Below are 57,671 nucleotides of genomic sequence, written 5' to 3'. Positions count from 1 at the left end.
GCCAACAAGAGGCGGATGCGTGTCTGGCGGCCACTGAATGGTGCCCGGCGATTCACGAATACTTCCGCGGCGGCGGCTACTCATCCCGTTTCCTGACCGAAGGCGGCGTGCCATTCACCATGACCCGCGTGAATATCATCAAAGGCCTGGGACCAGTGCTGCAAATCGCCGAGGGCTGGAGCGTCGAACTGCCGAAAGCGATGCACGATCAGCTTGATGCCCGCACCAACTCTACCTGGCCTACCACCTGGTTTGCGCCGCGCCTTACCGGAAAAGGCCCGTTTACCGATGTCTATTCGGTGATGGCGAACTGGGGCGCTAACCACGGCGTACTCACCATCGGTCATGTAGGGGCGGACTTTATTACTCTCGCCGCGATGCTGCGTATCCCGGTATGTATGCACAACGTGGAGGAGGCGAAGATCTACCGTCCTTCCGCCTGGGCAGCTCACGGTATGGATATCGAAGGCCAGGATTATCGCGCCTGCCAAAATTATGGCCCGCTGTATAAACGTTAATGCGGCTTAGCCCGGTGGCGCAGGCTTACCGGGCCTACGGGCGCGTGAACCGTAGGCCGGATAAGCGTAGCGCCATCGGGCGGCGTTTATGGAGTTATCTATGAAACAAGACGTTATCCTGGTTCTCGACTGCGGTGCGACTAACGTTCGGGCGATCGCCGTTGATCGCCAGGGGAAAATTGTCGCCCGCGCCTCAACCGCTAACGCCAGCGACATTGCCGCAGAAAATAGCGCCTGGCATCAGTGGTCGCTGGACGCCATCCTGCAACGTTTCGCCGACTGCTGCAGGTCACTCTCCAGCGCCCTGTCGGAGTGTGTTGTTCGCGGTATTACGGTGACTACGTTCGGCGTCGATGGCGCGCTGGTCGATGCGCAGGGTAAGCTGCTCTACCCGGTCATCAGTTGGAAATGCCCGCGAACCGCTGCCGTGATGGAAACGATTGAGCGCTTTATCTCGCCCCGGCAATTGCAGACGCTCTCCGGCGTCGGCGCGTTCAGCTTTAACACGCTGTATAAACTAGTCTGGCTTAAAGAGAATCATCCGCGCCTGCTGGAACAAGCTCACTGCTGGCTGTTTATCTCGTCGCTGATTAACCACCGTCTGACCGGCGAGTTTACGACCGATATCACTATGGCAGGCACCAGCCAGCTACTGGATATCCATCAGCGCGACTTTAGTCCGGAAATCCTGCAGGCGACGGGCCTGGCGCGCCGCCTGTTCCCGCGTATCGTGGAAGCGGGCGCCCCGATAGGCACGCTACAGACAGACGCGGCCAGGCTACTCGGTCTCCCGGCGGGTGTGCCGGTGATCTCTGCCGGACACGATACTCAGTTCGCGTTATTCGGCGCTGGCGCGCAGCAAGGTGAACCGGTGCTCTCCTCCGGAACATGGGAGATTCTGATGGTGCGCAGCGGTCAGGTGGATACCTCGCTGCTCAGTCAGTATCCGGGCTCGACCTGTGAACTGGACAGTCAGTCGGGGCTTTATAACCCCGGAATGCAGTGGCTGGCCTCCGGCGTACTCGAATGGGTACGAAAACTGCTGTGGACGCCGGAAACGCCATGGCAAACGCTGATCGACGAAGCGCGCGCTATTCCCGCTGGCGCGGAAGGCGTGCGGATGCAGTGCGATCTACTCGCTTGCCAAAATGCAGGCTGGCAGGGCGTGACGCTCAATACCACCCGCGGCCATTTCTATCGCGCCGCGCTGGAAGGCCTGACGGCGCAACTGCAGCGTAATCTGCGCACGCTGGAGAAAATCGGTCATTTTAACGCCACAGAACTGTTACTGGTTGGCGGCGGCAGTCGCAACGCTTTGTGGAATCAAATTAAAGCGAATCAGCTTGATATTCCTATCAAAGTGCTGGACGACGCGGAAACCACCGTGGCCGGCGCTGCCATGTTTGGCTGGTACGGCGTAGGCGAATTTAGTAGCCCGGAACAGGCGCGTGCGCAGGTCAATTATCAGTATCGCTATTTCTGGCCGCAAACCGAACCTGAAATTATTGAGGGAGTATGAAATGCTAAAAACCATTTCACCGTTAATTTCCCCGACACTGCTCAAAGTGCTGGCCGAGATGGGCCACGGGGACGAAATCATTTTTTCCGACGCTCACTTTCCCGCGCATAGCCTGGGCCCGCAGGTGATTCGCGCCGATGGTCTTAGCGTCAGCGATCTACTGCGGGCAATCATTCCGCTCTTTGAGCTGGATAGCTACGCCCCGCCGCTGGTGATGATGGCCGCCGTGGAAGGCGACACGCTCGATCCCAGCGTTGAAGCGCGCTATCGCGATGCTTTGTCATTAGAAGCGCCGTGCCCGGATATCGTTCGTATCGACCGCTATGCGTTTTATGAGCGGGCGCAAAAAGCGTTTGCGATCGTTATCACAGGTGAGTGCGCGAAGTACGGAAATATTCTTTTAAAAAAAGGGGTAACGCCGTAATCTCTTGCCGGTGCGCCCGCATGACGCGGGCGTTCATCGAATGATGGGATGAGAAAAATGAAAGCGGCACGCCAACAAGCGATAGTCGATCTGCTGATCAATCATAAAAGTCTGACCACCGAAGCGCTGGCCACCCGGCTTAACGTCAGTAAAGAGACCATCCGCCGCGATCTCAGTGAACTACAGACGCAGGGAAAAGTGCTGCGTAATCACGGACGAGCTAAATATATTCATCGTGAAAATCAGGACAGCGGCGATCCATTCCATATCCGCCTGAAAAGCCATTATGCGCATAAAGCCGATATTGCCCGTGAAGCGTTAGCGTGGATAGAAGAAGGAATGACGATTGCGTTGGATGCCAGTTCAACCTGCTGGTATCTGGCCCGCCAGTTGCCGGATATTCCCATTCAGGTTTTTACCAATAGCCATCCTATCTGTCAGGAGCTGGGAAAACGCGAACGCATTGCGCTGATAAGTTCCGGCGGCCAGCTTGAACGTAAATATGGCTGTTACGTTAATCCGTCGCTTATCTCACAGCTAAAATCGCTTGATATCGATCTGTTCATCTTTTCCTGCGAGGGGATCGACAGCGGCGGCGATCTGTGGGACTCCAATGCGATCAACGCCGATTTTAAATCTATCCTGCTCAGGCGCGCCTCGCAGTCTTTATTATTGATTGATAAAAGTAAATTTAATCGTTCAGGAGAGGCGCGCATCGGCCATCTGGATGACGTGACGCATATTGTTTCAGATGCGCCGCAGTCATAGGCCGGATAAGCGTGCGTCATCCGGCGCTGATGACGCGCCGGATGACGGCAGCGCGTTTTTATCGCTCGTCGCGACGCCCACCAACAGCCGCCCACAACCGACGCACGTGCACCGTCACTTCTTCGCGATCGTGATAAAGCTGACGCGCCTGGATCTGCGCATTAACGCCATGCTCATCCAACTGCGCCTGAAGATACGCCAGGTTATGCGACACCTCTTCATAGCGTTTTTTCATCGGCAGTTTAAGGTTAAAAATCGTCTCCCGGCACCAGCCGTTCACCAGCCACTGCGCCATTAATGCGGTGACTTTGGCCGGCTTCTCCACCATATCGCAGACCATCCATGAAATATTATTCCGGTTCGGACGGTACCTAAAGCCATCCTCACGCAACCATGTCACCTGTCCGGTGTCCATCAGGCTTTGCGCCATCGGGCCGTTATCTACGGAGTAGACCCACATATTGCGCTTCACTAACTGGTACGTCCATCCGCCGGGACAGGCGCCCAAATCCACCGCATACATGCCGTTCGCCAGACGTTCATCCCACTCATCTTCCGGGATGAAAACGTGGAGCGCCTCTTCCAGTTTCAGCGTTGAGCGGCTCGGCGCATCAGACGGAAACTTCAAACGCGGGATGCCCATATAAAACGGTGAATTGTTATGTGTGAACGAATAGCCGGTATAGCAGCATCCTGGCGCGATAAAAAAGACATGAACGACCGGACGCTTCGGCGTTTCATAATTCGTCAATACGCCCGCATCACGCAAAGCCGCGCGCAGCGGCACCGTAAATTTGCGGCAGAACTTCATCAGTTCTTTACTTTCATTGGTGTCGGCGACTTCAACCCGCAGCTCGCCGCCCTTTTCCACTACGCCCTGCAACATGCCGACAATCGGCGTAATTCTGTCTTCCGGCGGTAAATGTTGCAGCAGTTCACCCACCACAAACCACTGGCGGGCGAAAATCAGCGAACTGAACGGCAGCTCTGAAATCAGCTTTTCGCCATCTTCCGGCTGGTAGCATTCATAAATGACATAGCCTGCGTTCTCTTTTACGCGTGCAAAACCAAATATTTCCCGTTTTCCCGCTTTATCGGTAATTTCTGCAGCGCACTCTTTTTCAAACCCCGGACGGCAGAGCAATACAACTTTATTCATGGCTCGCGCCCTTACGTTTCATACGAATGGCGCCAATCAGTAATAGCGCCCAGCCCACCAGGAAACTGACGCCGCCGACAGGCGTGATATACGCCCACAGGCGCAGATGCGAAAGCGCAAGGCAGTACAGACTGCCGCTAAACAGCACCGTGCCCAGCGCCAGAAAAACGCTGCTCCAGTAAAACCAGATGCTGATACGGCGCTGCATCGCCACCGCCAGGCCAAAGATCGCCAGCGTATGGAACGCCTGATATTGCAGGCCGGTCTGAATCCAGCCCATTTCAACCACGCCCAGGGTTTTACTCAAAACATGCGCCCCGAACGCGCCCAGAGCAACGTAAATAAAACCGCTGATAGCGGCGACAATCAGCATAAAACGGCTGGTCATGGTCATACCCTAAGTTAATTATTGTTCGTAACGAAAACGGAATTTTTCTTGCTCCGTCGCCGCCTTCGCCAAAATCCACTGACGGAAGGCGGCTATTTTACCCAGTTCTGCCTGGCTGTCATGACAAACCAGATAAAAAGCATTCTTACTCACCAGAACATCGTTAAATGGACACACCAGTCGCCCGGCTTCAATTTCAGACTGCGCCATAACATTATTCGCCAGCGCGATCCCCTGTCCGTGAATAGCGGCCTGTAGCACCATCGCGCTGTGGCTAAATATCGGCCCTTGCTGAACGTTAATATGGTTGAGCCCTAACTGACGAGTATAGGCCTGCCAGTCACGCCGGGAGGCATCGTGCAATAACGTGTGTTTCGCCAGATCTTCCGGCGTTTTTAACGGTTTTTCGCCTGTGAGTAATAAAGGAGAACAGACGGGCAGTAAATATTCTGCGTATAATTTTTCGACGCGCAAGCCCGGCCAGTTTCCCCGGCCATAAAAAATCGCGACATCGACATCGTCTGCCAGTTTATCTTCCTGACGGTCAACGGCTTGTATCCGAACGTCAATTCCCGGATAAGCTGAGTTAAAGCTGGAGAGTCTGGGCACCAGCCACTGGATGGCAAAACTGGGCGGTAAACTCACCGTCAGCGCCCCTTTGGCACTGCGCGCCTGGAGCTTACGCGTTGCTTCCGTGAGCTGGGAAAATATCTCTTTAATGTCGAGAAAATAGCTTTGGCCTTCTTCCGTCAACAACAGCGAACGATTGCGGCGGCGGAACAGTTTTAGCCCCAAAAAATCCTCAAGTGACTTAATTTGGTGGCTTACTGCGGCCTGCGTCACAAAAAGTTCTTCCGCTGCTCGCGTAAAGCTCAAATGGCGCGCGGCAGCATCAAAAACACGTAACGCATTTAAAGGAGGTAATCGTTTTGACATGGCCTCTGGACTTAATGTCGAATGAATTTAACAAATAGGTAACAACATGTAACCTATTAGTTTTTTTAATCTGAGACATTATAAATTGTCCGTTGAGGTTCTACCAGCAAATACCTATAGTGGCGGCACTTCCTGAGCCGGAACGAAAAGTTTTATCGGAATGCGTGTTCTGATGGGCTTTTGGCTTACGGTTGTGATGTTGTGTTGTTGTGTTTGCAATTGGTCTGCGATTCAGACCACGGTAGCGAGACTACCCTTTTTCACTTCCTGTACATTTACCCTGTCTGTCCATAGTGATTAATGTAGCACCGCCATATTGCGGTGCTTTTTTTTGTATAACAAACGGTTAGTTTTCCAGAGCCACCATCTCTTTCACGTCAGTACGATTGATCTGCTGTTTGTTGCCATTAGCGTCTTTATACGAAATCATACCGGTATCGTTATCGGTCTGGGGTTTACCGTCGGTCACAATGCTACGTCCATCATTGGTGTGCATAACGTAATTAGGACCGGAACAGGCGCTCAGGGCAAAAGTCAGCATACATGCAGAGATAATTGCGGCAGTCTTTTTCATCTTCTTCTCCTTAAAGCTGTTTGTGCTATTTAAAGCGGACTCCGTAACAGGCTTAAACATTCGCCTAACATTATTCAGCATAACCTCCTTTACATAATTCGCCAGGATATACAGACGATTCCGATGGTTAGGACAAACCTTGTATCAGCCGCGCTTTTACGCCACGATCGGTAAACTGAACCGAGGAATATCATGAACGCTTTTAATCCCACGCAGTTTCGCGCGCAGTTTCCCGCGCTAGCCGATGCGGGTGTTTATCTCGATAGCGCCGCCACGGCATTAAAGCCACAGGCAGTCATTGACGCCACGCACCAGTTTTATTGTTTGAGCGCCGGTAACGTTCATCGTAGCCAGTTTGCGCAGGCGCAGCGCCTGACGGCGCAATATGAAGCGGCCAGAGCAAAAGCAGCGCGGCTGTTAAACGCGCCCGATGAAAAAAGTATCGTCTGGACACGCGGCACCACCGAAGCGATCAACATGGTGGCGCAGTGTTACGCCCGTCCTCGTCTGCGCCCCGGCGATGAAATTATCGTTAGCGTCGCCGAGCATCACGCCAACCTTGTGCCCTGGCTGATGGTGGCGCAACAAACCGGCGCGCAGGTCATAAAACTGCCGCTTAATGACCGACGTCTTCCTGATGTTGAGCGTCTGCCGGAACTGATCACGTCGCGCAGCCGGATACTGGCGCTGGGGCAAATGTCGAACGTAACGGGCGGCTGTCCGGATCTCACAGGCGCTATCAGCGCCGCTCACGCGGCGGGAATGGTCGTGATGGTAGATGGCGCGCAAGGCGCTGTACACTTCCCGGCGGATGTCCAGCAGCTTGATATCGATTTTTATGCTTTTTCCGCTCACAAACTGTATGGCCCGACCGGTATCGGCGTGCTGTACGGTAAGCCGGAGCTTCTTGAGGCGATGTCGCCCTGGCTCGGCGGCGGCAAGATGATCCGTGACGTTAGCTTTGAAGGCTTCACCACTCAAAGCGCTCCCTGGAAACTGGAAGCGGGGACGCCGAACGTCGCCGGGGTCATCGGCCTGAGCGCTGCGCTGGAATGGCTGTCCGATATCGATATTGAACAGGCCGAAAACTGGAGCCGCGGGCTGGCGACGCTGGCGGAAGACGCACTGGCGAAACGTCCGGGCTTTCGTTCGTTCCGCTGCCAGGACTCCAGCCTGCTGGCCTTTGATTTTGTCGGCGTGCACCATGGCGATATGGTGACGCTGCTGGCGGAATACGGTATTGCGCTCCGGGCCGGGCAACATTGCGCCCAGCCATTGCTGGCGGAACTTGGCGTCACAGGGACTCTGCGCGCCTCTTTTGCGCCGTATAATACCCAACATGATGTGGATGCGTTGGTTAACGCCGTTGACCGCGCGCTGGAACTGATGGTGGATTAATGACAAACCCTCTTTATACCGGACACCCGTTCGGCACAACGGTAACGGAAGAGACGTTACGCGCTATCTTTCTCCCGCTGACCCAGTGGGAGGATAAATATCGTCAGTTGATTCTGTTAGGAAAACAGCTCCCCGCTCTGCCGGATGAATGCAAAGCGCAGGCGAAAGAGATAGCCGGCTGCGAGAACCGCGTCTGGCTGGGCTTTACCCGATCAGATAACGGAACGATGCACTTTTTCGGCGACAGTGAGGGGCGGATTGTCCGCGGCCTGCTGGCGGTATTGCTCACCGCAGTGGAAGGAAAAAACGCCGCCGAATTACAGGCTCGTTCACCGCTGGCGCTGTTTGATGAGCTGGGTTTACGCGCCCAGCTTAGCGCCTCACGTAGTCAGGGGCTGAACGCGCTGAGCGAAGCGATTGTTGCCGCAACGCATAAGCGTTGAAATAGCGTAAATATTCTGTCGCCTGACAGCGCCGTCCGCGGCGGTCAGGCGATGCAGATAAAATAATCCAGTCACTTTATTAGTTTCGGCGTCAGATTTCCCTGATAAACATTCTTTTGATTTTTATCAGCTATCACAATGAAATTACAATGTTAGAATCCATGTTAAAACGGCGTGAAGATTTTAGAGTAAATAAAGCCACTCGATGTAGCGTAGCAGGTGAACTGGAAAATTCATACGCATCGGGTGAAGTTATAACAGGATATGGATAAGTGGAAAAATATCTGCGTAGCGGTACCATGTTTGTGGTGCTGGCATTTATATTATGGGGGTTAACACCTTTATATTATCAATATTTATCAGGGGGAAATCTCGCACAAATATTGATATACCGGGTGTTCTGGTCAATTCCATTATTACTGGCAGTAAGATTGTTATTTCGGCAGCGAACGCGATTTCATGATGCCTGGAAAGATAAAAAATCTTTTTTCTTCTGCATGATCGCCGGACTTTTGATGATTGTCTCATGGTCATCTTTTATTTATGCGCTAACCCATCATCTGGTACTTGATGCCAGCCTCGGCTATTTTATCAACCCGCTATTTGTTATTGCGCTGGGATGCATTTTTCTTAAAGAAAAACTGTCGTTGTTTCAGGCCATCGCCGTTTTTTCTGGTGTCTGTGGCCTGACTTTTCAAATTATCATGCTACGGCATTTCCCGGCGCTGGCGCTAACTATGGGATTATCATTTGCGCTATATGGCCTGGCGCGAAAGTTTATACATTATGATGTGATGACATCGATAACGATTGAAACATTATGGGCATTGCCTGTCTCACTATTAATCTTTCTCTTTAGCGATAGCGGACCAATTATATCCGCTAATACTCCTTTCTTTTTGTATGTCATGACGGCGCCAGTGACGATCATTCCACTGGTATTATTTGCCATCGCGTTAAATCACACCTCGTTGATTGTCACCGGACTGGCGCAATATATAGAGCCGTCTTTACAGTTCTTACTTGCCATTATGATATTTGGCGAGCACATTAATTACGCGGAACTGCTCTGCTTTTGTGCAGTATGGTTCGGGTTGTTTCTATGCATATCTGAAAATTTATATTCCCATTATCTTCGCGCCCGTCTGAAACCGGTGTTCGGCAGGGTACAGCGCTTCTTTCGCTAACAAAGGGCGCAGGGCCGGATACGCGTCTGCGTGACACTCCGCCCCGTCCTTTTATTCTTGTCGCGCCGCTTTAGCCATGATCTTCTTCAGCGCATGGGAAACGGCGACAAAACCGAACGTTGCCGTCACCATCGTCGCCGCGCCGAAGCCAGAGGCGCAATCCATCCGTTTTGGCCCTTCTGCGGTAGCTTTCATCGCGCATACGGAACCGTCCGCCTGTGGGTAAACCAGCGCTTCAGTGGAAAAAACGCAGTCCACGCCCAGCTTACCTTTACTGTTCTTCACTACGCCAAAATTATGTTTCAATCTCTCACGCAGTTTTGCCGCCAGCGGATCCTGGATGGTTTTCGCCAAATCAGCGACCTGGATTTGCGTCGGATCGATCTGCCCGCCCGCGCCGCCAGTGGTCACTAAAGGAACCTTATATCGGCGACAGTACGCAATCAGCGCGGCTTTTGGACGAACGCTGTCAATGGCGTCAATGACATAGGTAAAACCCGCGTTCATATAACCCGCCACGTTATCCGGCGTGATGAAATCATCGATAACCGTTACCCGGCACTCCGGGTTAATTTGCCGAATCCGTTCGGCCATCACTTCCGCTTTCGCCAACCCGACGTTATCACGCAACGCATGGATCTGACGGTTCGTATTGGTCACGCAGACATCGTCCATATCAATCAGCGTAATCGCGCCGATGCCCGTACGCGCCAGCGCCTCTGCCGCCCATGATCCCACCCCGCCGATTCCCACGACGCAGATATGCGCCTCAGCAAACCGCTGCAGCGCTTTTTCACCGTACAGACGCGCGGTGCCGCCAAAGCGTTGGCGCCAGGCATCACTTATCACCACTGACATATGACCTCAGAATAAAAAAAGGTGAGGTTATTCCTCACCCCTGCTCACTATTTTCAGGCCCGATAGCGATCGCGTTATCGGGCAATCCGGTTGTCGCAGAATACCACAATCAGCCGCTAAACACGTTACCGGCGCCCGGCGCGCTTTTTAACACCCAGACGCGACCATAGTGATTATACCATCCGGCACGATGCCCGGCATCCGGGCCGATCCCCTGGTAAATATCAAAGTGCTGGCCTTTAATCGCTCCGCCGACATCCAGCGCGACCATCAAACGTAGCTCATACTGACCGCTAAATTTACCGTTGTTATCCAGCAACGGTACTTCCGCCAACAAGGTCGTGCCAGGCGGAATGATGCTGCGGTCGGAGGCGACGGATGCTCGCCCAATCAGCGGTACAGCGCTGGCGCCTTTGACCGGCGCAAAAGATTGCGGCTTAAAGAAGACGAACGACGGGTTCTGCTCCAGTAATTCACGCACTTCCGCTTCGCTGTGCTTCTCTCCCCATTCGCGTATAGCCTGCATCGACATATCTTCTTTTTTCACTTCACCGCGATCGATAAGCACTTTACCAATACTGCGATAAGGCCAGCCGTTTTTACCGGCATAACTAAAGAAGTTCAGTGGACTACCGTCACCGAAATCAATATAGCCGCTGCCCTGGACATCCATAATAAAGTTATCCATCAGCGAATTACTCCAGGCCAGGATGTACTTATCGCTCAGCGCGCCTGCGTAGATCTGGGCGCGGGATGGTAAGCGCCCGCGTTTTGGCGGCATACTATAGATAGGGTACTGGAACGCGCCCTGGCGCGTATGGCGAGCCTGAACGACGGGCGTATAGTAGCCCGTGAACTGGACGTTACCGTAGTTGTCGGTGCCTTCCATCTGCCAGGCATCGATACCAAACTGACGCATAGTACGCGTATCGCCTCCGGAACGTAACCAGTTCTGGACAGCGTTATAGACGTTGCTTTGATTGGTGTATAAACGCGGCGACGCGGAACGGATCTGGTTGACCTGCTCGGCAAAGTCTCCAGCATTAATCGGCGCGCCCACCGCGTCCGGCTGGTTTACCAGGGAGAAGGGCTGGGTAAATTTCCCGTCCTTATATTGCTGACCGCGATCGGTCGGTTTTGATGAACAGGCAGCCAGCATTGCCAGCATTACGCCTGTCGCCACATATTTTGCCCAACGTCCTTTCATGGTGTCTCGTCTTCTGCGTAATCGAAAGTGCCCGGTGAAGATAACAAACCGTCCGAAGTAATGAAATGCGATCGCGATCTCATTATGTAAATTCGTTTAAAAATCGCGCTATCTGCGGTGTATTTGCGCAATTCATGAGAAATTAGCGATTTATATGAAAAAAGGGTTGCAACAAAAGCTCAGCGGAGTATAGTGCGCATCCACGGACGCGGGGTGGAGCAGCCTGGTAGCTCGTCGGGCTCATAACCCGAAGGTCGTCGGTTCAAATCCGGCCCCCGCAACCAATTACAATGAGAATGCAAGTTTAGACGGACGCGGGGTGGAGCAGCCTGGTAGCTCGTCGGGCTCATAACCCGAAGGTCGTCGGTTCAAATCCGGCCCCCGCAACCAACTTAATGAACACCCTTACGGGTGTTTTTTTGTATCTGTCGTCTGGTCCGCAACGACAATGCGGGCAGCATCCTACTTACCCGCGCAATAAACTCGCCGTCATCTCAGGTTAACTTCTTCTCGCCAGCGTCGCCCCATCGGCAAAATACGCTTTAATGCCCGCCAGAATCGACTCTGCGACCTGTTGCTGGAACGTCGCGGTCTTGAGCTTGCGTTCTTCTTCAATGTTACTGATAAACGCCGTCTCGACCAGAATAGACGGAATATCGGGCGCCTTTAACACCGCAAACCCCGCCTGCTCGACCTTGTTTTTATGCAGGTCATTAATTTTACCAAGCTGCTTCAACACCGCTTTACCGAATTTCAAACTATCGGCAATGGTCAGCGATTGCACCATATCGAACATCGTATGGTCGACATAACGGTCACCGCTTTTGCTCACGCCGCCAATTAAGTCCGAGGCGTTCTGCGTTTGCGCCAGATATTTCGCCGCGGTACTGGTGGCGCCTTTGGTCGATAGCGCGAATACGGATGAACCGCTAGGCTGCCGGCTGGTGAAGGCATCCGCATGAATAGAGACAAACAGGTCGGCGCGCTGTTTCTGCGCTTTCGCCACCCGGACTTTTAACGGAATGAAGATGTCTTCATTGCGCGTCATATAGACCTTCATGTTGCCTTCTTTTTCGATCAACGTGCGCAGGCGGCGGGCTATCTGGAGCACCACGTCTTTTTCACGCGTTTTGTATTTGCCTATCGCGCCGGGGTCTTCGCCGCCGTGTCCCGGATCAAGCATAATGACAATGGGACGATCGCGCCCCGCTTTACCGGGCTGCGGCCCGCTTTGCGAAGGCGGCACCTGCTTATCCAGATCGCCTTTATTGTAGTCTTCCAGCAGCGCCAGCAGCGGATCCTGCATATCCTGCGCATTGGCAGGATAAAGATCCATCACCAGACGTTCTTTAAAGCCTGCCACAGGCGCCAGCGCAAATAGCTGCGGCTTCACGTTTTGTTTTAGCTCAAAGACCATACGCACAGTCTTAGGATCAAACTGCCCTACCCTTGCGGATTTGATATACGGATCGTCGCTGCGAATCTGCGCGCCAATGCCTTTAAGCACCGAGTTCAGATTCACATCCTCAATATCTACCACCACGCGGTCCGGGTTACTTAAGGCAAATTGTTTATATTTCAGCAGACGATTCGACTCTACCGTGACGCGGGTATAGCTGGACGCAGGCCAGATACGCACCGCAACGACCTGGCTTACGGCAGCCAGCCCGACCTGGCTCACGCTTAATAGCCACATGGCGCCCGCGCCTTGTAGTAAACGGCGACGGCTGATTGCTGAATTGGCTCCCGACATGCTTCTCCCGAGCAAAAACTAAATAGAGATCATACAAAGTTCATCCAAATTGACCGGAAACTTTAGCGAATGACGCATAATCTGTCATCTATAAAAGGGTAAACATTCTTTTTATATTCACGGCATTACTAAGAAAAGCGATCGGACCGCATAAAATTTACGCTTGCACAGTGGGCAAAAACAGAATAAAAATACACTAATTTCGAATAATAATTCACTAGTGGGGCGCGCAATGATAAAGGAACGTAAAACCGAACTGGTAGAAGGGTTTCGCCATTCAGTTCCCTATATCAACACCCATCGCGGAAAAACCTTTGTCATTATGCTCGGCGGCGAAGCCATTGAGCATGACAATTTTTCCAGCATCGTTAGCGATATCGGGCTACTGCATAGCCTCGGTATTCGCCTTGTCGTGGTGTATGGCGCGCGACCGCAAATCGACGCCAATCTGGCCGCGCATCATCATGAACCGATTTACCACAAAAACACGCGGGTGACGGACGCCAAAGCACTGGAGCTGGTGAAACAGGCCGCCGGTTTACTCCAGCTTGATATTACCGCCCGTCTGTCGATGAGTCTGAACAATACGCCGTTGCAGGGCGCGCACATTAATGTCGTCAGCGGCAATTTCACCATTGCGCAGCCGCTGGGCGTTGATGATGGCGTGGACTACTGTCATAGCGGCCGTATCCGGCGCATTGATGAAGATGCGATCAACCGCCAGTTGGATAACGGCGCGATCGTTCTGATGGGGCCGGTCGCCGTCTCAGTGACCGGCGAAAGTTTTAATCTGACCTCAGAAGAGATTGCCACTCAACTCGCCGTTAAACTGAAAGCGGAAAAAATGATCGGTTTCTGTTCTTCTCAGGGCGTTACCAATAGCGAGGGCGGCATCATTTCTGAACTCTTCCCGAATGAAGCGCAGGCGCGGGTGGAAGAGTTGGAAGCGCAGGGCGACTACAACTCCGGAACCGTACGTTTTTTGCGCGGCGCGGTAAAAGCCTGTCGTAGCGGCGTTCGTCGTTGCCATCTGATCAGCTATCAGGAAGATGGCTCGCTATTACAGGAACTGTTCTCGCGTGACGGTATCGGTACGCAGATCGTCATGGAGAGCGCCGAGCAGATCCGCCGCGCCACCATCAACGATATTGGCGGTATTCTGGAGCTTATCCGCCCACTGGAACAGCAGGGCATTCTGGTACGCCGTTCCCGTGAACAACTGGAGATGGAGATCGATAAATTTACCATTATTCAGCGCGATAATATGACTATCGCCTGCGCGGCGCTGTATCCTTTTGTGGAAGAGAAAATAGGCGAAATGGCCTGCGTAGCGGTACATCCGGATTACCGCAGCTCATCGCGTGGAGAAGTGCTTCTGGAGCGGGTTGCCGCCCAGGCGCGGCAAATGGGGCTGAGTAAATTGTTTGTGCTGACGACGCGCAGTATTCACTGGTTCCAGGAGCGCGGTTTTACGCCTGTCGATATTGAGTTACTGCCTGAGAGCAAGAAAAAAATGTATAACTATCAGCGACGTTCAAAGGTGCTGATGGCGGATTTAGGATAACAAGGTGGGCCTGATGGCGCTGCGCTTATCAGGCCTACGCTCGAAAGCATCATTTGGAGGCCGGATAAGACGCTACGCGTCGCCATCCGGCGAGAACTCGTCTTATCCGGTACGACTGACTTCATCAAATAAGGTGGCTAACCCGCTGCGCCGTTCCGTACGCGTCACAATCGCGCCTGCCAGGATCCGTTCATCGGCATACAGCGATAACCGCCGCCGCGCCCGCGTAACAGCGGTATACACCAGCTCCCGCGTCACGACCGGCGAACGCTGGCTGGGTAAAATCAGCGCGGCGTGATCAAATTCAGACCCCTGTGATTTATGTACCGTCATCGCCCAGGTTGTATCATGTTCCGGCAGACGGCTGGGCTGAACGGACTTGATCGTGCCGTCCGGCATCACAAACCAGACGCGTAACCCCTGCCCGCGATCGAGCGCAATACCAATATCGCCGTTAAATAGCCCCAACGCGCTATCGTTGCGCGCAATCATTACCGGACGCCCTTCATACCAGCGAGAGTGCGGGTGCCGCTGAATTTTTCGTTGCTGCACCATCGCCTGCTCAATGCGGTCATTCAGTCCCCTCACGCCAAATGGGCCTTCACGCAGCGCGCAAAGCAGTTGATACTCATTGAAAGCCTGAAGGATTGCCTCCGGCGTCGCTTTCTCATGCAGCAACCGCAGGTAGCGCCCATAGCCCGCCAGCGCTTCATCCAGCATCCCGGCATAATCGTCGCTGCTTTGCAATGTACGCTTCTCTATATCGCTAAACCCCTGCTGAAAAACAGCCTGGATTGCCGACCTGTCGCCGCAGTTAATCGCCGCCGCCAGCTTGCCGATGCCAGAATCGCTGCCGAAACGGTAGCTCTTTTGCAACAAACAGAGGCTATCGCGTAAAGACGCGGCTTGCGTTCCGGCCCCCGCCGGAATGGCGCTCCCTGTGAGTCGACTTAGCTGTCGGGCGCGTTCCGCCGTAAACCCTGCGTTGACATAGGCGCAAATATCGCCCAACACAGCGCCCGCCTCAACGGATGCCAACTGATCGCGATCGCCAAGAAAAATGACCCGCCCGTGCGGCGGCAGAGCGTCAATCAAACGTGACATCATCGGCAAATCAATCATTGATGCTTCATCGACCACCAGCACGTCCAGATGCAACGGGTTGCCCGCATGATGGCGTAATCGCTGGCTGCCGGGCTGTGCGCCCAGCAGTCGGTGCAGCGTACTGGCGTCCTCCGGTATACGCTTTTTCTGCGCATCGGTAAGAGGAAGCTGACGCAACGCCGCGCCGAGCGACTCCGTCAGGCGTGCGGCCGCTTTCCCGGTCGGCGCCGCCAGCCGGATACGGCAACGTTCGCCATCCGCCATTTGAATTAATGCCGCCAGCAACTTCGCGACGGTGGTGGTTTTACCGGTGCCGGGACCGCCTGAAATCACGGAGATACGGCGAGTTAGCGCTACGGCGGCGGCCACCTTTTGCCAGTTCACCTCGTCTGTCGGAGGGAATAGCGCGTCCAGAATACGGGATAACTGATCTTCATCTACGGCGATGGCCTGGTTAACTTCGTTAAAAAAGCGCGCAACCGTACGCTCGTTGCACCACATGCGATTCAGGTAGAGGCGATCTCCGCACAGAATTAACGGCGCGGGGCTATCGCCGCAGCTAACCGCCGCAGACGCCAGTAACCGCTTTTTCCAGTCGATTAGCGTAGCCGTTTCGCTTATCCAGGCGACCAGTAAGGGATGCGCCTCCTCCGTTAACGTTAAACGCGACAACGGCAGACACACGTGACCTTCACCTGCGTCATGACTAAGCAGCGCTGCCGCCAGCGTCACGGCGGGATCGTCGTTACCGGCGACGGTTAAAGCAAACTGGGCATCAATGGGCCGTAATAGTTTTTGTCCAACGGCCTCCAGCAACCGCTCCTGGATTGTCATTGCGCCTCCTCACTCATTTCACCTGCAAACATATCATCCAGTTGGTTAATTAACGCCGCCGCAGGACGAGTGGTAAAAATACCCTGCTGCGGACGTTCGCTATCCACCCCGCGTAAAAAGAGATAGATGACGCCGCCGAAATGGCGTTCATAGTCGTAATTCGCCATTCGATGACGAAGGTAACGGTGCAATGCCAACGTATAAAGCTGGTACTGTAAATCATAGCGATGCGCCTGCATCGCCGCAGCCATCGCCGTCTGGGTATAAGCGGCGCTATCCTCGCCCAGCCAGTTAGATTTATAGTCGAGCAGGTAATAGCGCCCCTCATAACGGAACACCAGGTCGATAAAGCCCTTTAACATGCCGCGAACCTGCATGAAATCCAGCGCAGGGCAACCTGCTGAAAGCGGGTCGTATCGACGAATCAACGCATCCAGCTCTCCGGCGGTAAGCGGCTGGGCAATCGGCAGATAAAACTCCATTTCGACCTGTTTTTCACGCTCGGTCAGCACGCTCAGACTAACGCCCGTCTCGTTAAGGGGAACGTGCAACACGGTGTCCAGCCAGCGGGTAAGTACGGGCTCCCATCGCGTCTCAAAACCACTCAGCTCTAGTTTTTCCTGTACCCATTGGGGGTTTATCGGTTGAGTAAAATCAAGCTCTTCAAACAGGCTGTGCAAAAATGTTCCCGGCGATGCCCCGCGAGGAAAGTGATGCGGCGTCATTGCCGGCGCTTCCGCCGCTTCGCCAACGCCTGCGGCGTCAATGTCGAGACGAGGAATAAGATCTTGCGCCACGCTATGTCCCCGCTGCTGCAAACCGGAATAACTGGTGACGCGCCAGCTATCATAAAGCAAACGTTGCAGCGTTCTGGCGCTGAGTTCCGCGTGCGATGCAGCGGCAATTTGCCAGCGGTCGTTATCCGTATTGCCTGGCGTTCGACACACGATATCCTCGTCGCATAGCGCCTCAATACAGGCGCGAAGGCCTGCGGCATCCATCGGTTCGCCTTTTTGCAGGAGTCGCCCAAGCGCGCTTTGGTGCACATCCGTCTCGCCTTTCTTATCGCTACGACGCCGCACCAGCGGCGCGACGCCGAGGCTGCAATGCCACACTGCACGGGTCAGCGCGACATAAAGTAGGCGCAGGTCTTCCGCCAGGCGTTCGGCTTCCGCCAGTGCTATGCTCTCTTCGGCGTGACTAAGGTCCAGCACCGCCTCGTAGGAGTGCCTGTCGTGATAAAAAGCCTGGTCCTGCACGCGGAAATGGGTGATAAAAGGTAACCAGACCAGCGGGTATTCCAGACCTTTCGATTTATGAATGGTGACGATTTGCACCAGATGCTTATCGCTTTCCAGACGTAGTTGCTGGCTGGAAGCATTGCTATCGGGTTCAAGGATATGTTGCGCCAGCCAACGCACCAGCGCATGTTCGCTTTCCAGCTGCGAACCGGCTTCCTGTAACAGTTCGCTAATATGCAGAATATCCGTCAGCCGACGTTCGCCTCCCGCCGTCGCCAGCAGGTTTTCAGCAATATTGCGCGCCGACATTAGCGCGCGCAGCATAGGCATCACGCCGCGTTTATGCCAAATCTGTCGGTAGCCATCAAACTCTTCGACAACCGCATCCCACGCATTTTCATCATTGTTAAGCGTTTCGATATCCAGCGCGGTAAGGCCCATCATTGATGTCGCCAGAGCGCTACGCAGCGTATTCTCACGTTCGGGCGCCATCACCGCCTGCAACACCCACAGCATCTCCTGCGCTTCGAGCGTTTCGAATACGCTGTCGCGGTTAGAAAGATAGACGGAGGGGATCGCCAGTAAGGTCAGCGCATCCCGTATCAGCGCGGCTTCCCGCCTGCTGCGCACCAGCACGCTAATATCCGAGGCGCGAACGGGCCGCGACGAATCGCCGTTCGTCAGCAGCGCGTCGCCCGTTTGCCCGGCACGCAGCCAGTCGCGAATTTGCGTGGCGCACACCTGCGCCATATAACTTTGATAATCGCCCGAACCGCAGCTTTCCCCCTCCATTAGCCACAGGGTCATCGCCGGTTGAGGCGCGTCATTCACTTTAAATTGCAGCGACTGGTTTCTGGGCGCAAACTTTACCGGACTGAAGGGAATATCGCGGAACATAAAGGCGTCATTCATCTGACTGAACAGCTTGTTAACGCTATTCACCATCCCCGGCGCGGAGCGCCAGTTAGTGTCAAGGGTATAGTGCGCGCTCACTTCGCTGCGAGCCTTCATGTAGGTAAAGATATCCGCGCCACGAAACGCATAAATCGCCTGTTTAGGATCGCCAATCAGCAATAGCGCCGTATCGGGTTGATGTCGCCAGATACGGCGAAAAATACGGTACTGTTGTGGGTCGGTATCCTGAAATTCATCGATCATCGCCACCGGAAAACGGGTACGAATCGCCGCAGCCAGCGCCTCGCCGCTTTCACTACGCAGCGCGGTATCTAAACGGCTGAGCATATCGTCAAACCCCAGCTCGCCGCGCCGGCGTTTTTCCCGAGCCACCGTTTCACGGATCTCTGATAACGCTCGGGTAAGAACCAGATCTTTAATCGATAGCGGTTCGCCCAACAGGTTATCGATGGCGACAAACAATGGGTGCTGGGGCGTCACGCCGCCAGCTTTGGTGCGCTCAGCTAAAAAACGCTGTGAAAATTTTCCCAACGCCTCGGGTAATTGATAATTTTTGGTCTCTTCTTGCGCCCACGCGGTGATCTTTTCGATCCATTTCGCCTGATTGCCGCGGTTGAATTTTCTGCGATCGATGCCGGATGATTCGATCAGCGCGTCCAGCTCGCTAACCGCCTCACACCACTGCTGCTTCACCTGGTTGATGCGCGCCAGGATCTGTTCATGACGCGATGCCAGCGTCTCCTCCTGCGATGGCGGCGCTTTAATGACCGGCGCTTCGCCCTGCAGATAACGATCGATATCTTTTAAGAGCGCCTTCGGTCCCTTCCACACGTCAAACACCACCTGCGCGATGTCGCGCGGCAGCGGATAGCAATGACGCCGCCAGAAATCGGCGCAGGCCTGATAACGCAACAAAGATTCGTCTTCAATAAGCTGTTGCTCAAACAACATACCGGATTCGAAAGCGTTCAGGCTGAGCATACGCTGGCAAAAACCGTGGATGGTAAAGACCGCGGCCTCGTCCATTTGTCGTTCCGCCAGTAATAACCACTGCGCGGCCTGCTTTTTGTCGCTAATTTCTTCCAGCAAGCGGGCATACAGCGGATTATCCGTGCTTTCCCGCAGACAGGCGATGCGCAACTCATGGATATTACTGCGGATTCGCCCACGCAGCTCTTCAGTGGCGGCCTCCGTAAAGGTTACCACCAGCAGTTCTTCAACGGTCAACGGACGGGGAAATGCGGCACTGCCGCCTAAACCGAGCAATAACCGCAGATACAGCGCCGCGATAGTAAACGTTTTGCCTGTGCCCGCTGATGCTTCAATCAGACGCTCGCCTGTCAGGGGCAAGCGTAGAGGATCAAGAGTCTCGGCGACATCATTCATTCTTTTCGCTCATTAGAGGTAACGTTTGCTGCAATGCGCTGACGTTATCCCACACTTTCCAGCCTGTCGGATGCACGTATTCTGCTTTTCCATTCTGGCTACCGGCAATCTGTGACAATATTGCCATACCTTGTGGTTCCACCACCGCCTGGTGGAAGAAGTCGGCAAGCTTTTGTGGCGTCAGCAATTTTATCTGAGCGATGATTTTATCACGCGAGTCAAAGCGCATATTACCCCGATCGAAATCCTTGCTTAAACGGGATGCTTCTTCGCCCAACGTTTGCGGCGCCTGACGCATTTGCGTAATGATCGCCTGCTGAATTTGGGCGAACTCTTCCGGCTTCATCGCCCTCAGCTTCGCCTCGGCGTCAGGGAAAAATGCCTGATAGCGTTGCCACAGGTAAGAGGACTGTTTATCGTTGCTCTGTAGCAGGAACCCCATTCCCCACTGACGGCCAACGCTCATCGGAAAGGCGAAAACAGCGTATCCCAGTTGCTCTTCGGTTCGTAGCTGATTGTAAAACCACGGTTGAACAATCTGACCTAACATCGCGCTGTAGGCGGCGCTGACGTACTCGTCGTAGCCGACCGGGACAAAGACCGCGGCTAACGCGGAGTCGGTGCTACTGCCCGCTTTTTCAAATATTACGGACTGCTTTTTCTCAACCACCACGTCTTTGTTACGACACCACGCCGATCCGTTCGCCGCGAGCTGTTTTTGAACATCTTGCGCCAGAGAGGTCGCCTGGGCTTCGCTCATATTCCCTATAACCAGAAATTCCGGACGAGCGCCCGTTTTTAACGCATTACGATAGGCCATCACCTCTTTCAACGTAATGGACGGCAGCAAAGCGCGACGTTCATCACGGGAAAAATATGGCACCTGCGAAATCATCTGCACCGGCATAATCGCCTGTTCGTAGGCTTTTCCCTTCTCCGCAGAATCCATCATCTGCGTATACCAGGATTTCGCCTGCGCCAGCTGTTCCTCCGTGGCGTCGTAGCTAAAATATCCTTCCAGCAACGCCAGGAAAAGCTGCGGCAAACGCTGGGTATAACCGTTCGCAGTGACCATCAGACCATTGTTGGCGTTAGTGGAAAAGCTAATGCCGCCCACTGCCGCCTGGTTGCTGAGCTGATCGAGCGCCATTCCCGCCAGATAATCATTAAGGGCGAACAGTACCTGATTGCGGGCGCTGTCCATCGCCTGCGGGTTACGCAATACCACGCTCACGTCAGCTTTTGGCTCGCTGGCGAAATAACGACTCGGCGCATAAACCACGCGCAAATCCGCTTTATCGACAATCAGTTCTGGCCGCACGTAGTTTTTGTCATTCTTCACAAGCGTGAAATCATCAGGAATATAGGGGTTTAACTCCGGCAGCGACAACGCAATGCCCTGTGCTTTTTTCTGCCAGTTTTTAAACGTCTGTTCGCTAATCTTATCGACCTGATAAGGCGCATCCACAAAATACGCAATCTTATTATGGGGTTCCTGGGGACTGATGTACCAGATGCGCGCATTCTGCGGCGTCATCATCGCCAGGCGATTTTTGATAGCGGCAGGATCGTAACGATCGGCGATATTCGCCGCATCCAGCGTATGCGCTACCGGGACGCGGATCATAGTGTCCGCCAGCCATTCGACATAGTCCATATCGCGGGTAATCGACGGATAGCGGAAGTCGAGATCCAGCACATGCGCCAGCTCGTCAAAGTAACGTTTATCTATCCCTTTTTCACGTAACGTATTGAGATAGCTAAAGATAGCTGCGACGACTTCATCACGATTGGCCAAACCTTTATCAGTCAGCGTTGCCGAAATGGCAAATACGCCGCTGTTACCATTAACAATCGGATCGGAATCCGCGCTAATACCTTCGACCAGTCCTTGTTTTTGCAGCCAGTCAGAGAGCGTCCCCGGGCTACGATTGCCAATCAGATAAGAGACCAGTTCATCGGTCTTGCTACGGAACTGCGCGCTATTGTTATCAATACGAAACTCCACGCGCAGCACTTTACGCGGTAGCGCCGGCACGTAATGAATAATGATGCCCTTCTGCGCCTCGGTGATGACAGGTACGTTAATTTCCGGTTTTTTAATCTGTTTATTCGGCACGCGACCATAAGTTGCGGCGGCAATACGCGCCAGTTCCGGCAAGGGTTTATTACTGTAAATCACCGCCTTCATCAGATTAGATGAATAGTATTTTTCATGAAAAGCGATCAACGCCTGTTGCACCGGATTGCCCGGCTTATCGCTTAGCGTTTCCAGATTGCCGCCAGAAAAGTGCGAGCCTGGATGCGCCGGGTTAATGGTTTCGGCGCTTACCTGCGCCATACGCATACCGTCGCGGGTGCGCGCCATCGTCAGCTCGGCATTCACCGCGTTTCGTTCGCGTTCGGCGTATTTTTTATCGAGCAATGGCGCGGCAATGGCGTCGGCCAGGCGATCTACGGCGCCTGGAAGCGCGTCGTTTTCAACCTCCAGGTAGAAGGCTGTTCGATAAGGCGCGGTGCTGGCGTTGTGGCTACCGCCATGTCTTTTAAGGTATTCGGCAAGGCTATCCGCCTGCGGATATTTTTTTGACCCCATCAGGCACATATGCTCAAGATAATGAGCAAGCCCCTGATGAGCCTCAGGATCTTCAAGCGATCCAACGGGCACAACTAACGCTGAAAGAGACTTTACAGCCTGCGGATCGGATACCAGCAACACCACCATGTCATTATCAAGACGTATCGCCTGATACTGCCGGGTATCTTTATCGCTTTTACGGATAGTTTCTTGCAGCGGTTGCCAACCGATATCCGCCTGAACTGCAGGCCCCCAGAGGGCGACCAATAACAATAACGCTTTGAACCAGGTGCTGCGGGGCATTCACGGACCTCATCATTAACTTTCATTCCCACTCATCTGTATGGTCACGTAAACCATCGACCTGAGCAGAACGGGATATTATTGTGCTGAACCAGGCAGCATCTTTTTATCAGTAATCAGTCCGTGACGAAGAGCGCATCATAGTCGAAGCCTTTTAATGGCGCGATTTTCATACAATCAACGAGACTGATTAAAACGAAACAGCGGTAACAGGTAATGCCGGGACTGCGCAATGATAGCCTGCAACGTTTCAGATTCCAGCTGACGCCAAAGACGTTGATACCAGATATCTTCGCCTTCGCCGCTCACCATCATGTTGCCTTCATAAGCCTGTAAAAACTTTGTCCTGGCCTTCTGTAAGGTATCATCGTCGTCTAACATGACATCATTTTCAGCGTCATAACAGGCTTTTATCCATGCGCCGCCGCTTTCCGGCAGTACCAATAGCGGAGAAGACATGCCTTCCCGGTAGCCTTCAATCAGTTGCGCCAGATAAACCATTGCCTGCGTTTTATCAAGAGGCGGAAATCGCCACTCTCCCTCTTTGCGCAAAAACAGGCGACTTTCGCCACTCCCGCCGCTGGCACAATAGACAAGGTGTTCCAGCCAAAGTTGCACACCTTGCGCAACGCTGATTAAAGCGGGACGCCAGCGCAATAATCCATCCTCCTGTACCTGCGGTAGCCAGCCGGTTAGCTGAACGCCATTGCAAAGCAGATCCACTTCCAGGCTTTGGCTCGGCTTACGGCAGGCGATGACCCGGCTTGCCAGTTGCTGCATCTCCTGACACTGCGCATCCCAGAATATTTCGCCAAACGCGCCGTAAGGCAACTCTCCCGCAGCCCGGAAACGGCGGAACAAGCGTTCGGCGTCGTCCTCTTCAACCAGCGTATTGAGCAACTGTTGGTTAAGTTGATATCGCGTCAATCCCTCTAATTCAAACGGTTCCGCATCAGGAATCTCACTCTCTTCCGAGCGGAAATTAACCTGAAGCCGCATCTGAAAAAATGCGCGTACCGGATGGGCCCAAAAACGCTGCAGACTTTCCAGAGTCAATGTTTCCGGCATCGTAAAAGGAAGCGGCTGCACAAAGTCAGAATGCGCTTTCCCCGACTGACTCGCCGCAGGCAACCACTCTCTGGCATAACTTTGCTGTTCGCCGGGTTGGTAATTTTGCGCATCAAAAGGCATACGGGTATGCAGACGCGTAATATGCGCTTTAACTCGTGCTTCGCTCTCATCACAGGTCAGCGTTTCGTCGCCCGGCAAATAGTGGCTTTGCCCGATGTAATCCACTAACTCTTGCACCAGTACAGAGGGAAAGCGTTCGCTATTATCCTGGATGGAGCGACCGATGTAGCTGATATACAGCGTCTGCTGCGCCGAGATTAACGCTTCCAGAAACAGGTAGCGGTCATCGTCGCGACGGCTACGATCCCCGCGCATGGGTTTTTGGCTCATCAGGTCAAAGCCCAACGGCGCAAGCTGGCGCGGGTATACGCCGTCGTTCATTCCCAGCAGGCAAACGACTCTGAACGGAATGGAACGCATCGGCATCAGCGTACAAATATTGATGGGGCCCGCCAGGAAGCGCTGGCTAATACGTTCCTGATCCAGACGCTGCGCCAGTTCATCCCGCAGTAGCGAAATCGGTACCGCATCGCCATATTCCGCCGCGACACCTTCGGCGATAATGGCCTGCCACTGCTGTTCAATCAATGTCATTGCCGCTTCCGTGTCCGCATCGGGCAGGAAGAAATCATTGAGCATGTCGCGACAAACGGGCAACCACTCTTCCAGCGGTCGCTCCTGCGCCAGACCGCGCCGCCAGATATTAAGCTGCATCAGCAGCGAAGCCAGATGCCCGACCAGCTCAGCAATCAGACCGCTGGATTCGTCATAAGGCAGAACCGACTGCCACTCGCCCTGGGCGCTTTCCATCGCATACCCCAGCAGCATACGCGTCAGGCCAAATTGCCACGTATGCTGCCCCGTGGCAGGAAGTTCCAGCTCTCGTACGTTGTCATCGTCAATTCCCCAGCGAATGCCTGACTCATTGACCCACAAGCGCAAATAACGCAACCCTTCTTCGTTGATCGTAAAGCGGGCAGCCAATACCGGTACGTCTAACAACGCCAGAACATCCTCGGAGACAAAGCGGCTGTCCGGTAACGAAAGTAGGCTGATAAATGCCTGTAACACCGGATGTGACTGACGCGCCCGCCGATCGGAAATGGCATAAGGCAGATAGAGCTCCGTTGGCGCGCTACCAAATACCGCCTGGATAAACGGGCTATAGCTGTCAATATCAGCCACCATAACGATAATGTCGCGCGGCGTTAGTGTCGGATCGGCTTCCAGCATCGCCAGCAGGCGATCGTGCAGTATTTCCACCTCGCGCTGCGGGCTGTGACAAACGTGAAAAGAGAGGCTGTTATCCTCGGGATCGAGCAGACGCTTATTGTCGCTGCGCGAATACTCCTCAAGATTTACGCCCGCCACCGCATGGCTTTCCAGTTCAAGGATATCCGCCTGAATCCGATGCAAAAGATTATCTGGCGTAATATCAACAAACGCATCCAGCTCCTGGCTGTTTTCCAGTTCAGATAGCAGGTAGATATAATCCCGCCCCAGTTTTCCCCATGAGGCCAGTAGCGGATTACCGATATCCTGTTCACCGTCGCTGTTAAATAAGGCTTCCGGATTCTGATTTTCACGGAACAGCGGTAAATGACGGTCTTCAAAACTGTGACGACGCTGGCGAGCCATGAGTTTTGCCAGCCAGGCTGGGTCTTTAATATCCCCCCAGTAATACCGACACGGATTAGTAAAAAGGAGATGGATTTCAATATGTTTACCCAGCGCCTGCAATGCTCTGAGATACACTGGCGGTAACGCGGAAATGCCGCAAATAAAAACGCGGGACGGCAACCCTGGCGGGCAGGCGGTCGCGCTCTCCAGCGTCTGAATAAAGCGTTGGTAGAGATTGGCGCGATGCCAGCGCGGCTGCCCCAGCGCGGCGGTATATTCCACCAATGCTTTCCACAGCGGCGCCTGCCAGTTTTGCGCCTCCCCCAGACCTTCCACGGTTTTTCCCGCTTCCCACTGCGTAAGCCAGTCAGGCCGATAAACCAGATACTGATCGAACAGGTCGGCAGCGCGCGCGGAAAGCTGAAAGAGTTTGCGTTTATCGGTGTCGTCGGTCAGATAATGGCGCAGCAGTACAAACTCATCCTTATCCAGCAACTGCGGCAGCAAGGTCATCAGTTTCCAGCTCATGCTTTGTTTGCTGAAAGCGCTTTCTTTGGGGATATCCGGCAACACGCGGACAAACATCTCCCAGATAAAACTCGCCGGTAACGGAAAAGCGATATTCGCCGCAATACCAAACTTTTGTGAAAGGGTCATCTGCAGCCACTGCGCCATACCCGTGCTTTGTACCAGAATCATTTCTGGTTCAAAGGGATCATCCAGCCGCTCGCGTTCGACGATGAATTCCATCAACGCTTCCAGCACATCCAGACGATTGGAATGGTAGACCCTTAACATAATTACTCCTGACGATTAACGATTTGGACAATGCAAGCGCGTCATCTGCCCCTGCCTGCCAGAGGGTGAAACCATCGTGACGCTGATGCTGACACATCCCGATTGCGTTGTCTGCATCCGGTTGGCCTTCCAGTCCTCAGCAGGCGAAAATGGATACAGCGCCGTTTGCTGCCACGCCTGCCGCCAGATCTGAAGATACTGGTGTCGTAATGCAAAACTGTGCATTAATACCCGCTGATAGCCTGACAGCGCGGTGACGATCATTACCATTAGAACCATCGCCACTAAAACTTCCGGGAGGCTAAACCCGCGTTGTAAATTCAGGGGATGCGACATAACGCCACCTCTTTTAACGGACAAAAATCGCTCCAGCCGTGGGGAGAAAAGACAATGCTTCCCTGAATGACGTTGCCCAAACGCCATAACGTCATGCCGTCATCTTGCGCCGCCATCACCACCTCATCCTCCGATAATCTCCGCAAACAGACCCTCGCTCCTGAAGGGGAATAGCGCCGACATTCCATTTCGGTTACGCCTGACCATAGCTGCTCCCGCCCCCATTCCAGCGCCGACTGTACGAGCGCCTGGCGTTGTATCGCCAGGCTCTGCGTCGTCACGCGGGCGGCATAGCTGGCCTGCTGCTGATTTACGCCTTGCAGTAGCAGACTACCCAGAATCAGTATTAAAAGCGCCAGTATTAGCGAAGAAGCGCCACGTTCCCGATTCACAGATTAAATCCCGTTACGCTGTATTGCGCGTCAATAACCGTCTGAGGCTCGGCTTTGCTGGCGCCACGCAGATGCAGCATGAGCACTGGCGAGAATCCCGTTATATCCCGGCGCTCAACGGTAAACGCCGTGATGAGTACCGTATTGGGATCGGTCATTTTTTCCCATCCCTTACCCTGGCAAGATGTTGCTCCGCGTAATGTTTCCAGAACGTTATCCTTCATACGGAACCCGGTCTGGTCGGCCTCTTTCGCCGGTATGGTATCCCAGACCCCGTTATTATTCCCGTCCCACTGAACGATGACGCATTGCCCCTGTTCGGCAAGATGTAACCCTTCGCCAATGCAGTGGCCATGACAGTAACCCGCACGTTGAAGATGCTTCGCTACGGTATAGGTTCGCTGCCAGATTTCATCTTCCAGCGATAACTGTCGCGTGTTGTGCCAGATCTCACGCTGTAGCGCCGGTAAAAATCGTGCTGATCCAAGCAGTAAAATGGAACCTATCGCCATCGCCAGCACAACCTCCAGTAGCGAGACCCCCCGCGTGGTTATTGACACGTGGCGGCCTCGTTACGCTCGCATAGCCTGATTCGCCCCCAGGAAGAGACGACCAGACGCCACTCTCCGGCAGCGTTTTTCAGTACGATGTGCCCTGCCCATGCCGTATTGCGCAGGCCAAAGAAGGCTAACGACGGCGTGATATCGGCAAGGACGACATCACGCCAGTCGGGCGTAAACACAAAGGGGGAAGATGGCGTACACGATGTTTGCGTAGCAACAGAGCTGACAAAGCACCATGAACCACCTTCGCTGACCACGCGAAGAATGTGATCGCGGTTATGCCAGTGAGCGTCCTCACGAAGTTGCAGCAGGTAATCCCGCACCTGACATGCGGTTTGCCACAGGCGCTGTTGCTGCTGCCAGCGTTGCCAGCCATAAAGTCCTGTGGCGCTGAGAATGATAATGAGCGACATCGCGACCACCGTTTCAATGAGCGTATAGCCCTGTTGTTTTTTCATGTCGGCAGTATGGCGGGCGGAAGAAAAATAACGAGCGCCAAATACAGATTGTTCGGCGCGTTACGGAAAAAAGTTCATGTCTTGCAGCGCGTTGCAAAATTTCAGGAATCCGCGCCGAAGATTGAAATGAAGGATAAAAAAAACCGACGCGCGATGGCGTCGGTTATGGCAGGATCGTCAGCGCTTAGATAGCGACCGGCGCTTTAATACCGGGGTGCGGATCATAACCTTCAATTTCGAAATCATCGAACCGGTAGTCAAAAAGCGAATCGGGTTTACGCTTAATGACCAACTTCGGCAGCGCGCGCGGTTCACGGCTTAATTGCAGGTGCGTCTGCTCCATATGGTTGCTGTACAGGTGCGTGTCGCCGCCGGTCCAGACAAAATCGCCGACGTCCAGGTCGCACTGTTGCGCCATCATATGCACCAGTAACGCGTAGCTGGCAATGTTGAACGGCAGACCGAGGAACACATCGCAGGAGCGCTGATAAAGCTGACAGGAGAGTTTTCCATCTGCGACATAAAACTGGAAAAAGGCGTGACACGGCGCCAGCGCCATCTTATCCAGCTCGCCGACGTTCCACGCAGAAACGATAATACGACGAGAGTCCGGGTCGTTTTTAAGCTGGCTTAAGACCGTGGCGATCTGATCGATATGGCGGCCATCCGGTGTTGGCCATGCACGCCACTGCTTACCATAAACCGGGCCTAAATCGCCGTTCTCATCAGCCCATTCGTCCCAGATGGTGACATTATTTTCGTGCAGGTAAGCGATGTTGGTATCGCCCTGCAAAAACCATAGCAGTTCGTGAATAATTGAACGTAAATGGCAGCGTTTCGTCGTCACCAGAGGAAAGCCTTCCTGCAGGTTAAAACGCATCTGATGGCCAAAAATGGAAAGCGTGCCGGTGCCGGTACGGTCGTTTTTCTGTGTGCCTTCATCCAGCACTTTTTGCATCAGTTCTAAATACTGTTTCATGGTTCCTCAGGAAACGTGTTGCTGCGGGCGGCGGCGATATGCCCAAACCATCATGATCGCGCCTGCGATAATCATCGGGATAGAGAGAATCTGCCCCATGCTGATGTACTGTACCCACGCGCCGGTAAATTGCGCGTCCGGCTGGCGGAAGAATTCAACAATGATACGAAACGCGCCATAGCCAATCAGGAATAATCCGGAGACTGCGCCCATCGGACGCGGTTTGCGAATAAAGAGATTAAGGATGATAAACAGCACCACGCCTTCTAATGCCAGTTCATACAACTGGGAAGGGTGGCGCGGCAATACGCCGTAGGTATCAAAAATAGGCTGCCATTGCGGATGTGACGGCAGCAGCGCAATATCTTCCGCGCGTGAGCCAGGAAAGAGCATGGCAAACCGGAAGTCAGGATCGACGCGCCCCCACAATTCACCGTTGATAAAGTTGCCCAGACGCCCGGCGCCCAGGCCGAACGGAATTAACGGCGCAATAAAATCAGACACCTGAAAGAACGAGCGCTTCGTGCGCCTGGCGAAGATAATCATCACCAGTATCACGCCAATAAGTCCGCCGTGGAAGGACATGCCGCCGTCCCAGACGCGGAATAAATAGAGCGGGTTATCCAGAAACAGAGGGAAGTTATAAAACAGGACATAGCCAATACGTCCCCCCAGGAAGACCCCCAGGAAACCTGCATAGAGTAAATTTTCAACTTCGTTTTTGGTCCAACCGCTTCCCGGACGGTTAGCGCGACGCACCGCCAACCACATCGCGAAAACGAACCCCACCAGATACATCAAGCCATACCAGTGAAGCGCGACGGGCCCAATTGAGAAAATGACCGGATCAAAGTCCGGAAAATGCAGATAGCTACTGGTCATCTGTCACCACAATTTCTTGTTATTTCGCTGAAGAGATAGCGATTGATAAGCGCGCCTGCGCGTTGCAGACGCTCCAAAGGTGCGAATAATAGCACAAGGGTTAAAAGCGAGATGCCGATTACCGTTAAAAGATATGTATACGCATTGTCTTTCATCTTGCAGGCGTGTTGTCTGCGCCGTGAATCCACAGTCACTCTCTTTTCCCGCTCCAGTCGTTACAACCCTCCGCGAATCAATCCCCCCATCCCGCGGCGCTCCATAAACGCCGCCACCTGATGACGCACTTCGGTCGCCATCTGCGCCTCAAGGCTGCGTCTGGCAAGAGTTTGCGCGTCTTCAAAATCGATATGCCGCAGCAGATATTTCACACGCGCTACCGAACGGCCATTCATTGAAAGATGGCGATATCCCAGACCGATAAGAATCGCCACGCACATCGGATCGCCCGCCATCTCGCCGCACAAGCGAAGATCGAGGCCATTTTTTTCGGCTTCCTGCGCAATCATGGACAGCGCGCGCAGCATAGCCGGATGCAGACTGTCGTAAATACTGGCCACGCGGGTATTGTTGCGATCTACCGCCAGGATATATTGCGTTAAATCGTTGGTGCCGACCGAGATAAAGTCGATCCGGTTAGCCAGATGCGGCAGCATAAATACCATTGACGGCACTTCCAGCATAATGCCGATACGCGGTTTCGGGATCGCATAGCCGATCATCTCCTCGACCTCGCGCCCGGCGCGTTCGATCAAACGCCGCGCTTCATCGACTTCATCAATACTGGTGACCATCGGCAGCAAAATGCTGAGGTTGCCAGTCGCCGCATTGGCGCGCAGCATCGCGCGGACCTGGATCAAAAAGATCTCCGGCTGATCCAGCGTAATGCGGATCCCGCGCCAGCCCAGACACGGGTTCTCCTCGCTGATCGGCATATAGGGCAGTTGCTTATCCGCTCCCACATCCAGGGTCCGCAGCGTCACCGGTTTATCGTTAAACATTTGCAGCATCCCTTGATACTGCGCCACCTGCTCTTCTTCCGAGGGAAACCCGCTTTGCAGCATAAAGGGAATTTCAGTACGGTACAGGCCGATACCGTCGATCCGACTGCCTAACTTTTCCTCATGCTCGGGACTGAGCCCGGCATTCAGCATCACTTTGACACGCTCGCCGCTTTTCAGTTGGGCGGGAAGATTGACGTCGTCCTCCGCCAGACGACTGAGTTCTATCTCTTCACTAATGAGCCGCTGATATTCCTGAATAAGCACGGGTTCAGGATCGACCAGTAATTCACCGCGATAGCCATCCACCACCAACGTACGGCGATGTAGCACCGAAGGTTGGATATCAGCGCCCATGACGGTCGGGATACCGAGCGCGCGCACCATAATCGCCGCATGCGAGTTTGCCGCGCCGTCGCGCACCACAACGCCCGCCAGCCTGTCCTGCGGCAGCTCCGCCAGGGTGGTCGCCGACAGCTCATCCGCGACCAGAATAAAACGTTCCGGCCAGGCGTTTGGCCCCTGAACTGAATCATCAAGGTGGAATAACAGCCGCTGCCCCAGCGTGCGTAAGTCTCCCGCACGTTCTTTGAGGTAGTTATCGGTTAGCGCCGCAAATTGCTCGGCAAATTTTTCGATGATTTTTTTAACGGCCCACTCCGCAACAGCGCCTTTGTCGACCTCGGCGAAGAGTTCGCGACGCAGTCTGGCATCTGAAAGCAGGTGTGAGTACAGATCGAAAATGGCCGCCGTCTCTTTTTGCGCGCCGGCGGCAAAGCGTTTGCTGTATCGTCGGAACTCGTTCGCCGCCTCTTCCAGCGCGCCGGTCAATCGTTCGCGTTCAAGAGAGGTATCCAGCGTAGACGCTTCGTAAACCTGTTCCATCAGCGGCATGGTCGCGTCTTGCCAGCCCGTTGCGATAGCCACGCCCGGCGCCGCAGGAAGCGCGCGGATTCGCGTCTGCCGGTATTGCCCGAACAGCGCTGTGACCTGCGACTGTGACAGGATAGCCGCCATCTGCGTAGCGAGCGTGACGAGGAAAGACTCTTCGCTTTCATCGTACTGGCGCAATTCGCGCTGCTGTACGACCAGCACGCCGAGAAGTTGGCGACGCTGAATGATCGGCACGCCGAGAAACGCGCGAAAACGCTCCTCTTTTACCGAAGGAATGTATTTAAAGCTGGGATGTTTTTGCGCATCGGCAAGGTTAATGGGTTCCGCCAGTCTGCCCACCAGACCGACGATCCCCTCATCAAACGCAAGCGCAACGGTTCGACCACGCGGTTTTTTCAACCCCCGCGTCGCCATCAGGTAATAACAGCGTCGGTCATGATCGGCCAGGTAAACCGAGCAAACCTCTGTATCCATCGCAAGACAGATATCCGTGACCAGAATATTCAGCGCCTCGTTCAGACGCGGCGCACTGGCCACTTTTTCGACTATTTCGCGCAGGCGAGTGAGCATAATTTGCGTGGCTTAACCTCTTTTACGTCGATAAGCAGGCGCGCTTTGTAGCTTAGGGGGATTATCCTGAAGCGCCATGACAACACTTGCAAACTCTTTCATTACCCTGCGGTAGACATCGCGTTTAAATGACACCACTTGTCGAACCGGATACCAGTAACTTACCCAGCGCCAGCCGTCAAACTCCGGCGTACTGCTGGTTTGCATATTGATTTCGGCGTCGGCGCTCATTAACTGCAAAAGAAACCACTTTTGTTTCTGGCCGATACATACCGGCTTTGTGTCCCAACGCACCAAACGTTTTGGTAACTTGTAACGCAACCAGTTGCGAGTAGAAGCAAGGATCCGCACATCTTTACGGCTTAACCCAACTTCTTCAAACAGTTCCCGGTACATCGCCTGTTCTGCCGACTCCCCTGGATTTATCCCGCCCTGCGGGAACTGCCAGGAGTGCTGACCAAATCGCCGGGCCCACATCACCTGCCCCTGACGATTACAAATTACGATACCTACATTTGGGCGGTAGCCATCGTCATCAATCACCGGACTACCTCAACATAAACCTTATATATGAACGATTGTTTCATACTCCAGTGAGGCGGTAAACCACTCTGTAATAGTGACACAGCCTAATAACAATTGAATAACTCACAGTAAATAGCCGAGTTATAAACAGATGATGACGCCCTTGCGCCATTTTATTCACCTTTTCTGTGGATATAGTTGTGAAGAAGTATGGAATTACCACGGGAAAACCCAGAACAGTCTGAATTCCTCATGCGGAAAACAGTAAAAATAGTGCCTTATATTCATTGTGTTATAGACAAATCTTACATGCCACCTTCATAAAGCGTGACAAGCATCACATCTAAGATCCTTATGCTGATGAAAGATCAACCAGCGTCGGTTTTATCCACAGATTGTGCCAATAACTTACGCACTATTTGTCTGAATTTTCGATTTTCGTCGCACGTCAAGGCTGTAAATGGAAACAGTAGTGGCGGTTTTACACAGTTATCCCAACTTTCTGTGGATAACATAGTGTAAGATCCTGTTTATTGTCAGTGACCAGAATTGGAAAACCCGCTTCAGCGTTGCGCAACACGAAGAAACAACACAAAAAAGGCAATAAAAATCAGTCTATTGAATATAAGACACAGAAAAAGATAAACTCTGCCCATACGGTATAAAATCACTGCTCATTTTTTGACCTAAGGTAATTGTCATGTCCGCTCTTTGTCCGCTACTGACTCCGCCTACTTCGGAAGCATTGCTGTTAGCCCAGGCGCGGCAGCTTTCCGGCTATACGTTAGGCGAGCTGGCGGCGATGGCCGGCATTACCACGCCTAAAGATTTGAAGCGAGACAAAGGCTGGATCGGCGTCTTGCTGGAGATCTGGCTCGGCGCCAGCGCCGGGAGCAAGCCGGAGCAGGATTTCGCCGCGTTAGGCGTAGAACTGAAAACCATCCCGGTGGATAGTCTGGGTCGTCCTCTGGAAACAACCTTTGTTTGCGTGGCGCCGTTAACCGGTAACAGCGGCGTGACCTGGGAGACAAGTCACGTACGGCATAAATTGAAGCGCGTGCTATGGGTGCCGGTCGAAGGCGATCGCAGCATACCGTTAGCCGAACGCCGCGTAGGTTCGCCGCTACTCTGGAGTCCGAGTGAAGAAGAGGACAGGCAGCTACGCCTCGACTGGGAAGAGCTGATGGACATGATAGTGCTGGGCCAGGTGGAACGCATTACCGCCCGTCATGGCGAAGTCTTACAACTGCGGCCCAAAGCCGCCAATGCCAGGGCGCTCACCGAGGCTATCGGCGCGCGCGGGGAGCCTATTTTGACGCTACCGCGTGGATTTTATCTGAAAAAAAATTTTACGCAGGCGCTGCTGGCTCGCCATTTTTTATTGCAGAATCCGTAACGTCCATTACACGCAAATGCGCCTCCGCTATGGCTACGCATCGGGCCAGCGCCGGATAAACGTAAGCGTATTGTCGCCGCTATTTTACACCGTTCCTGGTTGCGCAAATTCAGCCTGGGCTTTCGCCCGTCACTCGACGGGCCTATAATTACCGCTTCTTTTTTTGGCAGGACTTTGTTCGATGTTATTTGCATGGATAACCGATCCTAATGCCTGGCTGGCGCTCGGTACGCTGACGCTGCTGGAGATTGTACTTGGGATCGACAACATTATTTTTCTTTCTCTGGTGGTAGCAAAACTTCCTACGGCGCAACGGAACCACGCACGGCGGCTTGGGTTGGCGGCGGCGATGGTCATGCGCCTGGCGCTGCTGGCGTCAATCGCCTGGGTCACTCGTCTGACTAATCCGCTGTTTGAGCTTTTCGGCGAAGCGATTTCCGCCCGCGATCTCATTCTGTTACTGGGCGGGTTATTTTTAATCTGGAAAGCCAGCAAGGAGATCCATGAGTCCATCGAAGGCGAAGAAGAAGGGTTAAAAACCCGGGTTTCTTCTTTCCTGGGCGCAATTGTACAGATTATGCTGCTGGATATTATTTTCAGCCTTGATTCAGTTATCACAGCGGTTGGCCTCTCCGATCATCTGTTTATTATGATGGCGGCAGTCGTTATTGCCGTGGGCGTCATGATGTTTGCGGCACGGCCCATCGGCGAGTTTGTCGATCGCCATCCGTCGGTAAAAATGCTGGCGCTCTCCTTTCTGATCCTGGTTGGCTTTACCCTGATTCTGGAAAGTTTCGACGTTCACGTTCCGAAAGGGTATATCTATTTCGCCATGTTCTTCTCTATCGCAGTAGAGAGCCTGAACCTGTTGCGTAATAAAAAGAATCCGCTGTAATCCTGTCTCGCTCCCCCGCCGGGGAGCGAATACTCACTTTATTTCCTTTCTTCTCACAGATTAAGATTTTGCTGCTTCCGACATGCAGAGCTGCGCGTTATTACTAGACTATTATCAGACATATGATTAACAGACTATTATCAGATGCAGGCTATGTGAGGACAAACGGATGAAAAAGTGGGCAGTTGTAATTTCCGCAGTAGGGTTGGCTTTTGCGGTATCCGGATGCAGCAGCGATTATGTAATGGCGACGAAAGATGGTCGTATGATCCTGACCGATGGAAAACCACAAGTTGACGATGATACCGGTCTGGTCAGCTATACCGATGCACAGGGAAACGAGATGCAAATCAACCGTGACGAAGTGTCTCAAATCATCGAACGTTAAGCGGTGGCCTGTGATCGAGGTCAGCGTTCTGCAAGCCTTCAGGCTGCGTCCCGTAACGGTGCGTGGCGACCACGCCCGGTAACAATTACGCCGCGCAGCCTGCAATTTTACTTTCCCTTTTGCCTTCCCTCTGCCATTTTTATTGTCCTTTGTCGGGAATTTCTGACTTCATAATAAAAAGGAAACGGCTATGCACTATCACCGTATACCCCACAGCTCGCTCGAAGTAAGTACGCTAGGGCTGGGCACAATGACATTTGGTGAACAAAACAGCGAAGCCGACGCTCACGCACAGCTCGACTATGCCATCGCAAATGGCATTAACCTTATCGATGCCGCCGAGATGTATCCGGTACCGCCGCGCCCGGAAACACAAGGGCTGACGGAATCCTATATCGGTAACTGGCTCGCCAAACGCGGCAACCGTGAAAAACTGATCATCGCCAGCAAAGTCAGCGGACCGGCACGTAATAATGATCAAGGCATCCGGCCTCATCAGGCGCTGGATCGTAAAAATATTCGCGAAGCGCTACACGACAGTTTGACCCGGTTGCAGACCGACTATCTGGATTTGTATCAGGTGCACTGGCCGCAGCGCCCCACTAACTGCTTCGGTAAACTCGGCTATAACTGGACGGACTCCACGCCAGTAGTAAGTCTGCTGGAGACGTTAGACGCGCTAAGTGAGTTTCAGCGAGCGGGTAAGATTCGTTATATTGGCGTTTCAAATGAGACAGCGTTTGGCGTTATGCGCTATCTGCATCTGGCGGAAAAACATGACCTGCCGCGTATTGTCACGATCCAGAACCCCTATAGCCTGTTAAACCGCAGCTACGAGGTCGGACTGGCGGAAGTCAGTCAGTATGAAGGTGTTGAATTGCTCGCCTACTCCTGTCTGGCGTTTGGCACATTAACCGGTAAATACCTGAACGGGGCCAAACCCGCAGGCGCGCGGAATACCTTGTTCAGCCGCTTCACACGTTACAGCGGCGAACAGGCGCAAAAAGCCGTTGCCGCCTACGTCGATATCGCGAAGCGTCACAATCTTGATCCGGCGCAGATGGCGCTGGCCTTTGTTCGCCGCCAGCCGTTTGTCGCCAGTACGTTACTGGGCGCAACCACGATGGCGCAGCTCAAGACGAATGTGGAAAGTCTGCATCTGACGTTAAGCGAAGAGGTTCTGGCGGAGATTGAGGCGGCGCATCAGGTTTATACTTATCCGGCGCCGTGATGGTCAGTGCCCGGTGGCGCTACGCTTCCGGGCTTACAGAGACAATGTAAGCCGGATAACGCGCACTCGCCGCCCGGCATATTCACTCAGTATGATGCCTGCCGGCGCTGCCAGATCCACAGCGCCGCGATCGCCAGCGCGAACAGCACGCCAAAGCCGATACCTATCGCCACTGCCGGAACGCCAACCAGCACCGCCAGCGAGTACAGTCCCAGCATTAATAGCATGGCGCTATTCTCGCCCAGATTTTGTACGGCAATGGCATTCCCGGCGCCAACGCTCTTCTTACCGCGCTCCTGGAGCAAAGCGTTGAGCGGCACCACAAAAAAGCCGCCCAGCATACCTATCAACAGCAACAAGGCATAAGCAGGCAGCAATGCGTGCTGTAATGAGAAGATCGCAACCACAACGCCAATCAAAATCCCGGCGGGCATACAGCGCGATACGGTCTCCAGCGTCACCAGTTTTGCCGCCGCGCCCGCGCCGACCACAATGCCTACCGCCACCATGGCGTTCAGGTAAGTCGGCGTGGCGTTATCCGTAATCCCCAGCGCCACCGGCACCCACAGCACCAGCAGAAAACGCAGCGTCACGCCTGCGCCCCAGAATAGCCCGGTCCCCACCAGCGAAAACCGCGTTTCACCGTTACGCCAAAGGACAACGCAAGCGCTGAAGAAACTACGCGTCATCGCCGACAACCGCCAGGATTGTCCTGGACGCGCCGCCACAAGCTTCGGGATAAACAGGTTCGCCGCCACTGCGCCAGCGTAGGCCAACGCGCAGGCAACCAGCGCGGCGATGACATGCCAGTCGGCCAATACGCCGCCCGCGACGGAACCGAGCAAAATCGCCGCAATCGTAGAGGCTTCCATCAGGCCATTGGCTTTCACCAGCTTATCGCCCGTCGTCAGTTCGCCCAGAATACCGTATTTCGCCGGAGAATAAGCCGCCGCGCCGATCCCGACCAACGTATAACCGACAAAAGGATTTACGCCGAGGCAGATACCTGCCGCTCCCGCCAGTTTAAGACCATTGGCGACCATCATCACCCGGCCTTTGGCAAAGCTGTCCGCTATCTGGCCGACAAACGGCGCAAAAAGAATGTAAGCGCCCACAAACACCATTTGCAAAACAGGGTGGCTCCAGTCCGGGTAAAACTGAGCTTTCAGCAGTGCCAGCGTCGCGAACAGCAGCGCATTATCGCCAAAAGCCGAGAGAAACTGCGCGACAATTACCGACAGCATCCCTTTCGACCAGATGGAGGTGTTAGTACGTACTGACTCACTCATGATGTTGTTCCGGCGCATCCACCCAACTTTTCAGCGTCACAAAATCGGGTTTCCCGCTGCCAAGCAAGGGAAGCTGTTTCAGATAACGGATATCACGCGGGACGGCAAGTTCCGGAATACCGTGTTCACGGGCATAGTGCTGTAATTTTTCTCGGGTGAGTTCGCTGTCAGTCGTAAACAGTACCAGCGCTTCACCTTTGCTGGCATCGCTTTTAATGGCGGTAGCGTGCATTTTGTCCGCCGAAACGCCAAGCGCCAGTTGCTCGACCATCTCCAGCGAGACCATTTCGCCAGCAATTTTCGCAAAGCGTTTCGCGCGCCCCTGAATCTGCACAAAACCATTTTCATCGAAGCGTACAATATCGCCCGTGTCGTACCAGCCGCGCTCAGTTTCGCCTCTGGCGTTTTCCGCCGACGGCACCTCCAGCACGCCCGGTTTTTCCACGCGCAGATAGCCATTCATGATATTCGGCCCTTTCAGCTGTAGCCGACCGCCGTTTTCAATACCGGGCACCGCCAGCAGACGCGCGTCCATGCCAGGCAGAATGCGGCCAACAGTGCCAGGCTTAGCCGCCATCGGCACGTTAATCGAGACTACTGGCGCGCATTCCGTTACCCCGTAGCCCTCAAGAATGCGCAGACCGAATTTATCCTGCCACAGTTGTTTGGTGCTCTCCTGAAGTTTTTCCGCACCGGCCACCACATAGCGCAGGCGATAAAAATCATACGGATTGGCAAAGCGCGCATAGTTGCCGAGGAAGGTTGACGTACCAAACAACACGGTACAGTTACGGTCATAGACCAGTTCCGGCACAATGCGGTAGTGCAGCGGACTTGGATAAAGAAACACTTCCGCGCCGGTCAACAACGGCGTAAACAGGCCCACCGTCAAACCGAACGAGTGAAAGAGCGGCAGCGCCGACATAAAACGGTCATTGGCGGTGAAATCCGCAATCGTTTTTATCTGCTCGACGTTCGCCAGAATGCTTTTATGGCTGTGCACCACCCCTTTCGGGTGCCCTTCCGAGCCGGAAGTAAAAAGAATAATCGCCTCGTCTTCCGGCTGCTGTTTTACCTGCGCCAGTCGCGGCGCCAGGAGGTGGGCAAAAATCCACAGCTTGTCGGCGAGTGTGACGTCCGCTTTTAAATCTTCCAGGTAAACCCAGCGAGCCTGCGTTAGCTGTTCCGGCAGGTGCCACAATTTACCTTTATCGAGGAACTGGCGGGAGGTAAAAATCGTTTTAATTTCCGCCGCGGTAATCGCGCTGGTCAGCCCTTTTACCCCCGCCGTGTAGTTCATCATGGCCGGAATGCGGCGACGAGAAACCGCGCCGAAAATCACCGCCGCGCTGATGGCGGCATTCGGCAGCATTAAACCGATTTTCTCGCCCTCAACGCTGTACTTTTCCAGAATCCGGCCAACAAAAAGCGTCTTGGTCAGTAACTTACGATACGTATCCGGGGTAAAGTTAATGTCCTCAATACAGTTTTTACCCGCGCCGTAACGATATTGCGCCGCCAGCAACGATTCGTATAACGTCTCGCGCGGGCGCACCGCCATACGCGCTTCCATCATGATCTGGTGCAGCATCTCACCCGCTATTTTACGCCTGTCGCGCGCGCGCGGCGCTTCCGGCATCGGTATTTGCGTCGGCGGTAAAATATGAAGCTGAATGCGGGGGAATAAGCGCCGTTTAACCAGACCTTTCAGGCGACTGAAAGGCGTAAGCTCCGCGCCGTCAATGCGGAGCGGAATGACGGTTGCGCCCGATTTTGCCGCCACAAAGCCTGCGCCGTCATAAATTTTCATCAGCGAACCGGTCACGGAAATCCGCCCTTCCGGGAAAATCACCACTGGACGCCCCTGCTCCACCAGACGCACCAGGTGTTTAATGGACATGGGTTTAGTGGGATCGAGCGGTACAAAATCGATCAGCGGCGTTAACCAGCGCATATACCATTGCTGGCTGATGGAGGTATATACCGCAAAGACAGGCCGTACCGGCAAAAACAGCGCCAGTAGCATACCATCGATAAATGAAACGTGATTGGGGGTAATTAAGACCCGGTTCCCCTGTAGCGCCCGGACATCGCCAGTGACGCGCACACGATAAAGCACGCGAAACAGGTTACGGAAAAATCCAAACAGCATTTCAACTCCCTTTGGCCGACAATTCGCTAAAACATGAATTGTGGCAGATTACACGAGTTGCGTAACAGGAGCGATAGCAAAATAGGTTCGAAAAAAAACCTGCGCATCCGCGCAGGTTGGTGCAAGAGACAGGTACGAAGAGCGTACCGAATAATCTCACCAATCAATACCTCTGGGATCTTGATTGTGGGCTTCGCGCGTCTGCATCGCCAGTCCGAAAACGCAAAGGAATAAACGGAAATGCAACGAGTTGTGTAAATTATCCGTTACTGTTACAGGTTCAGGCGAAACAAAAAAAAACCTGCGCATCTCTACGCAGGTTGGTGTAATTCGTGTGATCAACAATGACGTTGATTCCACCTATCAATACCTCTGGGATCACCACTCTATCAACCTGACTCGCTGGCCTGCCAGCAGACAATCGCAACAGCGCTTCGCAAACTGTAACGAAAGATTTGTATTGTCACTTTACAGACGCATTTCTCCCGTGCAGGTCACATTTGCCCGACACGGCGGGGCAAGAGGCTTGAACAGAGGTTCATTTTCCGTAAAACTGGCGTAATGTAAGCGTTTACCCACTATAGGTATTATCATGGCGACCATAAAAGATGTAGCCCGACTGGCCGGTGTTTCAGTCGCCACCGTTTCTCGCGTTATTAACGATTCGCCAAAAGCCAGCGAAGCGTCCCGGCTGGCGGTGACCAGCGCAATGGAGTCCTTGAGCTATCACCCTAACGCCAACGCGCGCGCGCTGGCACAGCAGGCAACGGAAACCCTCGGTCTGGTGGTCGGCGACGTTTCCGATCCTTTTTTCGGCGCGATGGTGAAAGCCGTTGAACAGGTGGCGTATCACACCGGCAATTTTTTACTGATTGGCAACGGGTATCATAACGAACAAAAAGAGCGTCAGGCTATTGAACAGTTGATTCGTCATCGTTGCGCAGCGTTAGTGGTACACGCCAAAATGATTCCGGATGCGGACCTGGCCTCATTAATGAAGCAAATCCCCGGCATGGTGCTGATTAACCGCATTTTACCGGGGTTAGAACACCGCTGTGTCGCGCTGGATGACCGTTACGGGGCATGGCTGGCGACCCGGCATCTGATCCAGCAAGGTCATACGCGTATTGGGTATATCTGTTCCAATCACACTATCTCTGATGCCGAAGATCGCCTGAGGGGCTATTACGATGCGCTGGCGGAAAGCCATATCCCGGCTAACGATCGGCTGGTGACGTTCGGCGAACCGGATGAAAGCGGCGGCGAGCAGGCGATGACTGAGTTATTAGGTCGCGGCAGAAATTTTACCGCGGTGGCCTGCTATAACGACTCGATGGCGGCCGGCGCGATGGGAGTATTAAATGATAATGGCGTGGGGGTGCCGGGCGAAGTATCACTCATCGGTTTTGATGATGTACTGGTCTCACGCTATGTGCGTCCCCGACTGACCACCATTCGGTATCCGATCGTCACCATGGCGACACAGGCGGCGGAGCTGGCCTTAGCGCTGGCAGGGAAATGCCCTACGCCAGAAGTAACTCATGTATTTAGTCCGACACTGGTACGCCGACATTCGGTGTCCACGCCGACGGATACCGGGCACCTGTCGACAACCGATTAATCAGAGTAGCATGATGGCGACAATGCTGGATGTTTCCCGCCATGCGGGCGTATCAAAGGCCACCGTCTCACGAGTGCTGAATGGGACGGGGCAGGTAAAAGAAAGCACGCGCCAGAAAGTGTTTACGGCGATGCAGGCTCTGGACTATCGCCCCAACCTGCTGGCACGCTCGCTGGCGAATCGCACCAGCAACAGCATCGGTCTGGTCGTCTCTACGTTTGACGGCTTCTATTTTGGCAGTTTGTTGCGCCGGGCGTCGCGCCAGGCGGAGTTTCATAACAAGCAGTTGATCGTCACCGATGGTCACGATACGCCGGAACGAGAGCAGAAAGCCGTACAAATGTTGGCCGACAGACAGTGCGACGCTATTATTCTTTACACTCGCTATATGGATGAGCCGGCGATTTTGTCGTTGATTGACGCCACGGAAATGCCGCTGGTGATTATTAATCGCAACGTCACTCAGGCCCGCGATCGCGCTATTTTCTTCGAGCAGGAGACGGCGGCATTCCAGGCGGTGGAATATCTGATTACGCAGGGCCATCGCGATATCGCCTGTATTACGCTGCCTGTTCATACTCCCACCGGCACATCACGCGTAGCGGGTTATCGCAAGGCGCTGGAAAAATATGGCATCCCCTGGCAACCGGCAAAAGTGAAATACGGCGATTACACGCTGACGCGCGGCTATGACGCCTGCCGGGAATTACTGGAGGAAGGCGTCACGTTTAGCGCGCTATTCGCCTGTAATGATGACACGGCGCTGGGCGCGGCAAAAGCGCTGCGCCAGGCCGGATTACGCATCCCGCAGGATGTGTCGCTGTTTGGTTTTGACGATGCGCCGGGCGCAACCTGGCTTGAACCGGGGCTTTCAACAGTCTATTTACCCATCGAGGATATGATAGCCACCGCGATCGATCAGGCTGTTCGTCTGGCGAACAGCGAGCCGGTCGCCCCGATCCCGCCCTTTACCGGCACGCTGATTCTGCGCGAGTCCGTCGCCGCGGGCCCGTTTTTTCAACGTCCGGCCTAATGATGCGCTTCAGAGCATCTCCAGCGCTAACAGCTCTTCAATGGTCTGACGACGGCGGATCAGCCGCGCCTGTCCATTGTCAAACAGCACTTCCGGCAGGAGCGGGCGGCTGTTGTAATTCGATGACATAGACGCGCCGTACGCGCCGGTATCGTGCAATACGAGGTAATCGCCGGGGATGACCGCAGGTAAGGCGCGTGTTTCAACCATTCCCCCTTCCTGCTGCGTAAAAACATCGCCTGATTCGCATAGCGGCCCGGCGACCACCGTCTCGACCCACGGGCCATTTTCAAGCGCGCGACCATCCGCCGCCAGCGCCGAAATACGGTGATAGCTACCGTACATCGCCGGGCGCATCAGATCGTTAAAACCCGCATCTACCAGCACGAAATGGCGGCTTCCCATCTGTTTTACGCTACGCACCTGCGTTACCAGCACGCCCGATTGCGCCACCAGAAAACGTCCGGGTTCGATCTCAAGTTTGACCGCATGTCCCAGATGGCGGGCGATTTGCTCGCGCGCCGCGTTCCACAGACCATAGTAATGGCGCGTATCAACGGGCTCTTCTCCCTCATGATAAGGTATCGAGAGTCCGCCGCCTGCCGAAATCGCCTCCACATCCTGACCACATTCCAGCACCTGGCGTACCATCGCGCCGCAAACCTGCTCCAGATGGCCATAATCGACGCCGGAACCAATGTGCATATGGATACCGACAAGTTTCAGTCGGTATTTCTGCATTACCGCCAGCGCCGCCGGAAGATCGCTATGCCAGATGCCGTGTTTGCTGTTTTCGCCCCCGGTGTTGGTTTTCTGGCTGTGGCCGTGACCAAAGCCAGGATTCACGCGCAACCAGACGCGATGCCCAGGCGAAACCTGACCAAGCTGCGTCAGCATATCTACCGAGCCGGCATTGACCGAAATATGCAGTTCACTGACGCGCGCCAGCGTGGCGGCGTCAATCACATCGGCGGTAAAAACGATATCATCAGGGCACGTTTGCGGATCGTAGCCCGCCGCCAGCGCACGTTCGATCTCCCCCAATGAAACAGAATCCACCTTGACGCCCTGCGCGCGCATTAAGCGCAGGATATGAATGTTCGAACAGGCTTTTTGCGCAAAACGCACGACGTCAAACTGCTGCAGGGCGGCTATCTGACGGCGAATAATGTGCGCGTCATAGACCCAGACCGGACAGCCGAATTCAGCAGGCAATCTGAGCAAATTTTCAGCGTTAAGGTCAGTTTCAGCGTGATAATGCGGCAATGACATAACAAACTCCGGAACAGGCTTTTTAACGATTACGCCATACCTTAGAAAGAATAAAAAATATCGTTTTATTGTCAGTCTATGCAAAAATGATATGGGATAAATGATTCAGGGAAACGTATGGCTGCCGTTAATTTACGTCACATTGAAATTTTTCATGCCGTAATGACCGCCGGAAATCTCACCGAAGCGGCGCGGCTGCTGCATACCTCGCAGCCTACCGTCAGTCGCGAGCTGGCGCGTTTTGAGAAAGTGCTGGGATTAACGCTGTTTGAGCGCACACGCGGGCGCTTACATCCGACGGTGCAAGGGCTACGCCTGTTCGAAGAGGTACAACGCTCCTGGTATGGGTTGGATCGCATCGTCAGCGCGGCGGAAAGTCTGCGCGAGTTCCGTCAGGGCGAACTCTCTATCGCCTGCCTGCCGGTCTTTTCACAATCCTTTTTGCCGCCGCTACTACCGCCTTTTCTGGCGCGTTATCCGGATGTCAGCCTGAATATTGTGCCGCAGGAGTCGCCGTTGCTGGAAGAGTGGCTCTCCGCTCAGCGCCACGATTTAGGGCTGACGGAGACGCTTCATGCCCCGGCAGGAACAACCCGTACCGAGTTACTAACGCTAAATGAAGTGTGCGTACTGCCCTGCGACCATCCGCTTGCCGCCAAAACGGTACTGACGCCAGACGATTTTCAGGGGGAAAACTTTATCAGCCTCTCCCGCCTGGACAGCTATCGACAGTTGTTGGATACGTTATTTGCCGAACATCAGGTGAAGCGCAGAATGGTGGTGGAAACGCATAGCGCGGCCTCCGTCTGCGCGATGGTGCGCGCCGGGGCGGGCGTTTCGATCGTTAACCCGCTGACCGCGCTGGACTATGCCGCCAGCGGCGTCACCGTTCGCCGCTTCAGCATTGACGTGCCCTTTACCGTCAGCCTGATTCGCCCGCTACACCGCCCCGCCTCCGCGCTGGTTGACGCCTTCAGTAAGCATTTACAAACGCATCTTTCGCGCCTGGTCGAACCGCTGGAGGTTATTCTGGGGCCGATGACGAAAGCATAAAGCTCACGGCATCTGCGGCATGAATTGCCGTGGTATCGAAAACCGGTAGCGCGCTTTGCGTCTGGGGAACAAGCAAACCTATTTCAGTGCAGCCAAAAATAACGCCCTGCGCGCCTTGCGCAGCCAGTTGTTCGATAACCTGTAAATAATAGTGGCGCGACGCGTCAGTGAATGTCCCCTGACAGAGCTCGTCAAAAATGACCTGATTGATACGCGCCCGATCGTCCGCCTCCGGCACGATGGTCTCAATCGCAAATTGCTGTTCCAGCCGCCCGCGATAAAAATCCTGCTCCATCGTATAGCGGGTCCCTAATAGCGCCACGCGATGCAACCCCTGACGGGCGATGGCTCGCCCGGTAGCATCCGCGATGTGTAGGAAAGGCAGAGAACAACGAGATTCAATAATGTGCGCGATTTTATGCATGGTGTTGGTACACAGCACAATACCTTCTGCGCCCGCCTGCTGTAACCCCTGCGCGGCCTGCGCCAGGATATCGCCCGCTTTATCCCACTCGCCGCGGCGTTGACATACTTCAATATCGTGGAAATCTACGCTATGCAGCAGTAAGCTCGCCGAGTGCAGGCCTCCCAGCTGCTGTTTAATGCCTTCATTGATTAAACGGTAATAAGGGATAGTCGATTCCCAGCTCATACCACCCAACAGTCCGATCGTTTTCACTGCGCTCTCCTTTTTGTAAAGCATTATGGCAGTGAAGCAAACTTACACATCCGTTTCCAGTCTATTTTTCATCATGCCGGATAACAGGCGTCATCCGGCATGGGAGGGGTGATTACACGCCAATATTTCTTAGCTTCTCGCCCGCCATCAGCTTGCGTTCGATATGCTCCAGGGTGACATTTTTGGTTTCCGGAATCAGCCAGAAAGTGATGCCGATAAAAGCGATATTCAGCGCGGTGTAGAGCCAGAATGTACCTGCCGCGCCAATGCTGTCCAACAGAGTCAGGAATGTCGCGCCGATGATCATGTTCGATACCCAGTTTGTCGTGGTTGAACAGGTAATGCCAAAATCACGGCATTTCAGCGGCTGGATTTCCGAACACAGTATCCACACCACCGGAGCGGCGCTCATCGCGTAACCGGCGATACACATCATCGTCATCCCAACGGAAAGCCAGGAGAGACCGCTTGATGCCGTACCGTTATCAAACTGCATCAGGCAGTAGCCCAACACCAATGTCCCTAACGCCATTACGCTGAAACCGATTTTTAACGCCGGTTTACGCCCGGCCTTATCGACCGTAAAGACGGCGATAAACGTCGCGAACATAAAAGTCAGTCCGACCACCAGCGTGGCGATCATTTGCTGTTCCGTGGTGGTAAAGCCGGCCATTTTAAAAATGCGCGGCGCATAGTACATAATGATGTTCATGCCGGTGAACTGCTGCATTGCCTGTAGCAGCATACCGAGGAACACGGCGCGGCGAACATTGCGGTTAGCTTTAAATAATGCCCACCCGCCCTGCTTGAGTTTGAGGCTTTCCCGAATTTCATTCAGTTCATCACGGGCTTTTTCCGAGGTATCGCGCAGCATACGCAGCACCTCTTCCGCTTCAATATGGCGACCTTTTTGCGCCAGCCAACGCGGACTATTCGGCAGGAATACCACGAGAATAATGAGCAACACCGCAGGCAGCGCCAGCACGCCCAACATCGCGCGCCAGTTGCCGCTGTAGCTGAATGCCGTATCGGATAAAAAAGCCAGCACAATGCCTAACGTCACCATCAGTTGATACATACTGATCATTTTGCCGCGAACATTTTCACTTGCCATTTCAGAGAGATAAAGCGGCGCGGTATAGGACGCAATCCCTACTGCTACGCCCAGTATCACGCGGGCGCCAATCAATACTTCCACGCTGGAAGCAAACGCCGACCCCAGCGAGCCGAGCACGAACAAAATCGCGCCAGCCATCAGGCTATACTTACGCCCCAGCCGGAATGAAAGCCAGCCGTTAAATAATGCGCCAATTGCCGCGCCAAGCATCATGCTGCTGACGACCCATTCCTGCAGCCGGCTGGTCAGTACGAAATGGTCGGTAATAAAAGGCAGCGCCCCGGCGATAACGCCGATATCCAGACCAAATAACAGTCCCGCTACCGCTGCAGAAACCGAAACAAACATATTCATACGTCGTGTGTCGCGAAGCGAAACGCGGCGTTAAAGCAGAGTCATGATTAATAGAGACCATATTTTCCTGCCACAACAGAGTAAGACATAGCCTGAAAGTACGGGATACTCTTCCTCAAGTGTCAGGCTGGAAACGGCATAAATATGGATTAAATGGCTACGCTATAGCGATATGTGATGGATATTACACTTTTTAAATTTAACGCCGTTGCTAGATATTTTTTCAAACCACCAATATTTCAATAAGTTAAATCATTGATCATAGCTATTATTTAACAATATATGGATTAAGTTAAACCCACAATATGGACTATGTTAATGAGATCATAAAAAAACCCTGTACGAGGACAGGGCTTTATCAGTTTTTTCGGCCAAAGAGTCGATTTTCCCAGAAACGCATTTGTCAGTAGCGGATTAACGCGCCAGCCAACCGCCATCTACCGCTATGGTATAGCCGTTAACATAATCAGCGGCGCTGGATGCCAGGAAGACTACCGGGCCCATTAAATCGCCCGGTAGCCCCCAACGTCCAGCCGGAATACGGTCGAGAATTTCGGCGCTACGTTGTGCATCAGCGCGCAATTGCTGGGTATTATTCGTGGACATATAGCCCGGCGCGATGGCGTTCACATTGATATTGTGTTTCGCCCACTCGTTCGCCATCAGACGCGTTATTCCCATTACGCCGCTTTTCGACGCGGTATAAGACGGAACGCGAATGCCGCCCTGGAAGGAAAGCATAGACGCGATATTAATAATTTTGCCGCCGTTGCCCTGGGCAATAAAATATTTTGCCGCCGCCTGAGACATAAAGAACACGCTCTTGATGTTCAGGTTCATAACGTCATCCCAGTCTTTTTCCGTGAAATCAATCGCATCTTCACGACGGATCAAACCCGCGTTATTCACCAGAATATCAATATGACCGTATTCCGCCACCGCCCGTTCCAGTAGCGCCGGAATGCCATCGATTTGACGCAGATCGGCTGTCAGGCTTAAAAAACGACGTCCCAGAGCGGTGACGCGCGCAATAGTTTCCGTCGGTTCAACAATGTTAATACCGACAATGTCACAGCCCGCTTCCGCCAGCCCTAACGCCATCCCCTGCCCCAATCCGGTATCGCACCCCGTCACAACCGCGACTTTACCTTCAAGAGAAAATGCATTCAAAATCATTGTTAATCCTTATTTTTGTCATGCCTGTCACGCACAGGCGTTATCACCGGTCGCGACTAGCGCAGATCTTGTACCGCAACGTGATCCATGTCATCGAAGACCTGATTTTCTCCCACCATGCCCCAAATAAACGTATAGGCTTTGGTGCCAACGCCGGAATGTATTGACCAGCTTGGGGAAATAACCGCCTGTTCATTACGCATCACAATATGACGGGTTTCCTGAGGCTGCCCCATCATATGGAAAACGCAACTGTCCTTTTCCATATTGAAATAGAGGTACACTTCCATACGGCGCTCATGGGTATGGCATGGCATGGTGTTCCATAGATTGCCGGGCGCCAGTTCGGTGAGTCCCATACTGAGCTGACAGGTTTCCAGTACATCCGGTACGAAGTATTTATTGATAGTGCGACGGTTACTGGTGAGGTTATCGCCTAAGGTGACGGGCGCAACGTCGGCAGGCGACACTTTTTTCGTCGGATAAGCGGTATGCGCTGGCGCGCAGTTGTAATAAAACTTCGCCGGTCTGTTCGCCTCATTGCTGACGAAGACCAGCTCTTTCGCCCCTTTACCAATATACAGAGCATCACGATGACCAATGTCATGGCGCTGCCCGTCAACGATAATGGCGCCCGCGCCGCCAATATTAATGACGCCCAGCTCGCGGCGGTCCAGTAACCGGGAAACGCCAAGCTGTTTACCCACCTCTCCGCCGATTTCAACGGGATGGCTGACGGGCATAATGCCGCCGACAATAATACGGTCGATATGGCTGTAGACCATCGTATATTCATCAGCGACAAAAATATTTTCTATTAAAAACTCGCGTCGCAGCGCCTGGGTGTCCAGCGTTTTAGCGTGCTCGCTATGGATGCTTTGCCTTACGTCCACTTTTCCCTCCAATGATAAATCGATCGCAATGGCATAAAATCAAAACACTGTTTTGATTTATTTAACGGCATCATAGTCGCCTGGATGAAGGTTTTCAATAATAAATAAAACAACGTTTCATTTATATGGTTGGTTATTTTTAAAACTGCTGTAGCGATCACGAACGGCGCTAAAACTTACGCACTTGTCTGATTTTCAGACATGTGCGCCAGATGCTGTATGCGGTTACTCAGATAAAAATTGGGGCTTGTTTTGGAACGAGGTCTGATGTGCGAATTGAATTAAAAGCGGTATGCGTCTGCAATGCCCGACGCGGCAAGACGTTCTGCGCTATAACGAAAAAGGGGGGTCTGTCACTGGCTTTGCCCTCGTGATAGAGGGCTTTTTATGACGGAATACTGAAGCAGGAAAAGGATGGCTGGCGCAGGATCAGTCGCGTTCAATGGTTAAAGCAACGCCCTGGCCGCCACCGATACACAGCGTCGCCAGACCTTTTCGCGCGTCGCGTTTAACCATTTCGTGCACCAGTGAAACCAGAATTCGACAACCGGAAGCGCCAATGGGATGCCCCAGCGCAATCGCGCCGCCATTAACGTTTACCCGTCGCTCATCCCATTCCAGCATTTTTCCTACCGACAACGCCTGGGCGGCAAACGCTTCGTTGGCTTCGATAAGGTCGACCTCCGTCAGTTGCCAGCCGGCGCGCTCCAGACAGCGCCGGGTAGCATATACCGGCGCAATCCCCATTAGCGCAGGATCGACGCCGACGCTGGCAAACGCGCGGATGCGCGCCAGCACCGGCAGCCCCAGCGCCTGGGCTTTCGCCTCGCTCATCATCATCACCGCGGCGGCGCCATCGTTGATTGAGGAGGCATTACCCGCCGTCACCGAACCTAAACTATCAAACGCCGGATGCAGCAGGGCTAACCCCTCCGCACTGGCGTCGGCCCGCGGTTGTTCATCCGTATCGACAATTGCGGTCTGCCCATTACGTTGCGTGACGATGGGGACAATCTCATCTTTAAAACGCCCGGTATCAATCGCGGCCCTGGCTTTTTGCTGCGAACTGAGCGCATAAGCATCCTGTAACTCGCGGCTGATGCCATATTCCCGCGCCAGGTTTTCTGCCGTCACGCCAATGTGATAATCGTTGAAGGCATCCCATAAGCCATCATGTACCAGACTATCCACCAGATTGTCGGCATCAGGCAACGCGCCGGTACGGCTGTCATTGAGGACATGCGGCGCACGGCTCATATTCTCCTGCCCGCCCGCGATAACAATGTCCGCTTCGCCGCACTGAATAGCCTGCGTCGCCAGGTGCAACGCTTTTAAACCGGAACCACAAACGTCATTAATGGTAATGGCGGAAACGGTAGTCGGCAGCCCTCCTTTGATGGCTGACTGGCGCGCCGGATTCTGCCCGGCGCCAGCCGTCAGCACCTGACCGAGGATGACCTCATCGATAGCGTTAGCGTCCACGCCGGTGCGCTCAATTAACGCTTTTACGACCATACTCCCCAGCTCGACGGCGGAATGACGGGCCAGCGTTCCCTGAAAACAGCCGATGGGTGTCCGTAAAGCCCCCACTATCACAACCTCTTTCATTACCACCTCAGCGCAAAATGACACCGCCATAGTAGAGCATTGTTAAAATTAGTTATCTTGATTGTTTAAAAAAAGTGAGTTTTATCACAAAGGAAATGACGCTGATTTGACGGTGACGCAGCTTATTTCTGCTGCAAATGGTAGCGAAGCCAGTTCCCTGCCGTTCCGGGCGGCGTCTTCTTGTTCCACAGCAAATCAATAGCAATCGCCCTCGGCCAGCCAGGAACATCCAGCTGCGCCAGCGGTTTTTCCGCCGCAAACTCTTCCACCAGCGCGCAGGGCAATACGCACCAGCCAAATCCCTGAACCGCCATGCTCAACAGCAATAAATAGTTTGGCGCTGACCAGGCCGGGCCGCGCGTAATGTTGGCGTTAGAGTCAAGGTAGGTATTCAGACGCAGCTCGCGCCAGGTATGCAGTTGCTCCCATTGCAGGTTCGTCTGCGACACCAACGGATGCGTGGTCGCCACATAAACCCCCATCCAGCTTTGAACAGGCAGACGCGTCGCGCCAATGTCTGTGGGATAGTCATCACGCGCTTCAATCAGGCCTATCTGGGCGCGCCCTTTTTGCAGCAGGTCGATGACATCATCATTTTCTCCGATCAAGCATTCAAACTCGGTATGCGGAAATTGACGATCAAACTGCGCCATTAACTCTTCCAGGCTGTCAGGGTGCAGGGTATCAGAGAGGACGAACGTGAGTCTTGCCTCCGTCTCGCCGGATAACGTCAGCGCCACCTCATCCAGACGGTCGCTCGCCGATAAAATAGCCTGAACATAGCTAAGCACCCGTTTTCCTTCTTCGGTCAGAACGGGCTGGCGCGAAGATCGATCAAATAATGAAAATCCCAGATCCGCCTCCAGATGCGCAATGGCGGTACTAATGGTGGACTGGCTTTTACGCAGGCGGCGCGCCGCCGCAGAAAATGAACCGCAAGAAACGGTCTCAACAAATGCCATTAACGCTTCAGGTGAGTAACGCATAACCTATCTACTTTATCGATGGATGTTATCTTTTAGGTATCACATTAAACGATAAAATAGCGGAAATTTCTTTAGCTTGATTAAGAGTAAGGTTTTTTCGTTTATGCAACATGACGCCATACAACGTCGCTCGCTGCCGGAGCGTATTTTCCATGCTGTCTGTTTTGAAGGTATTGCGACTGCGATACTGGCGCCAACGACCGCCTGGCTAATGCAGCGCTCGGTGCTGGAGATGGGCGGCCTGACGATATTGCTGGCAACGACGGCCATGATCTGGAATATCATTTATAACGCTCTGTTTGATCGACTGTGGCCTGCGCATCAGGTGAGACGAACCGCCAAAGTGCGCGCACTCCATGCGTTAGGATTTGAAAGTGGGTTTATTGTCATTGGCGTGAGTATTGTCGCCTGGGTACTGAATGTCAGCCTGCTACAAGCATTCACCCTGGAAATTGGTTTCTTCCTGTTCTTTTTGCCGTACACGATGCTGTACAACTGGGCATACGATGTTTTACGCCAGCGAATAGTGACCCGCCGCCAACAGCGCGTTAGTGCATGATATTGCTCTTTTTTGCCGGGATCGCAACGCTCCCGGCCCTCCTCCTCCACGACATCCATCTGCTTAAAACGCCCCCAACTGACGCTATTTATGGTAAATTGCGCTTCTTTTTGTGTGTTTTATAGTTGATAAATTCAAATAATGTCTAAAATTTGGTCAAAAGATGAGACTCTCTGGAGTTTTGCATTATACGGAACGGCTGTAGGCGCAGGCACTCTTTTCCTTCCCATCCAGTTGGGATCGGCAGGCGCAATCGTGCTATTTATTACCGCGCTGGTCGCCTGGCCGCTGACATACTGGCCGCATAAGGCGCTGTGTCAGTTTATTCTTTCCTCAAAGACTTCTGCCGGTGAGGGAATTACTGGCGCCGTTACTCATTATTACGGCAAGAAAATCGGCAATATTATTACCACGCTTTATTTCATTGCGTTTTTTGTCGTGGTATTAATTTATGCTGTGGCGATTACCAATTCCCTGACAGAGCAATTAGCGAAGCATATTCAGATAGATATTCGCATCCGGATGGCAGTTAGCTTCGGCGTAGTACTTATCCTGAATATGATTTTCTTAATGGGAAGACATGCCACTCTTCGCGTAATGGGCTTTTTAGTCTTTCCACTTATCGCTTACTTCTTGTTCCTTTCGCTCTACTTAACCGGAAGCTGGCAACCCTCGTTACTGACCGGGCAGATGTCTTTGGATAGTCACACGTTGCACCAGGTATGGATTTCTATTCCGGTGATGGTTTTTGCTTTTAGCCATACGCCCATTATTTCGACGTTTGCCATCGACAGACGGGAAAATTTTGGCGATCAGGCCATGGATAAATGCAAAAAGATCATGAAGGTCGCCTATCTGATTATCTGCCTGAGCGTGCTGTTCTTTGTCTTTAGCTGCCTGCTCTCCATTCCGCCGTCATACATTGAAGACGCGCGCAACGAAGGCGTTACCATCCTTTCCGCGCTCTCGATGATGCCCAATGCGCCGGCCTGGCTCTCTATTTCCGGTATTATCGTTGCCGTCGTGGCCATGTCGAAATCTTTCCTCGGCACCTATTTCGGCGTCATTGAGGGCGCAACCGAAATGGTAAGAACCACCCTACAGCAGGTTGGCGTGAAAAAAAGCCGGGCGTTCAATCGCGCGCTGTCTATCATGCTGGTCTCCGGGATTACGTTTATTATTTGCTGTATTAACCCGAATGCCATCTCTATGATTTATGCTATTAGCGGCCCGCTCATTGCGATGATTCTGTTTATTATGCCCACGTTGTCAACGTACCTGATACCGGCATTGAAACCCTACCGTTCAGTAGGCAATTTCATTACGTTGGTCGTCGGTTTACTTTGCGTATCGGTGATGTTTTTCGGCTAAAGTAAAAGATAGCCGGGATATAACTCCCGGCTATTTTATATAAGAATCCAGCACCTTTAATATTACGTCCAGATCTTCTTCACGTCTGGCTTCATCACTCTGATGAACGATATGCTCGGTCAGATGCCCTTTAATCACCTCACGCATTAAGCCATTTACCGCGCCGCGAATCGCCGCGATCTGTTGTAACACGGCCGCGCATTCATGCGGTTCATCCAGCATTTTTTTTAGCGCTATCACCTGTCCCTGAATCTTGCTGGTTCTGGCTTTAAGCTTTTGTTTGTCCCGGATGGTATGTGACATTGCAACACCTCACTAACATTAACGAATACAAATTATAGCATTACGATGTTACTGGGGGGTAGTATTCCATACTGGGGGGGAGTAGAATGACGCCCCACATAAAACAACTAAGAATCATTCTCATGGGTGAATTTTCGACACTTCTTCAGCAAGGAAACGGCTGGTTCTTCATTCCCAGCGCCATTTTATTAGGTATTTTGCACGGGCTTGAACCAGGGCACTCCAAAACTATGATGGCGGCTTTTATCATTGCCATTAAAGGTACGGTTAAACAGGCTGTCATGCTCGGTCTGGCAGCAACGCTTTCTCATACCGCGATCGTCTGGTTAATCGCTCTGGGTGGGATGTATCTTAGCCGGGCATTCACCGCACAATCAGTGGAACCATGGCTGCAGTTAATTTCTGCGATTATTATTCTGAGCACCGCGTGCTGGATGTTCTGGCGGACATGGCGAGGCGAGCAGCAGTGGCTAGCGGGAAACCATCATCACGACCACCATCACGACCACGACCATGACCATGACCATGACCATGACCATGACCATGACCATGACCATGACCATGACCATGACCATGACCATGACCATCATGGTCACATACATCCGGAAGGCGCAACGTCAAAAGCGTATCAGGATGCCCATGAACGCGCCCATGCTGCCGATATTCAACGCCGTTTTGATGGTCAAACAGTGACTAATGGACAGATCCTGCTGTTCGGACTGACCGGAGGGCTTATCCCCTGTCCGGCTGCGATCACCGTTTTACTGATTTGTATCCAGCTTAAAGCGTTTACACTGGGCGCCACAATGGTGCTGAGCTTTAGTCTTGGCCTGGCATTAACGCTGGTGACGGTAGGCGTTGGCGCGGCGATAAGCGTTCAACAGGCAGCAAAGCGCTGGAGTGGTTTTTCGACGCTTGCCCGGCGGGCGCCCTATTTTTCGAGCATTCTGATTGGTCTGGTCGGCGTGTATATGGGAATTCATGGCTATACCGGGATCATGCAGTAAATATGCAACGCTTCTGCTCAGGCCGTATCATTCACGTCGGGTTTCATTCCAGAAGCGTTTTTACTTATCAAACGGTATGAAAGGCCATACATTCAGCGTCCCGCCTGAATTCTGTATTTTACTCCATACACCACAGGCAAAACATACCCCACCGCCACCGGGTTTAGCCGGCGTTTCAGGGTTTCTGGATAGGGTCGCCGGAGGCGGGTTATTGCGGAGCGATAAACGGAGTTCGCTGCAGTGATTTACAAAACCGGGTACCAAACAGCAGTTCCCGTAATCGGTTCCGCATTCCCAGCTTCACCAGTAACCGGTATTTGTCCTGCCAGATTTGCTTCTCCTGCGTATTCAGCCTTCCACACAACGCTGACAACCTTCCCCGTCCACGGTAAACTTCCTGAAGCAAGCGTAACTGGGCCAGGCTCACTCCGCATGCCAGTATCTCCCGGTGCATCAACTGGTCCATATAGTTCATCAACCGCTTCGGATTGTTAAATATCGGTGGCACTTCCAGAAAGCCCGTCACCGGAGCCGGAGATAACAAAAAGGCGTCCAGCGCTCCTGTCCTGCGCAGGCGTGCGCCCCCGGCCCACTGTTCACCCCGCCGCCCCCGGATAAGTATCTCCGCCAGTTCCGGCTCCAGCAGCGCCGGGATGCCGCCGTATACCTTCAGTACCACCCGGTCGCTGAAAAACAGCTCATCGCTGATAACCATAACCGGGTAGTCCGGCAGTATCTGTCTCAGGGAATAGAACAAAAAGAGATGTTCACGGGGACGCAGACACAGTATCAGTATGGCCTCCGGTTTCCGACGTAATTGCTGCAACAGAACAGGCAGCCTGTATGCGGTTTCACAGTTGCAGCCCGGCAGAAATCTTCGGACCAGGTGTGCCACGGCGATCGTCACCGGCCAGCAGTCACCGTAAACGATAATCTGCCGGGCCGGCATCCGGTTATGTTCCGTCATCCTCATCCTCCTTCTTTTTCAGGATCTTTCCCGCATTTCTGTTACTGCACAGCCGGTTCCACAGTTCATTTGCCATCGACCTGTCACCATTACCGACCCGGCGTTTTGATACCAGCGGCGGTCCGGCTTTTTCACGGCGCGTGGACGGGGTGGGACTGTCAAGAACCCGGATAACATAAATCTCATAGCGTCGTGCTTTATTGGGCAGGGTCTGGTGACGGCAGATGCTGACCACTCGTGATGTTTTGCTTCGCAGATAGGCAATCAGGTAGCTGGCCCGTCTGGCCGTGATGTGAAACGCCTCTGCTATCTGGTTACGCTGAACCCAGTTCTGCTGCAACAGGCACCAGTGTGCCACGATGATATACAGGGGCTCGCCGGCATACTGGCGGACACTTACCGGAATAAAACAGGCATCATGGTTGGTCTGTCCGGGATAATGAATATCGTTACCTGAAAAAACTATCTTCCCTTTTGATTTATCAGAAGACATGCAAACTCTCCGTTTTTTTAGTGAAAAAGACCGAGAAGAAAAAAAATAATCATAAAGATAAATTTATAGCTATTTTTTAATTAACTATCAGGAAATGGTATTTAATCCTGCTAATTGTAAGTAACAATCACTGTCATTGCGGCTGAAAAAGCACCTGCTTTAATTACCGCACCGGGTATAGCTTCGACCTTTGCTTTATACTGTTTTATAATTCTGCCACCGGCACCGTTATCAAGATGGATAGATCCCATATCTGTTTTCACATTAAATTTAACTGGTGTGTTATTATCCACATCCATTACCGACAGTCTGAAACCATTGTTTTCTTGTTTATTATTCTTAAGAATCACGGTGCTGTCAGCATCTGCCAGTGTCAGACCGTTGGTCCTGAACTCTATAGCCAGTGGGGCGACGAACGGGATCTGCGTTCCGACATTCTGTTGTGCTGTAACGGTGAAAGGTACTTCCCTGGGCACCAGGGTTTCCTTATATTCCGTATAAAAACGCCCCATATTGATGGTATTAGAAGGAGAGATAATAACCTTGCCTGAGTTGTCAGGAATAAACCTGAGATTAAACGCAGAAACAGTTAAAGGTCTGAATGAAACAGATGGGGGGCTTACAC

The 57,671-nt window shown here is 53.3% G+C and carries 49 protein-coding genes, 2 tRNA genes and 1 pseudogene (2 of these 52 cut by a window edge); 20 read left to right on the top strand and 32 right to left on the bottom strand.

Annotated elements, in window-relative coordinates; translation table 11 throughout:
* From fucI to fucR, 4 genes are all read left to right on the top strand, one after another.
* Positions 1-518, top strand: the end of a protein-coding gene (gene fucI, locus EOS98_RS04550; RefSeq protein ID WP_000724126.1) for an L-fucose isomerase. The gene continues 1,258 nt to the left of window position 1, outside the view; only the last 518 of its 1,776 coding nucleotides appear in the window; its start codon lies off the left edge, out of view; the stop codon is at positions 516-518.
* Positions 519-618: 100 nt separating this feature from the next.
* The gene (gene fucK, locus EOS98_RS04545) at positions 619-2,037 is read left to right on the top strand and encodes an L-fuculokinase (protein WP_000806780.1); all 1,419 of its coding nucleotides are present in this window, start codon (positions 619-621) and stop codon (positions 2,035-2,037) included.
* Position 2,038: 1 nt separating this feature from the next.
* On the top strand, positions 2,039-2,461 hold the full coding sequence (fucU, locus tag EOS98_RS04540; protein WP_000920848.1) for an L-fucose mutarotase: 423 nt from the start codon (positions 2,039-2,041) through the stop codon (positions 2,459-2,461).
* Between the two features lie 57 nt (positions 2,462-2,518).
* A complete protein-coding gene (gene fucR, locus EOS98_RS04535) occupies positions 2,519-3,229 on the top strand; it encodes an L-fucose operon activator (RefSeq protein ID WP_000642331.1) in 711 nt (236 codons plus the stop codon).
* Positions 3,230-3,287: 58 nt separating this feature from the next.
* Here fucR and rlmM read toward each other — a convergent pair whose 3' ends face one another.
* The 4 genes from rlmM to EOS98_RS04515 all read right to left on the bottom strand — a co-directional run bounded on the left by rlmM (position 3,288) and on the right by EOS98_RS04515 (position 6,286).
* Positions 3,288-4,388 carry a 23S rRNA (cytidine(2498)-2'-O)-methyltransferase RlmM gene (gene rlmM / locus EOS98_RS04530; RefSeq protein ID WP_017465992.1) on the bottom strand — a complete coding sequence of 367 codons (1,101 nt, stop codon included), beginning with the start codon at positions 4,386-4,388 and terminating at the stop codon, positions 3,288-3,290.
* Positions 4,381-4,776 carry a DUF423 domain-containing protein gene (locus EOS98_RS04525; protein ID WP_000203913.1) on the bottom strand — a complete coding sequence of 132 codons (396 nt, stop codon included), beginning with the start codon at positions 4,774-4,776 and terminating at the stop codon, positions 4,381-4,383. The genes rlmM and EOS98_RS04525 overlap by 8 nt, the downstream gene beginning before the upstream one ends.
* A gap of 18 nt (positions 4,777-4,794) precedes the next feature.
* Positions 4,795-5,712 (bottom strand): glycine cleavage system transcriptional regulator GcvA, encoded by a 918-nt coding sequence (gene gcvA / locus EOS98_RS04520; protein WP_000044409.1) that lies wholly within the window; start codon positions 5,710-5,712, stop codon positions 4,795-4,797.
* Between the two features lie 346 nt (positions 5,713-6,058).
* Positions 6,059-6,286 carry a YgdI/YgdR family lipoprotein gene (locus EOS98_RS04515; protein WP_000750393.1) on the bottom strand — a complete coding sequence of 76 codons (228 nt, stop codon included), beginning with the start codon at positions 6,284-6,286 and terminating at the stop codon, positions 6,059-6,061.
* Between the two features lie 192 nt (positions 6,287-6,478).
* Here EOS98_RS04515 and csdA point away from each other — a divergent pair, with 192 nt between their 5' ends.
* The 3 genes from csdA (at position 6,479) to rarD (ending at position 9,314) form a co-directional block, all read left to right on the top strand.
* Entirely contained in the window at positions 6,479-7,684 is a 1,206-nt protein-coding gene (gene csdA, locus EOS98_RS04510) for a cysteine desulfurase CsdA (RefSeq protein ID WP_126523859.1), read from the top strand.
* Positions 7,684-8,127, top strand: a complete 444-nt coding sequence (gene csdE / locus EOS98_RS04505) for a cysteine desulfurase sulfur acceptor subunit CsdE (RefSeq protein ID WP_000184199.1) — start codon at positions 7,684-7,686, stop codon at positions 8,125-8,127. The genes csdA and csdE overlap by 1 nt, the downstream gene beginning before the upstream one ends.
* Before the next feature lie 299 nt (positions 8,128-8,426).
* On the top strand, positions 8,427-9,314 hold the full coding sequence (gene rarD, locus EOS98_RS04500) for an EamA family transporter RarD (RefSeq protein ID WP_077248417.1): 888 nt from the start codon (positions 8,427-8,429) through the stop codon (positions 9,312-9,314).
* Positions 9,315-9,365: 51 nt separating this feature from the next.
* Here the strand turns inward: rarD and tcdA are convergent, their stop codons facing one another.
* Together tcdA and mltA are read right to left on the bottom strand one after the other, a co-directional pair.
* Positions 9,366-10,172, bottom strand: a complete 807-nt coding sequence (gene tcdA, locus EOS98_RS04495; protein WP_000117748.1) for a tRNA cyclic N6-threonylcarbamoyladenosine(37) synthase TcdA — start codon at positions 10,170-10,172, stop codon at positions 9,366-9,368.
* A gap of 109 nt (positions 10,173-10,281) precedes the next feature.
* Complete coding sequence (mltA, locus tag EOS98_RS04490) at positions 10,282-11,379, bottom strand: murein transglycosylase A (protein ID WP_000678626.1); 1,098 nt, start codon at positions 11,377-11,379, stop codon at positions 10,282-10,284.
* Positions 11,380-11,586: 207 nt separating this feature from the next.
* Between mltA and EOS98_RS04485 the strand changes: the two genes are divergently transcribed.
* Both EOS98_RS04485 and EOS98_RS04480 read left to right on the top strand, forming a co-directional pair.
* Positions 11,587-11,663, top strand: a tRNA-Met gene (locus EOS98_RS04485).
* A 29-nt stretch (positions 11,664-11,692) separates the two neighbouring features.
* Positions 11,693-11,769, top strand: a tRNA-Met gene (locus EOS98_RS04480).
* A gap of 109 nt (positions 11,770-11,878) precedes the next feature.
* Here EOS98_RS04480 and amiC read toward each other — a convergent pair.
* Complete coding sequence (gene amiC / locus EOS98_RS04475) at positions 11,879-13,132, bottom strand: N-acetylmuramoyl-L-alanine amidase AmiC (RefSeq protein ID WP_126523858.1); 1,254 nt, start codon at positions 13,130-13,132, stop codon at positions 11,879-11,881.
* A gap of 232 nt (positions 13,133-13,364) precedes the next feature.
* Here amiC and argA point away from each other — a divergent pair, with 232 nt between their 5' ends.
* The gene (gene argA, locus EOS98_RS04470) at positions 13,365-14,696 is read left to right on the top strand and encodes an amino-acid N-acetyltransferase (protein ID WP_000588965.1); all 1,332 of its coding nucleotides are present in this window, start codon (positions 13,365-13,367) and stop codon (positions 14,694-14,696) included.
* Between the two features lie 102 nt (positions 14,697-14,798).
* Here the strand turns inward: argA and recD are convergent, their stop codons facing one another.
* The 12 genes from recD to rppH all read right to left on the bottom strand — a co-directional run bounded on the left by recD (position 14,799) and on the right by rppH (position 33,221).
* On the bottom strand, positions 14,799-16,634 hold the full coding sequence (gene recD, locus EOS98_RS04465) for an exodeoxyribonuclease V subunit alpha (RefSeq protein ID WP_126523857.1): 1,836 nt from the start codon (positions 16,632-16,634) through the stop codon (positions 14,799-14,801).
* A complete protein-coding gene (gene recB, locus EOS98_RS04460) occupies positions 16,631-20,176 on the bottom strand; it encodes an exodeoxyribonuclease V subunit beta (RefSeq protein ID WP_127821142.1) in 3,546 nt (1,181 codons plus the stop codon). The genes recD and recB overlap by 4 nt, the downstream gene beginning before the upstream one ends.
* Positions 20,169-23,057, bottom strand: coding sequence for a pitrilysin (ptrA, locus tag EOS98_RS04455; protein WP_126523855.1), 2,889 nt, complete (start codon positions 23,055-23,057; stop codon positions 20,169-20,171). Before ptrA ends, recB begins: the two co-directional genes overlap by 8 nt.
* 177 nt (positions 23,058-23,234) lie before the next feature.
* Positions 23,235-26,606, bottom strand: a complete 3,372-nt coding sequence (gene recC / locus EOS98_RS04450) for an exodeoxyribonuclease V subunit gamma (RefSeq protein WP_126523854.1) — start codon at positions 26,604-26,606, stop codon at positions 23,235-23,237.
* A gap of 15 nt (positions 26,607-26,621) precedes the next feature.
* On the bottom strand, positions 26,622-26,942 hold the full coding sequence (locus EOS98_RS04445) for a prepilin-type N-terminal cleavage/methylation domain-containing protein (RefSeq protein ID WP_000019291.1): 321 nt from the start codon (positions 26,940-26,942) through the stop codon (positions 26,622-26,624).
* Positions 26,927-27,334, bottom strand: coding sequence for a DUF2509 family protein (locus EOS98_RS04440; RefSeq protein ID WP_079972864.1), 408 nt, complete (start codon positions 27,332-27,334; stop codon positions 26,927-26,929). Before EOS98_RS04440 ends, EOS98_RS04445 begins: the two co-directional genes overlap by 16 nt.
* Positions 27,331-27,894 (bottom strand): prepilin peptidase-dependent protein, encoded by a 564-nt coding sequence (locus tag EOS98_RS04435; RefSeq protein WP_050196624.1) that lies wholly within the window; start codon positions 27,892-27,894, stop codon positions 27,331-27,333. Before EOS98_RS04435 ends, EOS98_RS04440 begins: the two co-directional genes overlap by 4 nt.
* Positions 27,885-28,355: a prepilin peptidase-dependent protein gene (locus EOS98_RS04430; RefSeq protein ID WP_000744668.1), complete on the bottom strand. Its 471-nt coding sequence runs from the start codon at positions 28,353-28,355 to the stop codon at positions 27,885-27,887. Before EOS98_RS04430 ends, EOS98_RS04435 begins: the two co-directional genes overlap by 10 nt.
* A gap of 184 nt (positions 28,356-28,539) precedes the next feature.
* The gene (thyA, locus tag EOS98_RS04420; protein ID WP_000816247.1) at positions 28,540-29,334 is read right to left on the bottom strand and encodes a thymidylate synthase; all 795 of its coding nucleotides are present in this window, start codon (positions 29,332-29,334) and stop codon (positions 28,540-28,542) included.
* Positions 29,335-29,340: 6 nt separating this feature from the next.
* Positions 29,341-30,216 (bottom strand): prolipoprotein diacylglyceryl transferase, encoded by an 876-nt coding sequence (gene lgt, locus EOS98_RS04415; RefSeq protein ID WP_000204645.1) that lies wholly within the window; start codon positions 30,214-30,216, stop codon positions 29,341-29,343.
* A gap of 215 nt (positions 30,217-30,431) precedes the next feature.
* Complete coding sequence (gene ptsP / locus EOS98_RS04410) at positions 30,432-32,678, bottom strand: phosphoenolpyruvate--protein phosphotransferase (protein ID WP_000957888.1); 2,247 nt, start codon at positions 32,676-32,678, stop codon at positions 30,432-30,434.
* Between the two features lie 12 nt (positions 32,679-32,690).
* Complete coding sequence (gene rppH, locus EOS98_RS04405) at positions 32,691-33,221, bottom strand: RNA pyrophosphohydrolase (RefSeq protein WP_000564481.1); 531 nt, start codon at positions 33,219-33,221, stop codon at positions 32,691-32,693.
* Positions 33,222-33,903: 682 nt separating this feature from the next.
* On the opposite strand from rppH, the gene mutH reads away from it, so the two are divergent.
* The 4 genes from mutH (at position 33,904) to EOS98_RS04385 (ending at position 37,113) form a co-directional block, all read left to right on the top strand.
* A complete protein-coding gene (gene mutH, locus EOS98_RS04400) occupies positions 33,904-34,599 on the top strand; it encodes a DNA mismatch repair endonuclease MutH (RefSeq protein ID WP_126523852.1) in 696 nt (231 codons plus the stop codon).
* Between the two features lie 181 nt (positions 34,600-34,780).
* On the top strand, positions 34,781-35,494 hold the full coding sequence (locus tag EOS98_RS04395; RefSeq protein ID WP_000895635.1) for a TerC family protein: 714 nt from the start codon (positions 34,781-34,783) through the stop codon (positions 35,492-35,494).
* A 169-nt stretch (positions 35,495-35,663) separates the two neighbouring features.
* The gene (locus EOS98_RS04390; RefSeq protein ID WP_000758662.1) at positions 35,664-35,882 is read left to right on the top strand and encodes a YgdI/YgdR family lipoprotein; all 219 of its coding nucleotides are present in this window, start codon (positions 35,664-35,666) and stop codon (positions 35,880-35,882) included.
* Positions 35,883-36,072: 190 nt separating this feature from the next.
* A complete protein-coding gene (locus EOS98_RS04385) occupies positions 36,073-37,113 on the top strand; it encodes an NADP(H)-dependent aldo-keto reductase (protein ID WP_000558960.1) in 1,041 nt (346 codons plus the stop codon).
* An 86-nt stretch (positions 37,114-37,199) separates the two neighbouring features.
* Here EOS98_RS04385 and lplT read toward each other — a convergent pair whose 3' ends face one another.
* Together lplT and aas are read right to left on the bottom strand one after the other, a co-directional pair.
* Complete coding sequence (lplT, locus tag EOS98_RS04380) at positions 37,200-38,402, bottom strand: lysophospholipid transporter LplT (RefSeq protein WP_126523851.1); 1,203 nt, start codon at positions 38,400-38,402, stop codon at positions 37,200-37,202.
* Positions 38,395-40,554, bottom strand: a complete 2,160-nt coding sequence (gene aas, locus EOS98_RS04375) for a bifunctional acyl-ACP--phospholipid O-acyltransferase/long-chain-fatty-acid--ACP ligase (protein ID WP_126523850.1) — start codon at positions 40,552-40,554, stop codon at positions 38,395-38,397. The genes lplT and aas overlap by 8 nt, the downstream gene beginning before the upstream one ends.
* Positions 40,555-41,146: 592 nt before the next feature.
* Between aas and galR the strand changes: the two genes are divergently transcribed.
* Together galR and EOS98_RS04355 are read left to right on the top strand one after the other, a co-directional pair.
* Positions 41,147-42,175, top strand: a complete 1,029-nt coding sequence (gene galR, locus EOS98_RS04360) for an HTH-type transcriptional regulator GalR (RefSeq protein ID WP_000201030.1) — start codon at positions 41,147-41,149, stop codon at positions 42,173-42,175.
* A 10-nt stretch (positions 42,176-42,185) separates the two neighbouring features.
* Entirely contained in the window at positions 42,186-43,208 is a 1,023-nt protein-coding gene (locus tag EOS98_RS04355) for a LacI family DNA-binding transcriptional regulator (RefSeq protein WP_000968338.1), read from the top strand.
* Positions 43,209-43,217: 9 nt separating this feature from the next.
* On the opposite strand, the gene lysA is transcribed toward EOS98_RS04355, so the two are convergent.
* Positions 43,218-44,480, bottom strand: a complete 1,263-nt coding sequence (gene lysA / locus EOS98_RS04350) for a diaminopimelate decarboxylase (protein ID WP_061383827.1) — start codon at positions 44,478-44,480, stop codon at positions 43,218-43,220.
* Between the two features lie 117 nt (positions 44,481-44,597).
* Here lysA and EOS98_RS04345 point away from each other — a divergent pair, with 117 nt between their 5' ends.
* Entirely contained in the window at positions 44,598-45,533 is a 936-nt protein-coding gene (locus EOS98_RS04345; protein ID WP_000741798.1) for a LysR family transcriptional regulator, read from the top strand.
* Here the strand turns inward: EOS98_RS04345 and EOS98_RS04340 are convergent.
* The 6 genes and pseudogenes from EOS98_RS04340 to EOS98_RS04310 all read right to left on the bottom strand — a co-directional run bounded on the left by EOS98_RS04340 (position 45,505) and on the right by EOS98_RS04310 (position 52,346).
* On the bottom strand, positions 45,505-46,212 hold the full coding sequence (locus EOS98_RS04340; RefSeq protein WP_000848629.1) for an aspartate/glutamate racemase: 708 nt from the start codon (positions 46,210-46,212) through the stop codon (positions 45,505-45,507). The two genes, EOS98_RS04345 and EOS98_RS04340, sit on opposite strands and share 29 nt — an antisense overlap.
* 112 nt (positions 46,213-46,324) lie before the next feature.
* Positions 46,325-47,744, bottom strand: a pseudogene (araE, locus tag EOS98_RS04335) (arabinose-proton symporter AraE).
* A gap of 353 nt (positions 47,745-48,097) precedes the next feature.
* Positions 48,098-48,859 (bottom strand): 2-dehydro-3-deoxy-D-gluconate 5-dehydrogenase KduD, encoded by a 762-nt coding sequence (kduD, locus tag EOS98_RS04330; protein WP_061383826.1) that lies wholly within the window; start codon positions 48,857-48,859, stop codon positions 48,098-48,100.
* A 56-nt stretch (positions 48,860-48,915) separates the two neighbouring features.
* Complete coding sequence (kduI, locus tag EOS98_RS04325) at positions 48,916-49,752, bottom strand: 5-dehydro-4-deoxy-D-glucuronate isomerase (protein WP_061383825.1); 837 nt, start codon at positions 49,750-49,752, stop codon at positions 48,916-48,918.
* Between the two features lie 429 nt (positions 49,753-50,181).
* Positions 50,182-51,360: an acetyl-CoA C-acetyltransferase gene (locus tag EOS98_RS04315; protein ID WP_000665980.1), complete on the bottom strand. Its 1,179-nt coding sequence runs from the start codon at positions 51,358-51,360 to the stop codon at positions 50,182-50,184.
* A gap of 122 nt (positions 51,361-51,482) precedes the next feature.
* Positions 51,483-52,346, bottom strand: coding sequence for a LysR family transcriptional regulator (locus EOS98_RS04310; protein ID WP_061383824.1), 864 nt, complete (start codon positions 52,344-52,346; stop codon positions 51,483-51,485).
* 103 nt (positions 52,347-52,449) lie between these two features.
* On the opposite strand from EOS98_RS04310, the gene EOS98_RS04305 reads away from it, so the two are divergent.
* Together EOS98_RS04305 and EOS98_RS04300 are read left to right on the top strand one after the other, a co-directional pair.
* Entirely contained in the window at positions 52,450-52,905 is a 456-nt protein-coding gene (locus EOS98_RS04305; RefSeq protein WP_001519547.1) for a multidrug/biocide efflux PACE transporter, read from the top strand.
* Positions 52,906-53,046: 141 nt separating this feature from the next.
* Entirely contained in the window at positions 53,047-54,276 is a 1,230-nt protein-coding gene (locus EOS98_RS04300; protein WP_000036825.1) for an amino acid permease, read from the top strand.
* A 30-nt stretch (positions 54,277-54,306) separates the two neighbouring features.
* Here the strand turns inward: EOS98_RS04300 and rcnR are convergent, their stop codons facing one another.
* Positions 54,307-54,579 carry a Ni(II)/Co(II)-binding transcriptional repressor RcnR gene (gene rcnR / locus EOS98_RS04295; RefSeq protein ID WP_000019953.1) on the bottom strand — a complete coding sequence of 91 codons (273 nt, stop codon included), beginning with the start codon at positions 54,577-54,579 and terminating at the stop codon, positions 54,307-54,309.
* A 122-nt stretch (positions 54,580-54,701) separates the two neighbouring features.
* On the opposite strand from rcnR, the gene EOS98_RS04290 reads away from it, so the two are divergent.
* Complete coding sequence (locus EOS98_RS04290; RefSeq protein ID WP_127821141.1) at positions 54,702-55,586, top strand: nickel/cobalt efflux protein RcnA; 885 nt, start codon at positions 54,702-54,704, stop codon at positions 55,584-55,586.
* Positions 55,587-55,794: 208 nt separating this feature from the next.
* On the opposite strand, the gene EOS98_RS04285 is transcribed toward EOS98_RS04290, so the two are convergent.
* The 3 genes from EOS98_RS04285 to EOS98_RS04275 form a co-directional block, all read right to left on the bottom strand.
* Positions 55,795-56,553, bottom strand: a complete 759-nt coding sequence (locus EOS98_RS04285) for a hypothetical protein (RefSeq protein WP_000134796.1) — start codon at positions 56,551-56,553, stop codon at positions 55,795-55,797.
* Positions 56,540-57,046, bottom strand: a complete 507-nt coding sequence (locus EOS98_RS04280; protein WP_000093332.1) for a CaiF/GrlA family transcriptional regulator — start codon at positions 57,044-57,046, stop codon at positions 56,540-56,542. The genes EOS98_RS04285 and EOS98_RS04280 overlap by 14 nt, the downstream gene beginning before the upstream one ends.
* A gap of 110 nt (positions 57,047-57,156) precedes the next feature.
* Positions 57,157-57,671 carry the 3' end of a fimbrial protein gene (locus tag EOS98_RS04275; protein WP_126523849.1) on the bottom strand. It continues 553 nt past the right edge of the window, so the window shows 515 of its 1,068 coding nt (coding positions 554-1,068); its start codon lies off the right edge, out of view; the stop codon is at positions 57,157-57,159.

This window comes from Salmonella sp. SSDFZ69, assembly GCF_004010755.1.
GTDB lineage: Bacteria > Pseudomonadota > Gammaproteobacteria > Enterobacterales > Enterobacteriaceae > Salmonella > Salmonella enterica.
The sequence above is the reverse complement of the archived record's forward strand: the minus strand, read 5'-3'. Positions and strand labels throughout refer to the sequence as shown.

Coding starts and splice junctions, on each gene's coding strand:
- rcnR (WP_000019953.1), bottom strand. CDS start 54,579: ATGTCACATACCATCCGGGACAAACAAAAGCTTAAAGCCAGAACCAGC.
- fucU (WP_000920848.1), top strand. CDS start 2,039: ATGCTAAAAACCATTTCACCGTTAATTTCCCCGACACTGCTCAAAGTG.
- csdA (WP_126523859.1), top strand. CDS start 6,479: ATGAACGCTTTTAATCCCACGCAGTTTCGCGCGCAGTTTCCCGCGCTA.
- amiC (WP_126523858.1), bottom strand. CDS start 13,132: ATGTCGGGAGCCAATTCAGCAATCAGCCGTCGCCGTTTACTACAAGGC.
- EOS98_RS04310 (WP_061383824.1), bottom strand. CDS start 52,346: ATGCGTTACTCACCTGAAGCGTTAATGGCATTTGTTGAGACCGTTTCT.
- lplT (WP_126523851.1), bottom strand. CDS start 38,402: ATGAGTGAGTCAGTACGTACTAACACCTCCATCTGGTCGAAAGGGATG.
- galR (WP_000201030.1), top strand. CDS start 41,147: ATGGCGACCATAAAAGATGTAGCCCGACTGGCCGGTGTTTCAGTCGCC.
- lgt (WP_000204645.1), bottom strand. CDS start 30,216: ATGACCAGTAGCTATCTGCATTTTCCGGACTTTGATCCGGTCATTTTC.
- EOS98_RS04280 (WP_000093332.1), bottom strand. CDS start 57,046: ATGTCTTCTGATAAATCAAAAGGGAAGATAGTTTTTTCAGGTAACGAT.
- EOS98_RS04515 (WP_000750393.1), bottom strand. CDS start 6,286: ATGAAAAAGACTGCCGCAATTATCTCTGCATGTATGCTGACTTTTGCC.
- EOS98_RS04385 (WP_000558960.1), top strand. CDS start 36,073: ATGCACTATCACCGTATACCCCACAGCTCGCTCGAAGTAAGTACGCTA.
- EOS98_RS04430 (WP_000744668.1), bottom strand. CDS start 28,355: ATGAAAAAACAACAGGGCTATACGCTCATTGAAACGGTGGTCGCGATG.
- EOS98_RS04300 (WP_000036825.1), top strand. CDS start 53,047: ATGTCTAAAATTTGGTCAAAAGATGAGACTCTCTGGAGTTTTGCATTA.
- EOS98_RS04290 (WP_127821141.1), top strand. CDS start 54,702: ATGGGTGAATTTTCGACACTTCTTCAGCAAGGAAACGGCTGGTTCTTC.
- EOS98_RS04315 (WP_000665980.1), bottom strand. CDS start 51,360: ATGAAAGAGGTTGTGATAGTGGGGGCTTTACGGACACCCATCGGCTGT.
- ptrA (WP_126523855.1), bottom strand. CDS start 23,057: ATGCCCCGCAGCACCTGGTTCAAAGCGTTATTGTTATTGGTCGCCCTC.
- ptsP (WP_000957888.1), bottom strand. CDS start 32,678: ATGCTCACTCGCCTGCGCGAAATAGTCGAAAAAGTGGCCAGTGCGCCG.
- kduD (WP_061383826.1), bottom strand. CDS start 48,859: ATGATTTTGAATGCATTTTCTCTTGAAGGTAAAGTCGCGGTTGTGACG.
- mutH (WP_126523852.1), top strand. CDS start 33,904: ATGTCCGCTCTTTGTCCGCTACTGACTCCGCCTACTTCGGAAGCATTG.
- EOS98_RS04395 (WP_000895635.1), top strand. CDS start 34,781: ATGTTATTTGCATGGATAACCGATCCTAATGCCTGGCTGGCGCTCGGT.
- lysA (WP_061383827.1), bottom strand. CDS start 44,480: ATGTCATTGCCGCATTATCACGCTGAAACTGACCTTAACGCTGAAAAT.
- EOS98_RS04305 (WP_001519547.1), top strand. CDS start 52,450: ATGCAACATGACGCCATACAACGTCGCTCGCTGCCGGAGCGTATTTTC.
- csdE (WP_000184199.1), top strand. CDS start 7,684: ATGACAAACCCTCTTTATACCGGACACCCGTTCGGCACAACGGTAACG.
- recD (WP_126523857.1), bottom strand. CDS start 16,634: ATGACAATCCAGGAGCGGTTGCTGGAGGCCGTTGGACAAAAACTATTA.
- EOS98_RS04285 (WP_000134796.1), bottom strand. CDS start 56,553: ATGACGGAACATAACCGGATGCCGGCCCGGCAGATTATCGTTTACGGT.
- EOS98_RS04355 (WP_000968338.1), top strand. CDS start 42,186: ATGATGGCGACAATGCTGGATGTTTCCCGCCATGCGGGCGTATCAAAG.
- thyA (WP_000816247.1), bottom strand. CDS start 29,334: ATGAAACAGTATTTAGAACTGATGCAAAAAGTGCTGGATGAAGGCACA.
- fucR (WP_000642331.1), top strand. CDS start 2,519: ATGAAAGCGGCACGCCAACAAGCGATAGTCGATCTGCTGATCAATCAT.
- rlmM (WP_017465992.1), bottom strand. CDS start 4,388: ATGAATAAAGTTGTATTGCTCTGCCGTCCGGGGTTTGAAAAAGAGTGC.
- fucK (WP_000806780.1), top strand. CDS start 619: ATGAAACAAGACGTTATCCTGGTTCTCGACTGCGGTGCGACTAACGTT.
- recB (WP_127821142.1), bottom strand. CDS start 20,176: ATGAATGATGTCGCCGAGACTCTTGATCCTCTACGCTTGCCCCTGACA.
- aas (WP_126523850.1), bottom strand. CDS start 40,554: ATGCTGTTTGGATTTTTCCGTAACCTGTTTCGCGTGCTTTATCGTGTG.
- rarD (WP_077248417.1), top strand. CDS start 8,427: ATGTTTGTGGTGCTGGCATTTATATTATGGGGGTTAACACCTTTATAT.
- EOS98_RS04390 (WP_000758662.1), top strand. CDS start 35,664: ATGAAAAAGTGGGCAGTTGTAATTTCCGCAGTAGGGTTGGCTTTTGCG.
- recC (WP_126523854.1), bottom strand. CDS start 26,606: ATGTTAAGGGTCTACCATTCCAATCGTCTGGATGTGCTGGAAGCGTTG.
- mltA (WP_000678626.1), bottom strand. CDS start 11,379: ATGAAAGGACGTTGGGCAAAATATGTGGCGACAGGCGTAATGCTGGCA.
- EOS98_RS04525 (WP_000203913.1), bottom strand. CDS start 4,776: ATGACCAGCCGTTTTATGCTGATTGTCGCCGCTATCAGCGGTTTTATT.
- EOS98_RS04345 (WP_000741798.1), top strand. CDS start 44,598: ATGGCTGCCGTTAATTTACGTCACATTGAAATTTTTCATGCCGTAATG.
- gcvA (WP_000044409.1), bottom strand. CDS start 5,712: ATGTCAAAACGATTACCTCCTTTAAATGCGTTACGTGTTTTTGATGCT.
- EOS98_RS04445 (WP_000019291.1), bottom strand. CDS start 26,942: ATGTCGCATCCCCTGAATTTACAACGCGGGTTTAGCCTCCCGGAAGTT.
- tcdA (WP_000117748.1), bottom strand. CDS start 10,172: ATGTCAGTGGTGATAAGTGATGCCTGGCGCCAACGCTTTGGCGGCACC.
- argA (WP_000588965.1), top strand. CDS start 13,365: ATGATAAAGGAACGTAAAACCGAACTGGTAGAAGGGTTTCGCCATTCA.